Source organism: Halobacillus amylolyticus (assembly GCF_022921115.1).
Taxonomy (GTDB): Bacteria; Bacillota; Bacilli; order Bacillales; family Halobacillaceae; genus Halobacillus_A; species Halobacillus_A amylolyticus.
The window spans coordinates 1153430-1211100 of the sequence record NZ_CP095075.1; the positions used below are offsets into that span (position 1 = coordinate 1153430).

Genomic DNA, 57671 nt, shown 5'->3' on the forward strand with positions numbered 1-57671 from the left:
GTCTTATTAGGGATTGCAGCAGCAATTCTTTTATTCATAACAATCGTTTCCGTCACAACGGTTACACAAGGGATCCTGTTTATCATTGGGATCGCTTTTGGCCTTTCTCTTTTGTATGCTCGATTTGGGTTCACTTCAGCGTTTAGGCGTCTGCTCTCAGTTGGAAATGTGCAGGGCCTTCAAGCCCATATGGTCATGCTGGCTGTTGCTACAACACTTTTTGCTATTATTCTATCAACTGGATTCAGTTTCACAGGGGTCACACCCACTGGTTACGTTTCACCTGTAGGTATAAGTGTAATCGCCGGTGCCTTCATGTTTGGAGTAGGAATGCAAATGGGATCTGGCTGTGCTTCTGGTACACTCTATACAGTCGGTGGAGGACAATCTTCTATGGTCCTAACATTACTAGGATTTATAGGCGGCTCGGTCTTAGGGGCTTACCATATTGTATTCTGGCGAGATCTCCCCGCCCTCCCGGCTATTTCTCTTGCAGAATCGACAGGTTTTGGTTATTTCGGAGGCTGGGTCTTACAAATTGCGATCTTCCTAGGTATTTATGCCATTACTGTAAAAATCGCACGTAAAAAGAATCCGCCTCAGATGGCTCCGCTTAAAACGACATCCGGTTGGAAAAAACTTTGGCGGGGAGCTTGGCCCCTGCTAGTTGCAGCAGTTGTATTAGCTGTCCTTAATGCGATCACCCTTTCTGTTCGAGGCAATCCGTGGGGAATCACATCAGCCTTTGCCCTTTGGGGTTCTAAGTTTCTTCAGACCTTTGGCGTAGATGTAGCTAGTTGGGGATATTGGCAAGGGAATACGGAACCATTAAATCAAACCGTATTGGCCGATTCCACAAGTGTTATGAACTTCGGTATTATTCTTGGCGCCTTTATCGCGGCGAGCTTTCAAGGGAATTTTAAACCGAGAAAAATTAAACCAGGAATTGCAACTGCTTCTATTCTAGGTGGTGTACTCATGGGTTATGGTGCTCGCTTAGCGTTTGGATGTAACATCGGTGCTTACTTTGGCGGAATAGCTTCATTTAGTCTGCACGGATGGGTATGGATGATTATGGCTCTTGCTGGAACATTTTTAGCGTTATTTATCCGACCACTATTTGGACTTAGTAACCCGAGTCCGAAAGATTCGATTTGTTAGTATGACTTTTCAGCTGTAAAAAAAGCGTTAGGACCTCGAAATACAGGTTCCTAACGCTTTTTTCTTATTTCAATACCTTCGCGATTACTTTCCTGGATCTTGGACCATCAAACTCACAAAAGTATATGCCCTGCCATGTTCCTAATACCAGCTTACCATTCTCAATAATGATTGTTTGAGCATGTCCAATATAACTTGTCTTCATATGAGCAGCTGTATTGCCTTCCATATGCTTGTCTTTTCGATCCTCCCACGGAAAAACTTCACTCCATCTCCGGAGCATGTCTGTTTTTACATCAGGGTCAGCATTTTCATTTATGGTAATGCCTGCTGTTGTATGCATGGAAGAAACAATCACAGCGCCTGCTTTAATCCCTTCTTCTTCTATCCAATTGGCAATATCTTGTGTGATATCAATCATTTGATCATGATATTCGGTCTTTACCGGAAACGTTTTGATCACATGAGTTCACCTCACTAAGATTAGATTTGTGACTTTGCATAACCCTCGAGCTTCTTGTACATATCAGCTTCCTCGTGAAATGTTTCAGAATCAACTATTCCCCAGGACAATTCCTTTAAGTCTACTTCAACTGTGGCACGGTACACATTTGTAGCATTCCCTTGAAGCGATATAGAATAACGTCCATTTTCTTTTGAAACGACACAGTTCACTAGCCCGCCTTTATTGATCACGACGATTGGGACATTTAAGTCATTCGACCCAATCAGCGTTGAGACGAGGGCTGAAGCAGACATGGCTGTTCCACAGGCATTGGTTAATCCAACTCCGCGTTCAAATGTCTGAACAAAGATTTTATTTTGATCTATCCTTTTTATAAAACTGACATTCACTCCATTTGGAAAAACGTCCGCGAGCTGGTTCGCTTTCTCCCCGATAGCAGCTAATTCATCTTCTTCATAATCCTCTACAATAGAGACAATATGTGGGTTCGGTACACTCAAGGCTGTAAATGTATAGACTTTCGAAAGTTCCGGAATTTGAACGTTAATCGCTTCACTTGCCTTATATTGCATCGGTAATGATTCTACCTCAAAGGAAACAGGCTCAATCGCTACGGAGAAAGTATCAATTCCTGAAAAAATCGGTTTAACTTGACTGACTGCAAGTACGGCCTTATCCGTCTCGATCTCAACTGCTTCTTTGCCGGTTTCTTCTATAATATAACGTGCGACACAACGCAAACCATTTCCACACATTTCAGCCTCTGTGCCGTCAGAATTAAACATTCTCATTCGTGCCTCAGCTTTACTGCTTTCCATGACAAACAGGATCCCGTCAGAACCAATTCCGTCAATCCGGTTACACAATAAAATCGAAAGATCATACCGTTCCTGTTCAGAAAATGCATAGGAATGCGTACGTTCATCAATCAAAATAAAGTCATTTCCTGACCCATGACATTTTATAAATTCAATCATATCTAGACTCCCTTTAATCTTTTCTCCATAATAGCATAGTTACGGACCCCTACGTTGAACGGCGCTTCATTAGCCATAAGAAATATGGGGCGCCAATTAATGCAACTAAGATCCCTGAAGGAATTTCGTTCGGTGCGAGTAGTGTTCGGCTGAATAAATCGGCTATCACAAGTAGAAAGCCGCCGATAAGCATCGTTACAGGCAACAGTTTTTGGTTGGCACTACCAACTAGCAACCTGGCAAAATGGGGAGCAATTAATCCGACAAAACCAATCGACCCCACCGCCGCCACACTACAAGCAGCTAGTAATGTGGCCAGTAAAGCCATTTGGAAGCGCACAGATGAAACGCCAAGACCTAACCCTTTGGCTGTTTCGTCCCCTAAGGAAAGAACATCCAACGTTTTAATATGAAAAGCCAAAATAGGAATAAATAAGATTACCGGCCAAATAAGAAATTGCAGCAGTTCCGGCCATCCTCTAGCATATGTGGTGCCAGATAACCACGTTAATGCCGAAGCTACTCCCATATCAGCTTGAACGACTAAAATCTGAATAATAGCTGATCCAAATGCCGAGATCCCAATCCCTAATAAAGCTAACGTAGTTGGGTGAAAATTGGCTTTTGCTCCAAGCCCCATAACAAGAAGAAAAAAAACAAAAGCGCCGGCCATTGCACCAACAGGGATCCAAGCAGCAGACACACTAAACACATACATCGTTGTCAGTGCACCCACTCCTGCGCCCGAAGTAATCCCAATTACCGATGGATCAGCCAAAGGATTTCTCAGTACTCCTTGGAAAATTAAACCACTGGCAGCAAGAATAGCTCCACTTAATAATGCGACCATGGACCGTGGTAACCTTAACTCAAGGATAAAATTACGAATAAACTCATTGGCGTCTCCAAACAAAGCATTCATCGTCAATAACGGTTCAAACCCATAATTGCCTGAAGACATACTAACAAATATAGTAATTAGGATAACCACACTTAATACAGGAATTAATTTTGCTAAAGGTACATTTGTTGCAGATTTCCCTGCCATAATTGTCCCGTTTTCCTCGGTATTACTGTCATTTTTCATACGAAGGACAAGCCAGATTAACCACGGTGATCCCACAAGTGCTGTAATCGCACCTACCGGTAATTCTGCAAAGGAAGGATCGATCACTCTAGCCATTACGTCAGCCAACAACAGCACATTTCCTCCCCATATAAATGAACCAATGATTAATGGAATATGTGAGCGATATCCTATCAATTTTATAATATGCGGGGCTACAAGACCTACAAATCCGATTGGACCGACAATGCTCACTGTCACAGACGTTAGCAATACAGCAGCGAGAATCGTGATTAACTTTACTGTACGAACATTTTGACCTAACGCTATAGCCACATCATCCCCGAGTGTTAGGGTATCAAGCTTACTGGCAAAAACAAGTAAAAGGAGCACCGATAGTAAGATAAACGGTAAAGAAAATTGAACACCACTCCAATTATTTTGAACGAGTGTCCCAGATCCCCATAGAAATAGACCTTGTACTTCATTTTCATAGAAAATTTGCAGGACTGATGTTAATGAAGAAAATAAGAAGGTTACAATCATCCCTGCTAATACCATTCGTACAGGTGTTGCATTCCCTGCACCAGATAATAAGTAAACAATTAAAAATGTAAAGACACCACCAAGGAAAGCTGTAACAATACCGTTAGCAAACATAGCAAACGGAAAAAAAATGGTTGTCACAATAACTGCAAAATACGTACCTGAATGTATTCCGAGTGTACTGGCTGAGGAGAGGGGGTTTTTCGTTACGGTTTGCAGAACGACACCTGACACCGCCAGTGCTCCTCCTGCAAGGATCCCCATAACAGCACGGGGCAGCCGCAGTATACGTACAGTATGATGTTCTAATGTATCCTTGGGGCTAAACACAGCCTCCATAACCGTCCCAAACGGTATAGATACATTTCCTTGATTAATATGTATAAAGGTTAAAACACATAATAAAGCAGCCCCACCACCAAACGTAAGAGCTCCAATCAATGTATGCTGCAAAAAACGATTCATAAAATCACTACTCTCTATTAAAAGCGGATCAAGGCGGTTAGAGGCGACTGCATAAGCAAAAACCCGTACATGAACCATGAGAGGTCAGGACGGGATTTCACTTACATAACAGATGTTAATAGTAAGGCCAACTTCTATCTCTCTACCATTGATGTTACAATTTGCTCTGCCAAAACTTGTGCGGACAGTGGACCACCGAATGTCCACGTGCTACCAGGAAGTTGGTACGTTCGGTCTTCTTTAACGAAAGCTAAATCTTCCCATACAGGATTTCCTGCTAGCTGCTTACTAAAGATGTTATCCTCCTCTTGAACAATATAGAAGAAATGAGCATCTTGATAGTTCTGTAATGTTTCTACTGTCGTCTGAGTATATCCATAGACCTCAAGTTTATCTGACTCAAAGGCATTGGTCATCCCTATATTTTTCATAACATGCGAGACCATGGAATTATCTGTAAACAGCCTCAATGTCGGTGTGTTTTGAGAAGTAAACGCCTGTGTAATAACATAATTAATGTCTGTATAACCGGCTTCTTCAAGACGTGCTTGCTGGTCTTTAAATGTTTGTTTCATGTTGGTTAATACTTCTTCAGCTTTTGCTTCTTTCCCAACAATTTTTGCTACTTTATTAAACTCGTCGATCATACTTTGATATTGGTTTTGAGCACTTTCCTCTGAATAAGGAGCAAACATGACTGTCGGTGCAATCTCTTTTAACTGATCGGCGATTTGTTCATGACGGAATTTTACGCCAATAATTAAATCTGGATCCAACCTTGCAATAGCTTCAAGATTTGGTTCAGCACGAGTCCCTACATTTTCCACCTTATCACTAAAAGGAATGCCTACGTCAACCCACTCTCCATATTGATCAAGACCTGCCACACCAACAGGTTCCATACCTAAGGCTTGAAGATCTTCTGCATAGGTCCACTCTAAAACTACCACTTTCTTAGGTGTTCCTTCAATCGTTTGATCTCCCATAGCATCTTCTATCGTTACAGAACGAGTACCTTCACTCGATTGAGATTCAGTGCTCCCCTCTTCATTAGTGTTTTCATTTCCCCCACTGCACGCTGTTAACACCGTCAGTATTAATAGTAAAAATGCCAACAAGTATTTCTTCATCACTCTTCATCCTTCCTCTATTTTTTACGTTTGTGATATTGAAAAGTATGGATTTATCATGAGCGTAATAAGTAAACTTATGTATCAAATATCCTATAGTCTTACTACCTCTACCTGTTCACGATAAATCTTTTCATATGATCTCCCTAAATGATAAAGATTATCATTATCACTAGTCATTATAATACCTAAGACTCACATCTGTGTCAATGACAATTTGATCATCGTTTATTTAATTTTGAAATAAGACTTAATATTAGTACCTGGTAATATATAATGATTGACAGACGGTCATTCAAATTGCTACTCTTAAGTAACTAAGGATTCCGGTAAGTGTTACCGTGTCCCGCTTTCGTGAAAAGGAGAATTCTATGGAGGACTTACATTCATATGGCTGGTATGCAAAACGAGTTGCGAAATATATGCCTAAAGGCGTTTTCAAACCTGTCCCTAAACGATTATGGGGTGGATTAGCCTATTTAGCTATCGTCATTGCTGGAGTATTGTCGATTAGTTTATTTGACTGGTATCCTTTCCTTTACTTGCCTATTTCTCTCATTTTAGGTGCAAGCTTTGCTGGAATGGGATTTCTTGGACATGAAATATTACACGGCACTGTTGTTAAAAAGGCTTGGATACGCGATCTCCTAGGTGCAATCGCATTTTGGCCGCTTAGTACAGGACCTAAACTTTGGAGAAAATGGCATAACTTGAATCACCACATCCATACACAGCACGAAGAAAATGATCCGGATTCATGGCCTACATTAGAACGACTCAGCCGATCTAAGATGATTCGCTGGATCTATAAGCTCCCACTATTTATCAGAGCCTTTTTCGCATTTGCTTCCCTTACAATCCAGTTCACAGCCCACTCACTTAAAATGTTTTTCGCCTATATTAAAGACTTTAAGCCAAAGAAACAGCCGGAGGTTTGGCTGCAGATGATTCTTCCATGGGCTAGCTGGCTTGGCTTGCTTTTACTAATTGGCTGGGAAAAATGGATATTTGCCTTTTTCATCCCTCTACTGATTGCTAATTTAATTGTTATGGGGTATATTTCAACGAATCACCGTCTGAACCCTCTCGTACCCGTAAATGATCCGCTGGCCAATAGCTTAAGTGTTACCGTTCCAAAATGGGTGGATTATATCCACTTTAATTTTTCCTATCATACGGAACACCACCTGTTTCCTGGTATGAGTTCTAAACATTATCCCCTAGTTAAACATCATATTAAAAGGTTGTGGCCTGACCGTTATCACGAAATGGCAATGGGTAAAGCACTTGTTGCTCTCTGGAAAACACCTCGGCCTTACTTTGACAACAGGGAACTCATCGACCCATCACGGGGAAATCTTTACGGTTCGCTTGGGAATGGATTAAATCCAGAGCAAATTAAAGCTAAAAAAATGGATAAGTAATAGTATTAGATCGCTGTCTCAACCTTAGTTGAGGCAGCTTTTTAATGAGATATTTAACTATACAGGCATTTAAAAGAACGCCACTCAAAGCTGATCTGCTTCGAGTGGCGCCTTATAACTTAGACCATTGCCATTTTTTTTGCCAAAGCCAGTCGTTGTACATGTGGTAATCGGGAGACATCCATATTTCCTCCGCTGATCACAACACCACATTTCTTCCCAGCCAAAGCTAATTTTTCCGCCAAGATGGCTGCAAGGGCCGTCGCACCTGCTCCTTCAACTAATGTCTTTTCCCTTTCAAGCAGTTGGAGTATGGTGCTGGCAATTTGCTGTTCGTCTACAGTTACGATTCCATCTACATATTTCCTGATATAATGGAAGGTTAATTTTCCATGCTGCTTCACAGCGATCCCATCCGCAATCGTGGATACGGAAGTGAGTTTTTTGGGCCCACGCTTATAAAATGCATTGTAGGTTGCCGGTGCTTGGGCAGATTGTACGCCTACCACTTTAATCGCAGGTTTTAATTGCTTAGCTGCATAGGCAATCCCTGCAATTAGTCCACCTCCACCAATGGGTACAACAAGTGTATCAAGATCCGGTTGCTCTTGAAGCATTTCAATAGCCACAGTTGCTTGACCAGCCATTACATCCACATCGTCAAACGGATGGATAAATATTGCCCCGCAAATTTTCTGTTCTTCCATTGCAGCTGCATACGCTTCCTGAAAAGATTCACCTGTTAGAACCGGTTTAGCTCCATATGCCTCAGTTGCCTGCACCTTTGCTTTAGGCGTAGCCTCTGGCATAAATATTTTCGCAGGTATTCCACGTTTGGCTGCTGCTAGTGCTACGCCCTGCGCGTGATTTCCAGCTGATGCGGCTATGACTCCACACCGTGCTTCTTGGTCCGTCAACTGGGAAACTTTAAAGGATGCACCTCTAACTTTAAATGCCCCCGTCTTTTGTTGGTTCTCTAACTTCATGAACACTTGGCTTCTCGTCAATTGATTAAATGTTTCAGAGGTTTTAAACGGTGTTTGGTGGACCACATCATATAAGTGTTCTTTAGCTTCAAAAACTTTAGGTAGGGTTAAGAAATTCCCAACGTCTTCACTCCTTAAGATGAATTATTTAGCCTGCTGTGTTTCATAGCGTGCAATGGCTTCAGCATAATTAAGCGTTACAGATATTTCGTCCCAGCCGTTGAGCAACATATTTTTGTGGTAAGGTTGAATATCAAAGGTTGCTTCTAAACCATTGTCACTTTTTACTTGCTGATTCTCTAAATCAACATGTACTCTAAGCTTTTCCTCTTTTGCCTGGTCTAACAGTTCATTCACTTTTTTCTTCGGCAATACAATAGGCAGAATCCCATTTTTAAAACAGTTGTTATAAAAAATATCAGCAAAACTCGGTGCGATAACGACTTTGAATCCGTAATCTTGAATTGCCCATGGCGCGTGTTCTCTTGAGGAACCACAGCCGAAATTTTCGCCGCCTACCAGCACCGTCGCTTCTTTATACATTGGATCATTCATCGAAAAGTCTTCGCGCAATGTTCCATCATCATTAAAACGCCAGTTGTAGAAAAGGAACTGTCCAAATCCCTGCCGTTCAATTCTCTTCAAAAATTGCTTTGGAATGATTTGGTCTGTATCCACATTGGACCGATCGAGAGGATAGACTAATCCTTCGTGTTGCTGAAATGGTTCCATAGATTACCCTCCTACCGTTGCAGCATATTTTCTTACATCGACAAAATAGCCTTCAAGCGCAGCGGCTGCCGCCATTTCGGGACTAACAAGGTGTGTGCGTGCCCCATTTCCTTGCCGCCCTTCAAAGTTACGGTTTGAAGTCGATGCACAGCGCTCACCAGGTGGTACAATATCGTCATTCATTGCCAGACACATACTGCATCCCGCATCCCGCCACTCAAATCCAGCGGTGAGGAAAATGGTATCAAGTCCTTCCGCTTCGGCTTGATCCTTCACTGTTTTCGATCCGGGTACAACCATTGCTCTAACATTTTCGTTCACTTTGCCACCCTTGACAATCTGTGCAGCTTTTCTTAAATCACTCAATCTTGAATTGGTGCAAGACCCTATGAATACATGCTCAACTGGGATCGACTGGATAGCCTGATTAGCCTCGAGTCCCATGTAATCAAGAGCCCGATCTATACTGTCCTGTTCCTGAGCATCGTCAATTACAGATGGATCAGGAGTAGAGGCCCCGACAGGAACACACTGAGAGGGATTCGTCCCCCAAGTGACTTGAGGTTCTACCTCTGATGCATTAATCTCAACAGACGCGTCATACGTTGCATCCGGATCAGAGGCCAATGCTCTCCATTCCTCAGCAAGAGCTTCAAACTCCTCATCTTCAGGTACATAACGTTTCCCTTTTAAATAATCTACTGTAGTTTCATCTGGACTGATCAAACCTGCCCTGGCTCCAGCTTCAATGGACATGTTACAAATCGTCATCCGTTCTTCCATTGACAAATTGTGAATGGCCTCACCTGTATATTCAATAACATATCCTGTACCGAAGCGAACACCAAATTTGGCTATAATCGACAGAATGAGATCCTTCGCTGTCACCCCAGTTCCAAGAACGCCGTCCACCTTCACCTCTAATGTTTTAGGGGAGGCTTGCCAAAGGGATTGGGTAGCCAAAACATGTTCCACCTCACTCGTGCCGATCCCAAATGCTAGCGCTCCAAAAGCCCCATGTGTAGATGTATGGCTGTCGCCGCATACGATCGTTTTACCAGGCTGGGTTAGCCCAAGCTCCGGTCCAATCACGTGAACAATTCCTTGATCAGGATGATTGATATCCGCTAGACGGATATCAAATTCCTCACAGTTTTCTCTCAATGTTTCCATTTGTTTTTGCGCCACGGCATCTTTAATGACGTTACGATGAACCGTAGGCACATTATGATCCATCGTGGCATACGTTCGATCTGGTCTGCGGACCTTACGATCACTCATTCGCAGACCTTCAAATGCTTGGGGAGAAGTCACTTCATGAACCAAATGCAAATCAATATAGATTAAGTCCGGCTTTCCATGTTCCTGATGCACCACATGCTGATCCCATATTTTTTCAATAATTGTCTTCGGTTGCCCCATATGCGTCTCTCTCCTTCCCCTACTTATGCATAGCACCACATGATGTTTTCAGTAGTATCATGTGAACTCATTTGTTCAGATACTTTTTTCGCAAGCGTACTGCCACTGACTTTCACCCCATCTGTCAGTTTCAGATCCGCTGTATGATACTTCTCTTCTAATACTTTGTTAACGGCAGACTCAATCAGTTCCGCTTCGTTGTTCATTTGGAAAGAATGTCGAAGCATCATTGCCGCTGATAAAATGGCGGCAAGTGGGTTTGCTTTATCCTGACCTGCAATATCTGGGGCCGATCCATGAACTGGCTCATATAAACCAAGCCCATCTTGGCGGATACTTGCTGAAGGCAGCATCCCAAGCGAACCAGTTAGAACAGAAGCCTCGTCACTTAAAATATCACCGAACATATTCTCTGTAACAATGACATCAAAATAAGCCGGATTAGTGACAAGCTTCATCGCTGCAGCATCAACAAGCATGTGCTCAACATGGACATCAGGATAATCTTGTTTCTTTTCCTCGACCACTTCTCTCCACATACGACTTGATTCAAGCACATTGGCTTTATCAACTGAAGTCAGATGGTTACGTCGAACTTGAGCACTTTGAAAAGCCTTGTCGATGATTCGTTCCATTTCAGCTCGCGTATAGGCCAGTGTATCGACTACTTCAGCCCCGTTGTTTCTTCGTTCACGAGGTTCACCGAAATAAAGTCCGCCTGTCAGTTCCCTAACAATAAGCAAATCACTGCCAGCGACAACCTCCTCCTTCAAAGGAGATGCATGTAATAGAGGTTTAAAACCTTTTACAGGTCTAAGATTTGCGAACAATCCGAGCTGTTTACGAATCCCTAGCAACCCTTTTTCAGGGCGCATATGACTGGGAAGTTGATCCCACTTTGGACCACCAACGGCTCCGAGTAAGATCCCATCCGCTTTCTTACAAGCTGCAACTGTATCTTCCGGAAGAGGGGTGCCCTGGTTGTCAATAGCTGCCCCGCCAATATCATGAGTTTCAAATGTGAAGCTATGACCAAACTGTTCTGCAGTTGTTTCAAGAACACCTTTAGCAGCTTTCGTTACTTCAGGGCCAATTCCGTCCCCAGGCAGCAGTACGATATGCTTTTTCATACAAATCCCCTCCTATTTATTGGACTTTTTTCACTCGCTCAACTTGATGACTATACAGTGTTCGGTTTACTGCGTTTAAAAACGCATGCGCTGAAGCTTCCAACACATCTTGAGCCGACCCGCGGCCTGAAGCCTTATGCCCGTTAACAGTCAATTGTACATAAACTTCGGCGAGAGCATCTCTCCCCTTACCAATTGAACTCAACTGATAATCTTGCAAATGAACTTCCTCATCTAACAGCTCATCAAGCGTATTATAAATGGCTTCGACACTTCCTTGGCCAGTACTCGCCTTCTCAGCTTCTTTCCCATCAGGTCGTGTAAGCAAAATCGTAGCAGTTGGGCGATTGACACTTCCATACTGGACTTGAAATGCTTTTAATTCGTATTTCGAAACTTCTTCATTTTCGGTTTGCTTATCGGTAAGAATGGCAAACAAATCAGCATCTGTCACTTCTTTTTTCTTACCAGTCAAATCTTTAAAAGTGTGAAACGCTTCTTTTAGTTTAGATTCAGATAATTGAAAGCCGAACGATTCTGCTTTTTGCATAAAGGCGTGACGTCCGGAATGTTTCCCTAGTACGAGGTTGTTGGAATCGATACCAACCATTTTCGGTGTAATGATTTCGTAAGTGGTCGCTTCCTTCAAAACCCCATCCTGATGAATGCCAGACTCATGGGCAAATGCATTTCGCCCAACAACCGCTTTATTACCCGGTACTTGCATCCCAGTCAATTTGCTAACGAGATCACTCGTTCTTTTAATTTCATTTAAGACCATTCCTGTTTGATAAGTGTATCGGTCTTTTCGGATCTCAAGAGCCACGGCAATTTCCTCGAGTGACGCATTACCGGCACGTTCACCAATTCCATTGATGGTACCTTCGATTTGGCCAACCCCAGCTTTGATTGCAGCTAGCGAGTTACTGACCGCCATTCCCAGATCATCATGACAATGAGCCGAAAGCGTAACTTGATCGATATTCCTTACATTCTGTTTCACGTATTTAAAAAGTTCAGCGTATTCCTCGGGCGTTGCATAGCCCACTGTATCTGGAAGGTTGATTACGTCAGCACCTGCATCAATTACCTTTTCAATGATATGAGCGAGAAAATCATAATCAGACCGAGTGGCATCTTCAGCCGACCATTGTACATACGGGAACTTTTCTTTAGCATAAGCAACCATTTCTACTGCTGTTGCCACCACTTCCTCTGGTGTCTTTCTCAACTTGTGGGTCATATGAATCGGTGAAGTCGCCAGAAAAATGTGCAGCCTCGGCTCTGCGCCACCTTTTAACGCTTCCCAGGCTGTATCAATATCACTTTTAAATGTTCGGGCCAGTGCAGTTACGGAGCAGTTACGGACAGTGTTGGCAATTTCCTTAACCGCTTCAAAATCTTCTTGTGAGGAAGCGGGAAATCCCGCTTCCATAATATCTACACCTAAGCGTTCCAATTGTTTGGCAATCTCAACCTTTTCTAAACGATTCAAATTGACGCCAGCAGATTGTTCCCCATCTCTTAGCGTTGTATCGAATACGTTAACGTGAGCCATGTGTGACCACTTCCTTTTCTTTAGATTGAGATTTCTTAACAAATGGCATTAATTCTCGTAACTCTTTCCCTACCTCCTCGATCTGATGTTTGTTTTCACGGGCATTTATAGCATTAAATTCTGGACGATTCGCCTGGTTCTCTAGGATCCATCCTTTAGCAAACTTCCCTGTTTGGATATCTGACAGCACCTCTTTCATACGTGCCTTCGTATCTTCGTTTACAACGCGTGGTCCAGATACGAAATCACCCCATTGAGCTGTGTCAGAGATAGAATAACGCATGCCTTCGAGTCCGCCTTCATACATAAGGTCAACGATCAGCTTCAGCTCGTGCATGCATTCGAAGTAAGCAACTTCTGGCTGATACCCCGCTTCTGTAAGTGTTTCAAAGCCGGACTTGACGAGACTTGTAAGACCTCCACATAGAACAGCTTGCTCACCGAACAGATCTGTTTCTGTTTCTTCTTGGAAAGTGGTTTCAAGCACACCCGCACGGCCACTGCCAATTCCTTTTGCATAAGCTAGAGCCACTTCACGGGCTGAGCCTGTTACATCCTGCTCAACACCGAACAGGGATGGTACGCCAGCACCTTCTTCAAATGTGCGTCGTACTAGATGTCCTGGACCCTTTGGAGCTACAAGAAATACATCCACATTGTCTGGTGCTACTACTTGATTAAAATGAACATTGAATCCATGAGCAAAAGCAAGTGCTGCTCCCGCTTTAAGGTTCGGTTTGATGTGTTCCTGATAAACTTTTGGTTGATGTTCATCTGGAAGCAATACCATGACCACATCTGCCTCAGCAACTGCATCGGCAACATTTTTAACATCGACTCCATCGTCTACTGCTTGATCCCAAGACTTCCCTTTTCTCAATCCAACTACAACGTTATAACCGCTGTCCTTCAGGTTTCGTGCGTGAGCGTGACCTTGAGAACCATAACCTATAACCGCAACCTTTTTGTTTTTCAGTACCTCATCTTTGATATCATTGTGATAGTAAACTTCTGCCATTTTTAATCATCCTTCCAATTTTTATTTTAGTAAAGAGTAAGACTTAATCTCTGCTACTTGTTTTTGATGGCCTCTTGTAAAGGCTGTTAATCCTGTTCTTGCCAGCTCCTTAATGCCATAAGGCCGGAGCAAATCAATCAGTGCATCGACTTTATCTGAGTTTCCAGTGACTTGGATGGTCATACTTTCTCTGCTTACATCAATGACTGTAGCTCGAAACGGCTCAATAATACTTTGAATTTCACTTCGAATCTGCGGGTTGCTAATAACTTTCACCATCGCTAACTCTCGAGCCACGATTGCTTTTTCCGAAATATCCGAAACTTTTAATACATCGACTTGTTTGTTAAGTTGTTTCGTCAGCTGTTCAAGTTTTCGTTCATCTTCAACATCTACAACGAAGGTCATTTTTGATACGCCTTCTGTCTCGGTGCGCCCAACGGAAATGCTTTCGATATTAAATTGCCGCTTCGCAAGCAACCCTGTCACTCGATTTAGTACACCGCTTCGATTGTGAACGATTGCTGTGACAATACGTTTCATCGTTTCACCCCGATCATTTCATGCAGCCCTTTTCCTGGTGCAATCATTGGATAGACGTTTTCTTCCTGCATCACTCGACAGTCAATCACTGCTGGATGAGGATCGTTTAAAACGGTTGGGAGGAGCTCCTCCAGTTGTGCTGTAGAATCAAATCGATAGCCTGGAATTTGATAACTTTCAGCAAGCTTTACGAAATCCGGCTGTGTTTCGATCAAGGAATGAGAATAGCGTTTATCATAAAAACTTTCCTGCCATTGCCTTACCATACCTAAAGCTTGATTATTAACGATGACAACTTTTACTGGCAGCTTCCTTTCCTGAAGAAGGGAAAGTTCCTGCATCGTCATCTGAAACCCACCATCACCAACAATAGCTATTACCTTTGCCTCGGGATCAGCTATCTGTGCGCCAATCGCCGCCGGGAAGCCAAAGCCCATCGTTCCAAGCCCCCTGAAGTTACCCAGCGATTGGGCTGGTGAAAGCTATAGTACTGAGCTGCCCACATTTGATGCTGTCCGACATCGGTCGTCACAATCGAATCACCGTTTGTATATTCATGAACTTTCTTCATTAACCACTGTGGTGAAATTTCCGCCTCGTAATCAACATGCCATAAAGGAAATTCCCCTTTATTTTTTTGAGTGGTTTCAAGCCATTCACGGTGATCAAGCTGATCTGAAGCAAATTGATTTAATGCTTCTAAAGCCGCTTTTGCATCTGAAACGATCGGAATATCTGTTGAAACATTCTTACCGATTTCTGCCGGATCAATATCCACATGAGCTATTTTCGCTTTCGGGGCAAAATGCTGCAGGTTTCCTGTCAGTCTGTCGTCAAACCGTGCTCCAATATTAATTAGGAGATCACTTTCATACAGCGCCATATTTGCTGTATATGTTCCATGCATCCCTGCCATACCTATCGAGAGACGGTCACTGCCCGGGAAGCTTCCTAATCCCAGTAATGTTGTTGCCACAGGTAATTCATAGGTTTGAACAAACTGTTTAAGTTCTTTCGATCCTTTTGCATGGATCACACCCGCACCGGCTAATACAACCGGTTTCTTCGCTTGTAATAGCGCCTCATGCAACTTCTTAATTTGAAGCGGATTAGGCTTCACCGTCGGCTGGTAGCCCGGTAAATGAAAACTTGAATCCACTTCTGATTCGTGTACGGTTGATGAAATATCTTTTGGGATATCGACAACTACTGGACCCGGCCGCCCCGTTGTTGCTATATGAAAGGCTTCCTTTACGACCCTAGGAAGGTCTTCAATTTGCTGGACCTGATAGTTGTGCTTCGTAATCGGTGTCGTGATTCCCATCACATCTGACTCTTGAAAAGCATCTGTGCCGATGACTCCCTTTGCTACTTGCCCGGTGAAAATGACTACAGGCAAGGAGTCCATCATTGCGTCTGCAATACCTGTAATTAAGTTTGTTGCCCCGGGCCCTGAGGTGCCGATCACGACGCCTGGTCTCCCCGATACTCTCGCGTAACCTTCAGCTGCATGAATCGCACCTTGCTCATGCCGCGGCAAAATATGATCAAATGATTCTCCTGCTCGGTAAATCGCGTCATAAATCGGGAGTACCGCTCCTCCTGGATATCCAAATAATGTGTCAACACCTTGATCAATCAATGAATCCACCAACAAATCCGCCCCCGTGCGTGGTGCTGTCTTCATTTTTTGAGTTGCTTCAGCCTTCATAAATTTTTATCCCTCCTAAATTGACATATAAAAAGACCTTTTCATCCCTCGTATCTTCTACACATGCTTGTAGAAAGAAAGAGGGGCGAAAAGGTCTTCATTGTTCCACGGTACCACCCTCATTTACGTACATAAGTACGCCTCAGTGAGCCATAAAAATTTAGGCTCGCATTTTGATAACAGGTGCTTTGGTACACCTGATCCCACCTACTTGAAAGCGAATCGTTCAGTTGGGACACTCAAGGATGATGTCGGAATAAGCTGCAATTCCGGGCTTCCAGCAACCCCGGCTCTCTGGAAAGGCATTCTCTTATTCCTTTATTCCTGTCTTAGAGTTATATGATTTAATTGTCATTCAACAAATTCTAACTTACTTGCACTTTGTCTTTAGATGGATACACTTGCATTCCATCCGTTGTTGTAATTTTTCTAAACTCTGAAAGTAAGTGACTCGTAACGACTCCAGGCTTTCCATCTCCAACCTGCCGCTGATCGACTTCAACTACAGCAATCACTTCAGCTGCTGTTCCTGTTAAAAAGACTTCATCTGCCACATACACATCGTGTCTTGTGAACGGTTCCTGTTTCATTTCATACCCTTTTTCCTTCGCAAGATCGATAATCGCATTGCGGGTAATTCCTTCTAGGGCACCGAGATAAACCGGAGGAGTATAAATCGTTCCGTTTTTTACGATAAAAATGTTATCTGCTGATCCCTCAGTTACATATCCCTGATCGTTAAGCATCAACGCCTCATCCACACCTGCTTGATTGGCTTCCATTTTTACTAAAATATTGTTTAAATAATTTAATGATTTCACTTGGGGAGGAAGTATATCGGGTCTGTTTCTCCTGCTTGATGCGGATGCCAGCCGTACTCCTCGTTCATATAGTTCTTTAGGAAATAAAGCAAGTGCTTCAGCAATGACAACCACACGCGGCTCTGAACAACTGGCTGGATCTAAGCCAAGGTTGCCTGCGCCTCTTGAAACAACTACACGAATGTAGGCAGTTTCAAGCTGGTTTTTGCGGACTGTTTCAGCAATAATCTGCTCAAGCTCCTCCTTTTCATATGGAATGTGAAGCATGATGGACTTTGCTGAATCATAGAGACGATTTAAATGTTCTTCCAGTTTAAAAATGTTGCCGCCGTAAACACGAATACCTTCGAACACCCCATCTCCATAAAGGAAACCATGATCGTAAACGGAAACAACGGCTTCACTTTTATCGACATATTCGCCACTTAAATAAATCCACTGGCTGCTCATTCTAAGCACTCCTTTCTTTAACATAGTCATGTTTAAAATTAATAAAGATTCAAAATATTATGGGGGACCCTGTGTAAGGAAAAATACTACAATTTTCAGGGTCCAAAGGTCGGTCTTCTACATGATCAACTAGACGCACTCATTTGGTTAGTAAAGAAAGCGATGAAGTTGATTGAGGACTACTTTAACTCCATTTTCGAAGAAGGTCAACAGGTTTTCGGAAAGTTTTCTGACTTATTTGATTATTCAATTATAATGGGAAGCGTTTACATCCAAGCTATGAAAAGGATTCCGACATATTTATCTCTTTAGTTTTTTTCTTATTTATCTCTAAGGCCCAGTCTTGTAAGGTTTTTTTCGTTGTTATGAATTCTAATTTTTTTGCTATGTATTCTACCCGTACTTTGAATGATTCTGACAAATTTCTGACACATTCTGTCAAAACTTTCAGAGATTCTTACCTAACCAGCTGTTATTTGACTTAAACTTTGCATAATTCGGACTATAATTTATTTTTTCCAGAAAAAAATCACTCGCATCTTTGCGGGTGATCGTAGTTACTCCTCGCTATTTTCTTGCTTTGAAAAACCTTCTCGTTTATTTACGATTTCAAACAAGCCAGTTCCAGACAATCCGGCTCCAACACCGGCCCACGCTCTAAGCATAATTTCCATATCCGTGAATGGGAACGCGGCAACACCTGCCAATAATCCAATTCCCATGCTTATTAGTGGAATATAATTTTTAGGGATCCGAAATGCCTTTTTTACGACTTCTATAACCCCAAATACAAATGGACTAATGACGGTAGCAAACAGAAGAACCTGCTGCATCAGTTCATTTTCCACAATTAGCTCCCTCTCATAACATAGTAAAGATGAAAAGGCTTTAGCAGTTCATGTTAAACTGCTTCATACCTATCATTCATATCTTATTCTGAGACTTTGCCATATGTACATCGATTCGCCCTATTTGCAGTACATTATAACCATAATAAAATCATCAATCATGGCAACACTATACAGTAAATCGAATGATTTGAGGTGTTACAATGGCGCGTAAGAAAAGACAATATACTGATTTTTCGAATGTAGAAACCCAGCATAACTTCCTTACAGCAGAAGAGTTTGCTGAAGGACCCTATGGATCTCCTGTAGGGGAAACAGAACCCGTGGAAAATAAAGAAACACCATGGGATGAAGATCAACAGTATTATAGTAATTCTGCCTATGAGAACCGAAATCTTCACCAGGATATGCCAAGACAAGTTCCTGGCGCGCATCCAACCCATGATGAAAAAGGCAAGGATACTGAACAGCCTTACGAGGACGCCCCTAATTCACCAAACACCTAAAATGCATTCAGATTTACAAGAGGGGAGCAAACCCTCTTTACATACCCATCTTGCAAAAGCATTTCATCAAGAAACAGGTGGATTTATTCAGTCAGTCCATTTTATCTTTCCCTAGATTTGTTTTGCTTTAGAAACATTAACTGGATTCCCATAATTGATATTGCCAAATGACTCAGTTAATCGCCCTTCTGCATCAATAGTTATCTTAGATTAGATTGGAGTATCCTAAATGAAAGTCATCTATCTAACCTTTGAACTTATCATTGGTTTTTTCCTGCTTTTTATAATCATTAAGTTCGTTGGAAAGAAAATTATCAACCAAATTACCCCTTCACTTTTATTGCCTCTATCGTACTAGGAGAATTACTAGGAAACGCGTTATACGATCACAAAATCGGTGTCTTTTATATTGTATATTCCATGCTATTATGGACCGTCTTACTGTTTGCAGTTGAATATCTTGGCCAAAAATTTCTCCTGTTTCGAGGTATTTTTGAAGGGAAGCCGTCTGCACTTATAAAAAATGGGACAGTTGATCGGGAAGAATTAAGAAAAAATCGAATGAATATCAACCAGCTGCAAAGCTTACTCAGGCAAAGTGAAACCTTTTCGATTCGGGAGGTTGCTTTTTGCTATTTAGAGGCGAACGGGGCGATTAGCATCCTGAAAAAGACAAAGTACCAAAAAACGACTCAAGAAGATTTCAACCTTCCCCTCAAACCCGTCTATGTGCCTGTCACTCTTATACGAGACGGTGAAGTGCTATGGGATGAACTGAAAGACTTAAGTTTCGATGAGTCCTGGTTAAAATCACAACTCTTCTCCCAAGGTATTTCTGATTACAAGGTTATTTTTTTAGCCGAGTGGCTGGAAGATGACGGTCTTTTTGTACAGACTTATTAGTAAAGCTCTGTTTATTGAAACTTGATCAGACTGTGCTAAGGTAAACTTCTTATTTCATTCAAAAAATGAGGGTGGGACAAAACCCAGTCTCCTAAACGAAGAGTAGCCCGCCGAACAAAGTTTTTGTTCGGCGGGCTACTCTTTTATTTTAATCTAAATAAATTCTATTTTGAAAACAAAATAAGGACACACTCTGATAAAATTATAGTTACCACACAATAACCATCGGAGGTGTCCTTATGTTTAAACAGTATAACATGAATCAAGTGATTTTGCCCCTGGATTTAGAAATGAAACTCCAAGAAAATGATATCGCCTATGCCGTCCACGATCTAGTCGAACAGATTCCAAACGAAGCCTTCGCTGCTTTCTTACGGAAGACGGGCTGTCCGGCTTACCATCCCCGAATGATGATGAAAATCATTGTATGCGCCTACACGCAATCGGTTTTCTCCGGAAGGAAAATCGAAGCGCTTCTCCAAGATAGTGTCCGCATGATGTGGTTAGCTCAAGGTTATGAACCGAGCTATCGAACCATTAATCGATTCCGTGTCCACCCCGACGTGCAAGCCCTCCTCCGTGAGTGCTTTGTCCAGTTCCGTTGCCAACTTGTTCAGGAAGAGTTGATTGATGACGAAGCGATTTTCATCGATGGAACCAAGATTGAAGCCAATGCCAATAAGTTTACATTTGTCTGGCGTAAGGCTGTGGAAAATTACAACGCCAATCTGATCGAAAAGTCCAACCGCATGTATGATGAATTGGTTGAAAAGGAAATCATCCCAGAAATCGTACGGGAAAATCCGGAAGAATTATCGGTCAAAGAGCTTACAGATATAGCTGAAAGGTTGGAAGAAAAGGTCGAAGAATGGAGCCAGAAAATCGAAGAGAGCGAAGAAGTGAGCGAACGGAAACAACTTCGTTCCGAGCGCAAAGAGCCAAAGCAATCCCATAAACAGTTTCAGGATTTTGCGGCGCGCAAGCAGAAATACGAAAGCGACACGGAAATCTTTGGAGAACGAAACAGTTATTCCAAGACCGACCATGACGCCACGTTTATGCGAATGAAAGATGATTATATGAAGAACGGGCAACTGAAAGCCGGTTATAATATACAGGTGGCGACCGAAGGCCAATATGCGCTCGCTTATGATGTTTTTCCGAACCCAACGGATACGCGCACGTTCCTTCCTTTCCTGGATCACATCGAACAACACTTCTTTGAACTACCCGATCATCTTGTCGCCGATAGTGGGTATGGAAGCGAAGAAAATTATGAAGAAGTCCAGGAGAATCGCAAGCGCACGCCATTGATCACGTACAATACGTACCGCAAAGAGAAGAAGAAAAGTTTTAAAAAGAAGGCATTTCATTCAGCCAATTGGGAGTACAGCGAAGAAGATGATGCATTCATTTGTCCGAACGGAAAACAACTGACGTTCCGGTATTTTTCCCACAAGACTGATCGTTATGGCTTTGTCCGGAAGTTTAAGGTGTACGAGTGTGAAGACTGTTCCGGTTGCCCTCTCCGTAGTCAATGTACCAAGGCTAAAGAAGGCAACAATCGCAAGATCTATTACAATGAAAAATGGGAAGAACAAAAACATATGGTCAGAGAACTGCTTTCAGAAGAGAAAATGGGCGAACTTTATGGTAAACGTAAAGTCGATGTAGAACCATTTTTTGGATTTCTGAAGGCTAATTTGCGTTTCACTCGAATGTCCGTAAGGGGTCAGGAGAGTGTGAAGAATGAATTAGGATTTGCCTTCATGGCGGTGAACTTGAGAAAGTACACCGCTCAAAGGCAGCAGAGTAAGGCCAATAACTTTCCTCATTCAATAAAAAAAGGTTCCGATCATCAAAAACCGATGATCGGAACCTTTTTTATTATTTCAGGCTAGTTATGTCCCAGCCCCATTTTTTTCAAATCTTGGCTAATTAAAAAGCTGTCAAGCACATTCACCCTTTGATGTGAGTTCAATACACCTCTTACTTTACAGACTTGAATGGCTTTTCAACAGGTACTAAATTATTTCGCTTGCGATTTGTAGCAATGATATAAATTGCAAGGATGCCTATGGCCGACACAATGACCGTCCCAACATTAAACAACCCTTTTTCAGCTGTCCATACAATAGAATAACCGAGGGCCCCCGCCATCGTTACATAATAAACAAATGGTATAAGAGTTTTTCTGATGATATCTCCTTCTTTTCCAACTAAACCTACCACAGCAGATGCAGCTACGACATTATGAACACAAATCATATTTCCCGCAGCCCCGCCAACTGCTTGTAAAGCAACAATCCAAGACGGATCCACACCAATTTGTGCTCCCACATCGTACTGGAACAATGAAAACATCATGTTACTAATGGTATTACTTCCAGCTATAAATGCTCCTACTCCGCCAACTAATGGAGAAAATAGCGGCCAGAAATCCCCTGTTAACGCTGCAACACCATTTGCCAATTCAATAGGCATACCTTCAAACCCCGCAGCTCCCCCATCTGAATTAAGAAATACTTGAACCATTGGAACGGTGAAGACCAGTGCTGTTGAAGCGGCAATCATTGTTTTGGCAGAATGCGACCATGCACGTTTATATGGAGTAACATCCATTTGATGAATAAAAAATGTTATAAGCGAAACGAGAATAAAAACTGATCCAGGTGAATAAAGCGGTTGAAAACTAGCTGAAATATCTGTTCCAAAAATGTTCGGAATGGAAACTGTCCATGCTTTAACCAATTCAAGAAATGGCAGCGCTTCCAATCTAGTTAAAACTAAAAACACTCCAACCAAGATGTATGGGGTCCATGCTCGAACCATCGACATATTCCCACTTTTATGAGAGATATCCTTTATTTCTATGCTTCCTGTCCACTCAGGGTCCCATTTTGACTTTTCTTCAAAATCCCAATGTTCCCCTTTGGGAGGCATTAAAAAGCCTTTTTTAGCCGCTGAAACCACAATGATCAACCCTACTAACCCACCGATCATAGATGGAAATTCTGGGCCTAATAAATTTGCAACGATAACATAAGGAATGGTCATGGAAAAGGCCGCAAATAGAGCGAATTTCCATACTTTTATACCTTCACTGAATGATTTATTTTTACCAAAAAACCTTGTCATTAACGCGACAACAAATAGTGGGATCAGTGTTCCAACAATGGCATGAACAATAGCTACCCTTCCGCCTATCATTGTTACAAGTGTAATAAAATTGTCTGTTATACTTGCATCTGCCGCCAGACCTGACTGAATGCCAACGAGTACTGGAGTTCCCACTGCCCCAAATGAAACGGGTGTACTCTGAATAACCATCCCCGCTACTACGGCAGCCATCGCCGGAAAACCTAAGCCGACAAGCAAAGGAACAGCCACAGCAGCAGGTGTACCGAAACCAGCTGACCCTTCTATAAAGGATCCGAATAGCCATGCAATAATAATCACCTGAATTCGTCTATCAGGAGAAATATCAGTAAAGCCTTTACGAATTGTCTTAATCCCACCGCTCTCTTGCAATGTATTTAATAATAGAATGGCACCGAAAATAATAAATAGGAGTGTGGCTGCTACGACTAATCCGTTAATTGATGCTGCAGCAACTACAGCACCTGGTACTTGCCATACAAATAAGGCTAATACAACGGCAACAATGTAGGAAATAGGCATGGCCTTGCTAGCTGGCCACTTAAGGCCTACGAGAAAAATCCCTACAGCTACTATCGGCAATATGGATAATAAAGCTAATACACCTGTACTCATTTAATATTTCCCTCCTAATTGATTCTATCTTCAATACACCACCGGAGCTATTTTCATTGTTTGAGTGAGTGCTTTATATGTATTAGATTCTTTGAGAACAGCCTGACCGGCAACATATTGTAAAAAAGCATAGCGTGTAAGGTGACGCTATGCTTTTTTTATAACGGTATTTATTTATCGTAATTCGTGCAGGTAAACAAAAGAATTGATGAGACTATAGTTGATTAGGAATTTATTAGAGATTGTGCTCTGACCGGTGTATTCTTTAGAGTACCGATTTCATCAATCTTACATTCCATAACATCCCCGTCTTTGATAAAATGGGCGCCTTGTGGACTACCCGTTAAAATGACATCTCCAGGGTTCAAAGTCATTACAGTAGACAAATAAGCAATCATTTCCTTCAATGGCACAATCATATGTTCCGTAGGGCTGTTTTGTTTTTCTATTCCATTGATGTCAGCTTTCACATTAATATTCAAAGGATCAAGTTCCGTTTCGATTACTGGGCCAAGCGGTGTAAATGTATCAAAGGACTTTCCTACTGTCCAATGGCCATCATCATGAAAAAATTGCGGGGCTGTTATATCATTTCCTACTGTATATCCGAAAACATGATCAAGAACCTCCTCTTTAGAAAGATTCCTTGCTTCCTTACCAATCACAACAGCTAACTCAGATTCAAACTTTATTTCATCGATTGAATGGGGTATGACCACTTCCTTTCCCGGACCTATAACGGAAGAATCAGGCTTGAAAAAGAATACGGGAAGATCTGGTACTGATTCAGGAAGATCCTCCTTACGCCCCACGTAGTTGGCTCCAATTCCAATGACTTTACTTGGGAGGACGGGCGCTAAAAGTTCAATCTCATCCGATGAAAAAGTATCTTCCGTAAACTCCCATTCAGCAAAAATATTTCCTTTGACAGCCTTTATCCCTTTCTCCGTGACAACCCCATAATATTCTGAATGATTATAATTAAATCTTGCAAATTTCATCCTTCCACTCCTCACATTTTATTCATTTGGCTAATGGGCCACCGTGTCTTTCACAATTTTTTTCACATCCATACAACGGCTTGGTGTAGGGAACAGCTTTCCTTGATTTAGTAGATTTTCCGGATTAAATACTTCCCTAATTTGGGTTTGTGCATCTAATTCTTCATCGGAGAAAATAAATCGCATTTCTTCTTTCTTCTCGATGCCTACACCATGTTCTCCCGTAATAGAGCCACCAACATCAGCACAGGCTTTCAAACAAGCAGTGCCGGCTTTCAAGGCTTTCTCAGTTTCACCTGGAACCCTTGCATCAAATAATATTAAAGGGTGAAGATTTCCATCCCCGGCATGAAAAATGTTAGCAATTCTTAACCCGTACTCTTGACTGATTTCCGAAATATTGCTTAACACTTTAGGTAATGTACTCCTAGGGATCACCCCATCCTGTACTAGGTAATCTGGTGATATGGCCCCCATCGCCCCAAAACCTGTTTTTCGATTAGCCCACCAGGCACCTCTTTCCTCCTCACTTTGAGCTACCTTTACTTCTCTTACGTTCCTTTTGTGACAAACCTTCAATATTTCATCGATTTGCTCCTCTATACCAGCACTAATTCCATCAACCTCAATGAGTAATAATGCTTCGATATCCTTGGGATGGCCTACCGGAAAGGAACCAGCTTCTACGCCTTCAATCGCGACTTTGTCCATCATCTCAAGTGCAGCGGGAACGATACCTGCTGAAACAATATCTGATACAGCGTGACTTCCGTCCTCAATATCGTCAAAATAGGCGAGTACGGTTTGCTTCCCCTGTGGGTTTTTTAAAATGCGCACCGTGATCTTTGTAACAATTCCAAGTGTTCCTTCCGAGCCCGTTAGCAGCCCAAGTAAGTCATAACCCGGACTGTCAGGGACCCCATTTTCGCTAATCTCAATGATTTCACCATTTGGAAGCACTACTTCAAGTCCTAATATGTGGTTGGTGGTTACACCATATTTCAAGCAATGAGCTCCTCCAGCATTTTCGGCAACATTCCCACCGATTGTGCACACATATTGACTTGATGGATCCGGTGCATAATAGTAACCCTTGTCAGAAATTGAGTTTGTCAATTTTAAATTCACAAACCCTGGCTGAACAACCGCCTGCCTGTTCTCATAATCTACACTGATCAGTTTTTTCATCTTTACCAAACTGATAATCACTTCTTCATTCAGGGGTATGGCTCCTCCACTTAAACCAGTGCCGGCACCTCTTGCCAGGAACGGGAGCTGATTTGCGGAACAGTATTTAACTAAAGAGGCAACTTCTTCTGTATTTTTTGGAAAGACAACTGCTTTTGGGAGAGCCTTTTCAATCACAAATCCATCACAGTCATAGGATAAAAGATCTTCTTTTTTATAGAGAATTTCGTTTGGCCCTACAATGTTTGCCAGCTGATCAATATGCTTATCACCACTGGTCTTCTTTTTTTTATTTAATAAGAACAATAAGTTCACCCCTCTCTAGCAGATAAAATTTCATTCTCATTTTTCGCATATCCATTCTCTTGATCTTTCTGGTAGGCCCAATCTAGCAATTGAACAGTATGAACAATCTCTGCTTTTCTACCATATTTTTGGACGCCTAAAGCCATTTGCAACATGCATCCCGGGTTACCCATCGAGATCATCTCAACATCCTCGGGGACATTTTCCATCTTTCTTTCTAACACAGCTCCCGCCATTCCAGGGTTGGTAATATTGTAAATTCCTGCACTGCCACAACATGTATCTGCATTTGGCTGTTCGATGTACTCTACTCCAGGTATATCATTAATAAGCTGACGAGGCTCATGACGCACCCCTTGGCCGTGAGCTAAATGACAAGCATCATGATAGGTGATTTTTTTGTTCAAAGCACTCCTTGGCTTTTCGTAACCGCTATCATATAGGTATTTAGAAATATCCTCTACCTTAGCCGAGAACGCCTCCGCTTTTTCTTTCCATTCAGGCTCATCCTTGAACAATTCAGGATACTCTTTTAAAGCACAGCCGCATCCAGCCGCATTGACAACGACTTTGTCTGCATCTCCAAATGCTTCTATATTTTGCTTGGCTAGCTTTTTACCTGTGTCCCGGTCCCCTGCATGAACGTGTAGAGCACCACAACAAGTCTGTTTTTTAGGCAAGGCTACTTCACTGCCATTATGAGTCAAAACGTTAATCGTTGCCTGGTTGATGTCGCTGAACATAACATCCATAATACATCCCGTTAGCATGGCTACTCTTGATTTCGCCTCACCTTTTGCGGGGATTACTTCAACATCCTTGTATCTGTTTTGTACTGATTTCTTTACCTTTGGCATGATCGATTCCATTTCAGCAAGGTGACTAGGCATAACTCGAATGGCCCCAGTTTTACGGACAGCTTTTTGAAGACCACTCGTTTGATAAAATTTCAAAAGTCCACTAATCGTATGGAGACGGTTTTTATGTGGAAATAAACCTTGCAAGAAAAATTTGCTAACGACACCTTTCACCCCTGTCAGAGGCATAGCTTGCCGAACTTGCCCTCTTGCTTCTTCAATAAGCCCTCCTACATCTACATCTGCTGGACAAGCTGTGGTACATGCACGACAATCAAGACATTGGAAAACGGGATCCATGAATTGTTCATTCAATCCAATCTTTCCCTCTGCAACAGATTTAATTAAATGGACACGCCCTCTCGGAGAATGCTGTTCCTGTCCCGTTTCTAAATAAGTTGGACAAGACTCCAAGCACATCCCGCAGTGGACACAGTCTGCCCATTTATTCTCATCAGGGTGATCCTCTGGGAAATAGTTACTTAAACTGATGGTCGAACAAGCCGGTTCATTATTTTTCACCTTTTCTACCAACATCTTATATCCCCCCTATGAATCGCTTATAGTTCAACGTATTATTGGGATCTACTTTAGCCTTAATGCCTTGGAGCAGGAAGTAATAAGAAGGAGTTTCTCCCCACACGTTTAATTCAGACCGGAGTTTAAGTGGAAGATGTTTGATGGTAGCATAACCACTTTTCAGTTTTGTAAAGTCTTGCATATGAGAGATCGCCGATGTAACACTAGATTGTGACCCCTTCAGAATAAGGTGACTTATTCCATGCCCCACACCCCCGTGAGCCTCTATTTCTACATGATATTTCCCCTGAATTCTTTGCGTTTCTTCAATAATATCGAGCACATGTAAGTTTTTACTCGCTATCTTAAGAACTGCCTCGAGATATTCCTCAACATCCTGGTCTTGCAGGCCATTCGGAGCGAGCGAAGAGAACTCTTTCCAAAACTCTCTCGCATCATCCCCTGTTAAAAGGTCGGTCTTAGCTCCATTAGGCTTGTGACCCTCCACCCAGTCTTCCTGAAAATGGACAGAATTCTCAACATCTTCAAACGAGATTAATAGATTATAACCACTTCTGTTAAGCAGCTTGTTCGACAGGGCGGGATTTAGCAACTCTAGTGAGGCCGGTTCTATCATGGAATCCTGAATCTCTACAGCAAATGATCGTAATTCTTCAAGCTTATCCTCTTGCATAGAGAGGACCACTAGGCTTTCGTACTTCGGTGTCGGACGTAACTTCAGTGTGATTTCAGAAATGACTCCTAACGTCCCCATTGAACCAATAAAAAGCTTATTCATATCATACCCGGCAACATTTTTCACGACTTTACCGCCAGTACGAATGATACTTCCATCCGGATAGACAACACGTAGCCCAATAACCAAATCCCGTGCAGAACCGTACTTTAACCTTTTGGGTCCACTTTCATTTGCTGCGATTACTCCTCCGATTGTAGAATCATTAGGCCAGTTTGGATCTATAGAAACCATTTGATTGTGCTCTTTAAGATAACTTTGTAGTTCCCTAATGGTCGTGCCAGGCTTTACAGTGACTGTCATATCACCAACAGTGTGTTCAACAATCCCTTTATAGTTTGCTAAAGAAAGTAAATAATCGTATTCCTCAATTAACCCTCCATAGCCTCGCTTAGTCCCTCCACTAATAATGGAAGCTTTTTTGCCTTCTTCATGAGCAAGCTTAAGTATTTCTGCAATCTCTTTTTCACTTCTTGGTGTCACAGCAGATAAACCATTATTGCCGAATGTCTTATTCGGGATGACCGTTTCATCCAATAACTCTTTTAACTCCATTATCATAGCCCCCTATAAAAGCCTTTATGAGGATGTACATGAGCAGCATTTCCAAAACGACAATTTGTTACAATATTCGAAAAATTACACCTAAAAAAATAGATATGTACGGCTTCCGATTAGTTAGGTTAAGAGGACCACTAACTCTATTCGAGTTCAATGGTCCTCCCTATCATTATTTAGCGTGAACACGACTTTTAGCTTCAATACGTCGACGGTGCAGAATTGGCTCCGTGTATCCGCTTGGCTGCTCTAATCCTTTAAACACTAAATCACAAGCAGCTTGAAATGCTACAGAGTTATCATAATCTGGAGACATGTTTCTATAATCAGGGTCAGAAGCATTTTGTTCATCTACTACCTTAGCCATACGCTTTAATGTTTCTACTACCTGATCATTCGTACAAACTCCATGGTGAAGCCAATTAGCAATATGTTGACTAGAGATCCTTAGTGTTGCACGGTCTTCCATTAGTCCGATGTTATTAATATCCGGTACTGTAGAGCAACCCACACCTTGCTCTACCCAGCGTACAACATATCCCAAAATCCCCTGTGCATTGTTATCCAATTCTTCTTGAATTTCTTCAGAACTCCATTGTGGGTTAGTTGCTAATGGAATTTCTAAAATATCATCCTGCTGGTCACTTAAGGATTGCGACAAGTTATTTTGAGCCTCTCTTACGTCAACCTGATGGTAGTGCAAAGCGTGCAAGGTAGCTGCAGTAGGTGATGGTACCCAGGCTGTATTGGCCCCAGCTTCAAGGTGACCGCCTTTCTGTTTCATCATGGCATCCATCATATTAGGCATCGCCCACATCCCTTTACCAATTTGAGCCCTGCCCTGTAAGCCGCTTTCCAGTCCCACTTTTACATTCGACTTTTCGTAGCCTTGAAGCCACTTGGATGATTTCATGTCATTTTTACGTATCATAGGTCCATCCGCTTCCATGGAGGTGTGAATTTCATCTCCAGTTCGATCTAAGAAACCTGTATTAATAAAAACGATTCGTTCTTTCACTTCATTAATCGCAGCCTTTAAGTTTAAAGTGGTTCGGCGCTCTTCATCCATAACCCCAATTTTCAGGGTATTACGCTTGAGTCCTAGCAGGTCTTCTGCACGGTTAAACAGCTCATTTGCAAACGCGACTTCCTCTGAACCATGCATTTTTGGTTTAACGATATACACTGAACCTTGGGTGGAATTTTGATATTGACCATTCTCTAAAACATCGTGCTTGCCGACCAGTCCTGTTATGACTGTGTCTAATATCCCTTCAGGAACCTCTTGACCGTCCTGATCAAGCACTGCTTCGGTTGTCATTAAATGACCGACATTGCGAACAAACATAAGTGAGCGTCCAGATAACGTATATTCCTTACCATCAGGGGAGGAATACGTGCGATCCGGGTTCAATGTCCTAGTAAAAGTCCTGTCACCTTTTGTAATCGTTGCAGATAAATCCCCTTTAAATAGGCCAAGCAAGTTTCTATACACGAGCACCTTATCTTCAGCATCAACCGCGGCTACGGAATCCTCACAGTCCATAATTGTTGTCAATGCAGATTCTACAAGAATGTCTTTTACGCCAGCCTTATCTGTTTTTCCAATCGGATCTTGCGGATCAATTTGAATTTCAAAATGTATTCCGTTATTTTTAAACAATAGAGTATCAGGGCTTTCCGGCTGACTGGTATAACCGGCTAACTGAGAATGATCACTTAGTCCAACGGATGCTCCGCTTTCTAAAGCCGCGGACAATCTGCCACTTATAACTGAATAGGCCTCTACATCTTTATGAGACCCTTGTTCTAAAGGGACAGATTGATCGAGAAACTCTTTAGCATAAGTAATGACTCTTGCTCCTCGAATGGCGTTATAAGATCCGCCAATTTCTGCCCCATCTTCTTCACTGATCACATCTGTTCCGTAAAGAGCATCATACAGACTCCCCAGCGAGCGTTTGCTGCGTTGATCGCATAACGAGCATTGTTCACTGGTACGACTAGTTGAGGGCCTGCCTGATGTGCAATTTCTTCATCTACATTTTCAGTAGTGATCTGTACATCTTTTGCAGGAGGCTCTAAATAGTTAATTTGCTGCAAAAACGACTTATAAGTTTTGTGATTAAAGTTTTGCTTATGTTCTTTATGCCATTCATTTATTTTGTTCTGTAAGTCATCACGTTTGGCTAACAACTGCTTGTTTTTAGGTGCAAGATCTTGTATGATAGCTCCTAACTCATGCCAAAACTGCTCACCCGTCAGCCCGCTTCCTGGTATGGCCTCTGAATTAATAAATTCATATAATACGGGGGACACTTGAAGATTACCAACCTGTACGTATTCTTTCATAAGTAAATTCCTCCTTAAAATGAACATTTTTAATGATAGAATTTAATTCTGGAGAAGTTTCTGCAGGTGGTGAACTTACCGAAATTCCTGCTGTTCACCTGTAAATGAAACCCCTTTCAAGTTCTCTTGCAATTCCTAACTACATCTATCCGTTCTTCATCTCTTATACTATAATAAAAACCTAGATATAAGAAATACATATTTAGAATGTCACTTATTCTATTTAGTTATAATTAACTTTTCAGATAACAACATCACAGGAGGGGTACTATGGATATTCGTCATTTAGAATATTTTTCTGAAGTTGCTAGACATTTAAGCTTCACTAAGGCTGCTTCTACATTACACGTTTCCCAACCTTCCATTAGCAAAGTAATCAAGAATTTAGAAGAAGAATTAGGTGTGCCGCTGTTTTATCGATCCAAGCACTTAGAATTAACGGATGCTGGAAGAGCGGTCTTAGCTAATGCGAAGGATGTCCTTGAGGCCTTCTCTAACCTGACATCAGAACTAACAGATATCATGGATTTAAAAAAGGGTGAAATTAAAATAGGAATCCCCCCCATTATTGGGGCCGCTTTTTTCTCCAATCTTATCAGCCACTATAAAGAAGCATACCCCTTGGTTGAGATCAACTTGACAGAGGTTGGTTCAAAAGAGATTAAACGCGGAGTAGAAGATGGGTCATTGGATATTGGTTTGATTTGCAATATCCCTATTAAAAAAGAAAATTTTGAATTAATCAGGGTTATAAAAGACCCTTTAATGCTCATTGTCCACAAAGAAAACCCCTTAGCGGAACAAAACTCAATTGATCTATCAAAATTAGAAAAAGAGCCGTTTATTTTATATCGAGAGGACTTCACCCTTTATGACCGGATTATGGAAGAGTGTTCCATGAAGGGATTCGCACCCAAAGTCGTCTGCCACAGCTCTCAAAAAGATTTCATGATCGAAATGGTAGAGGCAAAGTTAGGGATTGCATTATTACCAAGTAAGATTTGTCATAAGATTAATAATCCAGAAATTAAAGCGATTCCTTTAACTAATTCTAATATAAATTTGGAATTAGCGATGGTATGGAAAAAGAACAAGTACTTGCCTTTCAGTGTCCGTGAATTTATATCAATGGCAGAGGAATTTATTATAAAGTAATGATCTAACGCTTTAAGCTATAACAAAAGCTCTGAAAACAAAATGGCCTTTTCCCATAAAAATAGAAGGCAAATCCCTGCGTTAGAAAGGTTTTGCCTTCTTTCTTTATTGTAAGACGTAACAGTCCTTTAAGATAATCACCGATCCTTTACCACGATGTATGTTGCTTTTATCGGTCCATGCACCCCATAGACATTGTTCATCTCGATATCAGCACTGTTACTAGGTCCGGTAATGAAATTGACACAGGAGGCTACCTGCTCCCCACCTTCAATTCGTTGATGAATCTCCCTTGTAACCTGCGACATTCTAGGAACGATGGTACTTTTCGGGATAATAGCTACATACGTAGAAGGAAGCAAACTAACCGAACGCCCTTTGCCATTGTCACTGAATAATACCACGGTGCCTGACTCTGCCAGCGTAGCATCACTAAACGTAATCCCAACGTCGGCCTGCTCCGCTCTTCTTATACTTTCTTCCCCGTTTAGGGCATCCCATGTAAAAACGTCGATGCCCCGTTTAGTTTGAAGCTCCTCCAGGTTATTTCGCAATGCAAATGTGTCAAAACGCGGATCATCCCAGGTCACCGCCGAACGAGCATGATATTTTTCTATCACCCTCGTGATCTCTTCCTCTAGTCCGTTCATATCTGTGCGCACAAAGTCTGTATGAATGTTACTGCACTGCCTTTCAAGAACATCAACAAGCTCATCTTCAGTGCTGTCCTGAAGTACGCTCCATTGGGGTTGATGTTCCCACACAGGTCTGACTACATCTGCCTTTTTCCGATCACGGCCAAGGCTGCTTGCAATATTGTTTAAAAACATTTCTTTATTTTGAATCGTACCTTTTGTCATTTGTTTCCTCCTCCTTTCTCCCGATTTTTATACCAATCTCTGAATCTTTCTTTTCGTGGTACAGGAAATTCACGAACATCTGTCCAAGCTTTAAGCGGACCAGGTCCTTTAGAAATTTTCCCTTCTTTTACAAAAGGAGTAACGAGCAGAGGGGCCAATTTCGTGCCTAAACGGTATAAGGAAGAAGAACCCGTTCCCATGCTGAATCCCTTCATCACCCACTTTTCTCCAAGGTCCGACTTCTTCTCCTCTTCCACGATATTTTTCCGGTGCATAATCAGTTGTTCATGAAGAGGGATCTTGACAGGACAAACGTCTGTGCAGGCACCGCATAATGATGAAGCATAAGGTAATTCTTTATAGTCTTCGTAGCCGCCGAGCAGTGGGGTGAGCACGGCCCCTATGGGTCCCGGATAAATCGAGCCATAAGCATGGCCTCCTACGTGACGATAAACGGGGCAGACATTAACACATGCAGCACAACGAATACAGTGTAAAGATTCCTGGAATTCCGTTCCTAAAATTTTAGAACGGCCGTTATCCACGATGATTAGATGAAATTCTTCTGGACCATCTACATCACCTTCCTCTTTCGGACCTGTTAACGCTGTAACATAACTTGTTAGTTTTTGACCTACAGCCGCTCTCGTTAATAGGCTTACCATCACATCAAGTTCTTCCCAGGTTGGGACAATACGTTCCATCCCCATGACCGTAATTTGGGTGTCAGGCAGGGTAGATACCATCCGAGCGTTTCCCTCATTCGTGACGAGAGCAAATGATCCGGACTCAGCAACAGCAAAGTTACAGCCTGTTATTCCGATATCCGCCGATAAAAATTCCTTTCTCAACTGCTCTCTTGCGAATAAGGTAAGCTCTTCTGGATTTTCCGTTTTATCATATCCCCTTCGATCTCTAAAAACATCACGGATTTGCTCCTTATTTTTATGCAGAGCCGGCGCGACAATATGTGATGGTGGGTCATTTTCGTCAAGCTGTAAGATATATTCTCCCAGGTCTGTTTCGACGACCTCGCACCCTTCTGCTTCCAGTGCTTCATTCAACGAGATTTCTTCGGTTACCATCGATTTAGACTTGACGATTTTTTTCGCTTCTTTTTTGTTGACTACCTCTTGTACATAGTTGTTTGCATCTTCTGCCGTTTCGGCAAAATAAACATGCCCGCCAAGCTCAGCTATCTTTTCACTTAACTGCTGCAAATAGTAATCCAAATTTTCCATCGTATGCTGGCGAATTTCCTGTCCGTGACTACGCCATTCTTCCCAATCACCTAGCTCCTCAGCCGCGTTTGTCTGTTTGGACTGCAATCTCCCCTGAGCCGAACGAACAGCTCCACGCATGAAATTGTTACCCAGACCCTTTTCTACTCGACTTGAAAAATTCTTATCACCTACGTGCATTGGCATTATCCTTCACCTCGACTGTTTAAGATTTCAGCTATGTGCATGACTTTTACCGGCTTGTTCTTCCGATCAAGACGACCACCGATTTGCATTAAGCAGCCGCCATCCGCTCCAATTAATAGATCAACATCGGTTTCTTCAATGTGTTCAATCTTCTCATCAACCATCTGCTCTGAAATGGCTGCCATCTTTACAGAAAATGTTCCCCCAAACCCACAGCAATCCTGGCGGTTCGGCAGCTCCTCAAGCTCCAATCCTTTCACATGGCTCAACAGCTTAAATGGTGCTTCTTTTACTCCAAGAAGGCGTGTCATATGACACGATGTGTGATAGGTGGCCTTGCGATTAAATTCAGCGCCGACATCAGTCACTTGTAAAATCTCTGTCAAAAATTGTGTGAGCTCAAATGTTTTCTTTTTTAATGATTTTGCCTTTTCCCGCCACTCTGGCTCGCCTTCAAATAATTTATCGTACTCATGAAACATATAGGCACAAGATCCTGAAGGACTGACGACATATTCTGAATGTGCAAATGTTTTAATCATATTTTTAGCTGCTGCTTTTGTGTTCTCATGATAGCCGCTATTGTAGGCTGGCTGTCCACAACACGTTTGTGTCTCAGGAAAATCCACCTCACAACCGAGCCTTTCTAAGAGCTCTACGCTGGCTTTCCCTGCATTGACATAAAATAAATCACCGAGACAGGTAATAAATAATGAAACTTTCATGCTACATCCCCTCCTCCTTTAGCTCAGACCAACGTTTACATTTCAAGTAATTAAGCAGATATATCTAAATCCTTAGAGTTTTTGTTAAAGTGTATTCCTTTTCCGATAGCAGCAGCTATAAAACCTCCCAAGATGATTAAAAGCATAGTGCCTATATTAAAACCGAAACCATTTAGGTAAACGTACCCTAGTGTTCCAGCAAAGATTACATAGAAAAACATAGGAATGAGCAGCCTGCGAATCAACTTACCTTCTTTCCCCATTAATCCGGCAGCTGCCGAGGCGGCAACTACATTATGTACACAAATCATATTCCCTGCTGCCCCACCAACAGCTTGAAGGGAAACGATGGTACCCGGTGAAACTCCAATCGTATTTCCTACTCCGAATTGGAACAGCGAAAACATCATATTACTTATGGTGTTACTTCCCGCAACAAAAGCACCAATTGCTCCAATCAACGGTGCAACGAGAGGATAAAAGTCTCCAAACAATTGTGATATCCCCTCAGCTAATACTAATGGCATACTATTAAAGTCAGCCGCATTTACATCAGAATTAATAAATATTTGTACTAAAGGGACCGTGAATATGAGGGCCACCATTGCACTTAGTACCGTTTTAAAGGAATCTTTAACGGCTGCACTGTATTCAGACAGTTTCATGCGGTATAGGAAAATAGCTATAATCGATACCACAATAAAAACAACGCCAGGAATATTTAAAGGTTCTGTAGATACTGTAATGCCCGTGCCAAATAAATGGGGCAACGTAATGTCCCAGGCTTTCAACCAACTGCTGAACGGCAAAGAAGGTAATCGTGTAACCACAAGCAGGACAGCTACTAGCAAGTAGGGAACCCAAGCGCCGAGTGTACTGACTTTTTGCTGTGGTTCTTCTTCTTTTATTTTTAGATTTCCCACCCAATCAGCGTCCCAATTTTTCTTTTCATCAAAGCCCCACTCTTGTTTAGGCATGAAGAGCCCTTTTTTAGCGGCTGGAATAACAATAGCCATTCCAACTAAACCACCGATTAATGAAGGAAATTCGGGTCCAAGTAAATTGGCAACAAGTGCATAAGGAATGGTAAATGCGACTCCCGCAAATAGCGCGAATTTCCAGACAGCGAGTCCTTCTTTAATAGATTTATTTTTACCAAAAAAGCGGGTTAACATGACTGAAATAAACAGAGGAATAAAGACTCCCACAATTCCGTGAAAAATTGCTACTTGACCACCTATTTGGACAATATAATCCATGAAACCAATACCTGTTTCGCTCAGATGTTGATTAACCATTCCTGAATCTTTCAAACCTGTGTTCACACCTATTAATATCGGTGTCCCTATTGCCCCATAAGAAACAGGTGTGGACTGTAGCATTAAGGCAACCATTACTGCCCCCATTGCCGGGAAACCAATGGCCACAAGTAGTGGAGCAACAATGGTTGCTGGGCTTCCCCATCCGGCCGCCCCTTCGAGAAATGATCCAAAAAGCCAACAGATTATAATCGCCTGAATCCGCCTATCTGCTGTTATGTCGGTGAAACCCGAGCGGATGGTATGAATCGCCCCGCTTTCCTTCAGTGTGTTCAAAAGTAACAAAGCCCCAAATACAATTAAGCCAACTTCAAGGGCCGTGAACACTCCCTTTATGGCAGCAGCACTAATTTGATTTGTCGGCACCTCCCATATGAAACTTGCTGTCATTACAGTGATGGCTAGAGAGATTGGCATGGCCCACTTTGCCGGCCACCGCAAAATAACTAAAAATAGAAAGACTGATAGTATTGGTATGAGTGCAATCAATACAAGATACCCAATACTCATAGGTTAACCCCCTTCAGAGATATGGTCATCAGATGACCTGTCGGATATTCATCATTATAATATAAAGCGTTTTCATTAAGCAAGTTGGAATTTGAATAGTTTAAAAATATAGTAAATAAGTATGGTGAGTTGGTGGACTTATAAAAATACGAAAAAGCCCCTTACTTGTCATTCTAGGAGCTCTGTACTTCATGAGTCATTTAACCTAAAGGAGGACTTTTTATTTGGGAGGAATGTATTTAAGCAGTGTATGTTCAACCTCTGCCAAATGATTTAACATTAACTCTTGTGCTTTCGCTGAATCTTTAGACTGGATGGCTTCAAAAATTTGTTTATGCTGTTGGTAAATCTTCTCTAATGTCCTCTGCTGAGAATACAGCCAGATGCGTCTTGTCTCAAACATAGCTTCCACCATCGTTTCTGACACACTATCCATTAAATCAATTAGAAAGCGATTGTGAGAAGCTTCTGCAATAGCCATATGAAACCGCAAGTCTGCTTTCTCCCCAAGCTGTTCATCCCCCTTGGCATTATGCATATCCGAAAGCGCCTTCTCAATTGCCTTAATGTCCGATTCTTTGGCGTTCTCTACTGCAGAGCTGACACTTCCTAATTCCAGGATTCTCCTAATTTCCAATAGATCACGGATATCTTTTTCACTCATTAGGACCGTGGCAGTTGCTATTGATGTCGTAAGTACTTTTGGATCAAACTCACGGATATAAGTACCCTCGCCCTGTCGCATTTCCACAATTCCTTTTGCTCGTAAGGCACTTAATGCTTCACGAATAGCTGACCTGCCTACGCTAAAGTCTTCCGCTAGCTGCTGAACAGAATTAAGCTTATCTCCTGATTTTAAATCGCCTTTTTTGATCATATTTAATAATTCATCTGCCACTTCTTCATATATTTTGCGTGTCTTGATTTGTTTATAAGCCATCGGCACACCTCTGTCCTGTTGATTAATTCCATTTTACCGAAAGCACCATGCAGCGGCAAATCTGTAATTCTGAAAAAAGTATGTTCTCACGTAACTCATATCAGGAAAAACATGCGCTTACAGACATTTATAATGAATTCATTACTATGCCCCCAATTGTTTCCGTACAGCTGCAATTGATAGAATATTTACCTTTAGAAACGTTCTGACCTTTCTCCGCGAATAACAATAAGCAAGTATTTCCTCATCCCTAATGTCAAGTACTCTAATGACCCTTTGAGAAATTTGACCGTCGGTAGCCAAGTAAATCATTTCTAGCTTCTGCTTCTGTTCAACCGAACGGCTAAGTAAACCCTCCATTCTATTCACCCCTTTATGCATAGTGTCCGCCGATTTTTTTGCTGCGTTCGAGTGTAATTCCGCCACTGGTATAGCTGCTTGCTCGAAGCAAGGCCGTCGAACCATACTGATCACGAATTTTGTCCATCACAGCCCCTATATCCTTCCTTCTTGGTCGATCATCAAATAAACTCAGCTGAACATCAGTTTCCTCACCTAAGCTTGTGAGCGCGATGGACGCCCGACGTATTTTGCTTTCCCCGTCATAAAACCGCTGGAATAAACGTAAACAAATTCGATAAACATCCATGGTAATATTTGTAGGTACTTGAACAGACATGGAGCGACTGAAGCCCCCGCCTGTTTCTATTGAGTAACCTATTCCTAAATGGACCGTCCTGCCTTCTTTACCATCATGACGCGCCCGCCGGCAAGCTTCCTCACATAAATCAAGAAGGCAGGCAAATATTTCTTCTTTTTGATACTCCCTCAACAGAGTGATCCCATGGCCATAAGATTTTTGTTCCGTCTTAACAAAATTCCCATAGACGGGACTTAAATCAATCCCCCATGCATGCCAATATAATTGCTCCCCCATGACACCGTAATTCTGTTTGAGATATTTCAAAGGATGGCCTGCCAGTTGCCCTAAAGTTAAAATGCCCATACGGTTTAAGTTCCTCGTCATCCGCGAACCGATTCCCCATATATCATGGATATCGCAAGGCCATAACATTTCTTCGACATCCTCATAGCGGCATTCAGCGATCCCGTCACTTGCCTTCTTCGCGTGAATATCCATGACTACTTTTGCTAGAAACTTGTTTTCCCCTATACCAATAACACATTCAATTCCAAATTGTTCACGTACCTGGGTCTGAATCATTTTTGCGATATCATATGGAGGTCCATAGAGATTTTTCAACCCGTTGACTGTTACCCATAATTCGTCTACCGAGTAGATGTGTATCGCTTCTGGGGCACGAAATTCCTCATCATTTTTGATATCTCGGCCGAAACTTCTAAATAATCTCCCATATGTGCCGGGGCGATAATAAGATCAGGATCATTAGGCAGTTCAAAAAATCGACTAACATTGCTTATTCCATGCTTCTTTTTAAGAGAAGGTGATGCAGCCAAGACTATGCTCCCACGCCTACTTGTATCTCCGACCACGGCTAGTAGCGCTTTCAGAGGATCCAAGCCACGCTTAACACATTCCACGCTTGCATAGAAAGACCTTATATCAATACATAGGACATCATTCCGTGGATAACCTGTATAATTCACTTCCCTCACCCCTTATAACGAACATTTGTTCCTATTATTATATGTAGGAAATAGCTGAATGTATACTTGGAAATTATTCCAACAAAAGACCTCCTTGTGGGAATACCTATACTCAAGGGAGGACTTCGGACAATCCTTCACCAACTTAGAAGGATCAATTTCTCACCACTGATGATACAAGAAAAGGAATACGAAGAACTGCTCTCTATACATGCACATACTCCATTTAGGTGAATATCCTAACGAGGTAAAGGAGGGATTTTCATGCACGAAAATAACGTACATGGAATGCAATATGGAAATCAGATGCATCCAGGGGTCCAAGGAGCATACCAGGACGACGATGTAAAACAACTATGTAAAAGGTATAGACACTACCATGTTATAGGACAAATGAGAGACGGATCACATGTTGAGGGCATCATCACAGATATGGACGAGAATGACGTAGAGATGTTAGTTCCTGAAGAAGTTGATGGGAGCCAAGTCAACAGGCAATTTGGCTATGGATATGACGATGGCTATAATGGATATGATGATTACGATGACGATTATAATGGATATGGTGGCTACCGAAGAAGATACCGTCGATACCGACGACGTCGTTTCCCCTATCGTTTTTTCAGAAGACTATTCCCTTACCCATACTATAACTATCCTTACTATTATTAATTAGGTGATAGTAGCGGAATAAGACAAGTACTGGAAATGAGTGGTTCATCAAGAAAAGATAATAAATCCCACTTTTATGCAAGTGAAAAAGTCTTGTCAAAGCTCGCTCGATAAATTATCCCCTCTTTGGCTTAGAGGGGATAATTTCATAACCATATTTTAAAATTTTTCATAGCGAACAACTTCATCTCTCGGCACATGGTTCTTCGGTTTAGGGGGTTCGCCTGGATACCCTAGTCCTAACCCGGCAACAACTCGACATTCTTCTGGTATTCCTAAAAGATCTCTCACATACGTTTCCCGTCTCCCTGACTCTTGCTCATCTTGTAGGTTATAAACCGCACCAAATGCGGACCCAAGTCCAACCTCGACAGCTTCAAGCCAGATGAACGCACAAGCAAAGGAAGCATCTTGCAGCCAATATTTACTTACTTCCGGTTTCCCGATGACGACAATGGCCGCCTGTGCTTCTTTCTTCCATTTCATGTAAGGGGTTGTGTCAGCTAACTCATCCAAGGTGTTACGATCCTTTACGACAATCAAATATTTAGACGGAAGATTGTTACCTGTAGGCGCAAAAACTCCTGCATCCTCCACTTTCTTTAAGATATCATCTGAAATCGGCTCATCAGTGTATGATGTAATTTCACGCCGCTCCCTGATTGCTTCCGTAACATCCATCTATATCTCCCCCATTTATTTTTTAGGTGTCACATTTTCAGGTTATATACCCTAAAATTGGGAAACCAGATTAACTTGCCCGGAACATGGTCTGCCCATCGACTACTTCCCGCTCCACTTTTCCAAGCGCTTCTAAATAAATCAGTCGTGTAAGCGTAGCCATAAAAGGGCTTAAAAACAAAATAATATGTAAAGTCCCGTACATTTCCTGACATATGTCATTAGCTGTTTTCCTCTCATTCTTAACGGCATCTAAAACTCCCTGAAGACGTCCATCATGCCTCTCCCTAACTTCATTCACTCTATCAGTTAAATTGTAAATCAGATCGCCGTGGCCAGGCATAGCCACATCTGAGGGATAACTCTTTATGAGCTCTAGAGAGTTATAATATTCTGTTAGTGCATTCCTTTCTTCACCTGACCACAGCCCAATCACCGGAGAAATCCCTTTTAATAGATGATCGCCGATAATCATGACTTTGGCTTTTTTGTTGTAAAAGCAGAAGTGATCTGGAGCGTGACCCGGCGTCCAAATAGCCTCAAAGAGATCTTCGCCCAGGAAAATCTTTTCATTTTTCTCAAAAAGCCCATCAGGCTCGAAATCGTAAATAAAAGAATCATCTTGCATTTTCTCGGGAATTCCAGGTCCTCCGTGTTTTTTGACCAGGCTGTCCATTCTATCCCTGACGTTTGTTTCGCGATGCTTCTTCATTTCTTTGTAACCTAAAAGCGATGTATATACAGGAACACCGATATCCTGCTGAAACCATTTGGCTAGCCCGATGTGGTCCTGATGAGTATGTGTTAAAACCACTTTTTCGATCACGATCCCTGATTCCAGTACCCTTTCCCATGCTTCTTTTGCTTCATCCGAATAAGTACCTGTATCAATCACGGTATAACCTTCCTTACCTTTCATTAGATAAGAATTTACTTCTTCCATCCCTGATGGAAATTGGACAACCAGTTTATGTATGTCTTCAGTGATTTTTTCTAGCATGTATCTTTCCCCTTTTAGTCTAAGTTCAATATGATTATTAACTGTAACTTTAGCTCTTATAATTGGGGCCCGTCAATAAATTTATCTGAAAATTTAATTAGAGTTAAGGAAAAACTCATTCTATATTCTAAGACATTAAAATCCATAAAGTTTCCGTATGATTCTCTCCTTCTAGGGAAAATCTAAATGACAGGAGGGATTATGATGAGCCATGAATACTTATCAGTAGAGGAATTTAATGAGTTGTTGCATAAGTGGAGTGGAGAAAAGATTAAAATCTCGAAACAAGAACTTGACGACCACGATGAAACATTGATGGAACTAAATTCCATTTCTTATTCAAGAAACACCAGACGGATGGATGAATATGAGCCGATGCATGCTTTACAATTAAATGGTGCTGGAAAAATCCAAACGGAGGCTGCGGATCCTCAGACTCTTCCATCAGCATTTTACGAAATACCACTGGAAGATACGACCTTATATCAATTTGATGATTCACGTTTTTCTTTAATTACAGATAGAGGCATTTATACAATTGAGCTTGCAACCGATCGTTAATTTTTTCGTTGGTTAGGGAACATATTCATAAGGAACCAAGCATGTTTCTGGCTAGGATGCTCCCTCTCTTTTTAACTTTAGTCTTCACCTTTTGCTCGATAAAGTTCCTTCTCTAAAAAGCTATGCTTCATTAAAATAGGTGCGGCATTTGATTTGACTTATTAATCGCACAGCTGTGGTAATCCCCCACGGTTGTCATTTTTTTATAGTCACAATATACATAAATACCGCCTATCGTTCCACATGGCAAATCCATCCCGCAAAAAGTCCAGTAGAATAAAACCGGGTTATGTTCGTAAATCAGGATTCTTCCAATAGGCGTTCAATTTGATTTTCAGGGACGAAAGAAATTTTCATAATGATTTTAGAGTGCGTCCAGTATAAGACTTGTTCAATTAAATGGTCCATACATAAAAAGATGGAACGCAATTCTTTGTTCTAGAATCGCGTTCCGAGCTTGGATTACGTTCTTGGTTAGTCCGTTTATATTGGCGGTGAGACCAGTTGGTTAAAAAAACTGCACCATATACGATGCAAAATACTTAACAAATATAAGCCTTCAATATTACCCACGTTAAATATATTGTTTACATGCTACCCTTAAATGGAAAATTGACCATATATAAGAGATGCGTTTTAGCGAAACTAAGGGCAAAAAAATAGACTTTCTTATTATGTAAGAAAGCCTATGTAATGTAATTAAAACCTTCGTTAGAGAACAACAGCTTGTCTTACATGTATGCCAATCCCCTACCCTTATCCTACCATTTATACGAGGGGCGGAAATACGGAATTTATGAACTTTTCACACAATTTTCTTTAACCCTAACAGATTTTCTGCTAATATAATCAGAATAGAGAAGGCAGAAGTCCTTTCATTAGTGACCTCCCCTGGACATCTAATATATAGGTTCTCCTTCTCTATTCATTACCTAATTTATTAATACAAAGATTGGTGCCGGCACCGCCTACGCCGAACACCCTAACAACCACTTATGTTGTTCAACCTCTTACCACCATAATTGAAAGCGCTTGCAAAGTCAACCTAAAACCACTCAAGGACCTGTATTGGATTTAAGCCAGTCCATAAATAATTACCTTGTCCCACTAAAACGCCCTGCTTGGAGAAGATTCTAAACTACAGCCCTGTTTACATTTTTAATAACTGCCATTTCCTTACCAAACCAATCACCATTGTCAACAAACCCCAAATTCGAGTATAAATTATGTGCTCCAACGTTTTCTGGATGATAACCTACAACAATTTTTTTCGCATTTGGTAATTTAGCCATCTCTGAAATCATTAACTTAGTTGCCGCTTTACCTATATCCTTGCCTTGAAATCTCTTATCTATCATAATTCTATAACCCGTTAAGTTCTTCTTGAACAGAATTGCACATTAAAAGACCAACTACTTTTTCTTCAAAATAAATAGCATATGGTTTTAAACGTAGGTTCAAATTGTGATTGAGCAACTGATATAGTATTTGAGTCAATATATTTTGATTGTTTCCTAGATACTTTTAATTCACAGCATTCAAGCAATTTTCTGCATTTAATTTCAAAAGTTTCACATTAAGTGTACTCATAAATTTTTCCCTTTCAAAATTTGGGGGAAACGCTAAACCACTTTGTTAATTAGACGTTATCCCCTTACATTTATTGATGACCGAAACTTTTTGTTTGTCATAATGCTCCTTAAATAAATATTTCTTACAATTTAATAAATAAATTTTTAGACTAACTAACCAACTATACCATATTCCTTAGGAAATACTTATGTTCCTCACCCTATCCTCTCTTTTAAGCCTTACTAAATTAAACGGCCCTTTAATGGAATAAAACAGACCATACACTTTCAAAATGTATGGTCTGTATCATTATAGTTATTAAAGTTCTGTGACTACCGAGAAGGTTGTTGGACCTAACTTCAAAAATTTATTAAAAATTCTAGACCTTGTATAAGAGTTTAAGTGCAATAATCCAGCTCAACTCAAGGTGAGGCATTGAAGAAGCGTAGAAATCTTTTTTTTAAATAATGCGGACGGAAACGATGCCTTCGATCTGGTTTATTTGCGCTTCTAAGTCGGGAATGACATTACCGTTTACTTCATTATCAATATCAATCATGGTATAGGCATAATCTTCCCGGCTTCTGTTCACCATGTCAGCGATGTTCAAGTTGTAATTTGATAAAGCTGATGTGATCTGACCAACCATGTTTGGAACGTTATGATGATAAGCTGTCACACGGCGCCTCCCAGTATAAGGAAGAGAAGCATTTGGGAAATTCACTGAATTTTTGATGTTTCCTGTTTCCAGAAACTCCTCCACCTGGCGAGCAGCCATAATCGCACAATTTTCCTCTGATTCTTTCGTGGAGGCACCAAGGTGAGGAAGTGGAATGGCATTTTCCATTTCCAGCACGTTTTCATTTGGAAAGTCTGTCACATACTTACCAACTTTACCACTTTCAAGGGCAGCCGCCATATCTTCTTCGTTCACCAGCCCACCGCGGGAAAAGTTCAGAATATTGACACCAGGTTTCATCATGTTAAATGTTTCTTCATTGAACATGCCGCTTGTATCCTTTGTTAACGGAACGTGCACTGTAATGTAATCAGAATAGGCAAACAGCTCCTTCATTGTCATGGCACGTTGCACATTACGAGACAGGTTCCAGGCAGTATTAACTGAAATAAATGGGTCAAACCCTATGACATCCATATCGAGGTCTAGTGCATCATTTGCTACTAGAGAGCCGACCGCTCCTAATCCAATCACCCCTAATGTTTTTCCTTTTATTTCTTTTCCGATAAATTGTTTCTTTCCAGTTTCTACAAGACTCGGAATCTCTTCGCCTTTTCCTTTTAACGTCCTGGCCCAGGATACACCGGAAAATAGATTACGGGATAACGCCATCAATGAAGTCAGTACTATTTCCTTTACAGCATTCGCATTAGCACCTGGTGTATTAAACACGACAATTCCACGTTCTGTATAATCTTCGACCGGAATATTATTGACGCCCGCGCCTGCCCTTGCAATTGCTTTTAGATTTTTGCCAAATTCCATGTCATGCATGTTATAACTGCGCACCACAATGGCGTCAGGATTCTCACTATCGTTATCTATTGTATAATTCACCTTTTCGAATACATCCAAGCCACGATCAGCAATGTTATTTAATGTTTTAATCGTGTTCAATTTGTCTTGTGTTAATGTGCTCATTTTGTTCTCCCCTTTACTCATGATTATTTTCAAATTCTTTCATAAAAGTGACCAGTGACCGTACACCTTCTATCGGCATCGCATTGTAAAGGCTTGCACGCATGCCCCCTACAGATCGATGGCCTTTCAACGTCTCAAGTCCCTCTGCCTTTGCTTTCTTAATAAAATCGGCATCTAATTCCGCCGACGGGCTGACAAAAGGAATATTCATAATCGAGCGACTGTCTTTATCTACTGGAGAAGTAAACAGCTCCGATTCATCAATAAAGTCGTACAATAGTTGCGCTTTTTCACGGTTGATACGCTCCATTTCCTTAAGCCCGCCAAGCTCTTTTATCCATTCAAAAACCAGTTTCGCCATGTAAATGCCAAATGTCGGTGGAGTGTTATACAAGGACCCGCTATCACTGTGCGTTTTATAATCAAGCATGGCCGGACAGTTTTCCGATGCTTTCCCAATTAAATCTTCTCGAATCACAACGACGGTTAACCCGGCAGGTCCGATATTTTTTTGCGCTCCAGCATAAATCAGACCATATTTAGAGACATCGATTTCTTCCGACAAAATATTCGATGACATGTCGGCTACAAGTGGGATGGTCCCTGTATCAGGAACTTCAGTAAATGCCGTTCCCTCAATTGTGTTATTCGTCGTAATATGGACATAATCCGCTTCCGGATCAGTCATTCCGCTGTCGACTACCGGTATATTAGTGAAATTGGCATCCTCTGAGGAAGCAACCACACGAATGTCACCATATTTCTTAGCTTCTTTGATCGCCTTCTTCGACCAGGACCCTGTATTGACATAGTCCGCTTTCCCACTTTTACCAAGGAGATTCATCGGTACCATAGCAAATTGCTGCGAGGCTCCACCTTGGACAAATAGAACTTTGTAATCCCCTGGAATATCCATCAGTTCTCTTAGCAGCTGCTCAGCCTCCATGATAATCTCTGTAAATAACTCCGATCGATGACTTAACTCCATCACAGACATTCCCGAATCCGCATAATTAACTAACTCTTTTTGTGCCTTTTCTAATACTGGTAGTGGCAATATAGAAGGTCCTGCTGAAAAATTATAAATCCGCTTCATGTTAATCAAACACCTCATTCATATTTATTAAAAATTACTAGTAATCCTTGGTCAAAATAGTATAAAAAAAGAGATTGGGATTCCCCAGCCTCTTAAGTGTCAGAATAACAATAAGTACTTGCTATTCTTCTGTCCTTTTTGCCTGAGATTGTGAACCCTTCGGCGATGCAATAGTTGCATTCTCTCCAGAAACTGCTCCTGTTATAGTGTGACCCATAACAATCAACGCTTATTTAGTTATAAAAATGTTAAGTGACTAGTTTAGTAGATAAAAAGTATTGTATTGTTCGTTTTTAAGACAAGAAAATTTGTATAAGTGGATTATAAAACATATTACCAAACTTCTCAAGAGAGATAAAACAAGCAGTTTATCTCTTTTCTTTATGATAGCGCTTACCTTGTTTGTTTAAAGGGATTAGAATAAAATACGAATATTTTATATATTGTAATAATTTTTATTCGCTTTTTCTTGTGTATTCCACACGCTGAATCATTTAGTGTCAAAACAAAAGAAATGACGCGGCCTCCCCTTTGTTAGGAAACCGCGCCATTTCGGCACTTTGATGGATGATTCCGATTGGGCTCGAACCAACGACCTCCACCCTGTCAAGGTGGCGCTCTCCCAGCTGAGCTACGGAATCACATTATGTAACATTTTGTTGTAAGGACAAGTACTAATATACATGGCTATCGTATCGATGTCAACGATTTTCACTGTTTTTTATTTTATGATGAATTTCTTCCCTTTCAAAAAAGATCGATTCTCCTTTTTTTCAAAATTATATGATAAAATAGAAGTGATACGTTTACATGATTTACGATGCGGTAATTTCCATTAGCAAACTTGCTCGGATGTTAGGAGGTGGTCAAATGGGGAGAGACGGTACAATGCAGGAGTACAGCATCAATAGCCAATACTTAAATGAAGAAATGACGTTAAACGTGTACACACCCAAAAACTTCTCGCCACTGTATAAATACCATTTCTGCATTATGCAGGATGGAAATGACTACTTTCAGATGGGACGGGCTGCAACGCTGAGTGATCAGCTTCATGCAGATAAAGAAATTGAAAATACGATTTTTATTGGTATTCATTATCATGATAAGTTTGACCGTCGGGATAAATACCATCCTGATGGAAAAAGGCAGGGTGATTATGTTAACTTTTTAGTAAGAGAAGTTGTTCCTTTTCTAGATGAGGAGCTCCCTGGCTTTTATATGGGAAATGGACGTACACTGGTCGGCGATTCGTTAGCTGGTACACTTGCACTAATGACAGCCACTCGTTTTCCAAATGTATTCGGTAACGTCATTATGCAAAGCCCATATGTTGACCCTCACGTTATGGAGGTCGTAAAAACGGTGAGGGATTTATCTTCACTGTCGATTTATCATACGATTGGAAATAAGGAGACTTCAGTAAACACCACAGATGGGGCAACAAAAGATTTCTTAAAGCCCAATCTCAATCTAAAAGAATACTTATCACATCAGCCTTTATCTTATGTTTTTCATGAGCTCGACGGTGACCACACATGGAAATCCTGGCAGCAGGATTTAAAGCGAGCTTTACAAACGATATTTGGCTAATGCCGCAAGTAGCGTGTAATGAAAGAAATAGGAGGGATCAACCGAATGAAATATGGTATAGCAATTTTTCCATCAAAAAAAGTACAGGATGAGGCAAACTCTTATCGTAAACGTTATGACCCGCATTACGCTCTGATTCCACCGCATATTACTGTTAAAGAGCCCTTCGAAACAGATGAACAGGTACTTGAATCAACGATTATTCCTGAATTAAAAAGAATTGCCAAAAGTACAACTTCATTTTCCATAAAGATATCCAAAGTTAGTTCTTTCTCACCTGTTACTAACACCATTTACTTAAAGGTCGACCCATCTGACGAAATTGTGAAACTCAATCAGAATCTGCACGAAGGAATTATCCCTGATAATAAGGAGTATTCTTTTGTTCCTCACATCACGATTGCTCAGAAGCTTTCCGATGAGGAGTTCTCTGATGTGTATGGGAGTTTAAGTATGGATAGTTTTGATATTGTAGACAAAGTTGATCGTTTCCAACTCCTCTATCAATTAGAAAATGGGGCTTGGAGCGTCTACGAAACTTTTCGGTTTGGTGAACAGTAATGCATCCGGATATTCGGAAAGTAACAAAACATGAAGAACTTAGCGATGCCCACCGTGTTAGGCGTAACGTTTTTATAAAAGAACAAGGGGTTTCAGAACAAGACGAGCATGATGCCTTCGAGGACCAGGCTACACATATCGTGGGGTATTTTGATGGAGAACCGTTTGCAGCTGCTCGACTCAGATTTATTGAGGATTATGCTAAGCTTGAAAGAATTTGTGTAGAGAAGGCTCACAGAGGCAATTCCTTCGGCAAGCAAATCATTCACTACATGGAAACAGTGATTAAAGATGAAGGATATTCAAGGGCCAAGCTTAACTCGCAAACTCACGCAGAAGGCTTTTATGAAAGTCTCGGATACCGTACTGTGTCGGAAGAATTCATGGATGCCGGCATCCCTCATGTAACAATGATTAAAGATTTATGAACACATGGTCTGCCTTTTCTACAGGCAGGTCTTTTTTTGTATAAAAATTCTCCTTCTCGTCCAGAATGTTAGCTAGACTAGAAGTTTGAGGGACAGGTGATGGTATGGACTACTTGGAAATGTTCGTAGAAATTATATTCGGGTTCGTTGCCCTTTTTCTTGTAACAAAAGTACTCGGGAAAACGCAAATCACCCAAATAACAGCATTTGATTTTATTTCCGCATTAGTTTTAGGAGAACTCGTTGGAAATGCGCTTTATGACGATGAAGTTGGTATTGCCAAAATTGCTTTTGCAGTGATCCTTTGGGGTATCCTTATTTATCTAACTGAAATGATTACTCAAAAGTTTAAGGGGACTAGAAGCTTACTTGAGGGAAGTCCTTCCCTTGTAATTCATGAGGGGAAAATTATGAAGCAACAGCTGAAGAAAAATAAGCTTGATATTAACCAGCTTCAGCATTTGTTACGCACTAAGGATGTTTTTTCAATAAAAGATGTCCAATTTGCGGTTCTCGAAACGGACGGTACGATCTCCGTATTGAAGACATCTGATAAACAAACTCCAACAAAGAAAGACCTGAATCTTCCCTTGTCCGCTGTTTCCTTATCGAGTATTTTTATAAGTGATGGCGAAGTTCTGTGGGATAACCTCAAAGAGTCCGGGTTTGATGAGAGTTGGCTGAAAACAGAACTACGCAATCAGAACATTTCTCGTGTGGACCAGGTGCTCATGGCGGAATATACACCAGGAGAACAACTTTTTGTTATGCCTTATTAGGGGGGAAGAACATCCAGCGGTATTCATCGATCTTATCGATCACCCTATCTTGTTTCTTCAAAGCTAATAAATAAGCTGTGACGGCCGTTCTAAATAAAAGCCATTGAGAAAACTGCTGAACGTTTACATTATAGTAATTGCACATAGCTGAAACAATTTGTTCATGGCTTACACCTTCAGGGTAATTTTGCAGGTAGGTTTCAACCCATTGTAATAATTCGTTATGGTAATGAACATTAGCCTTGACTGTATCTTTGAAGTTTCTTTCATACACGCCATGTCCTGGCAAGGCCCCATCACAAGAAATAGTCAGAAGCCTTTTTAAACTTTTAAGTGTTTCGTCTGCGTCTGTTACGTAAGGGATTTTATGCTTTTGCAATTGCGATTCACTGAAGTATGAATCTGCCGCAAATAAGACTCCCTTGGTAAGAAGAGCGAGTTGATGATAACTATGCCCCGGCAATAAATAGGTTTCAACATGTAATGCCCCGACTTGCAAAGTCCCTTCAGATACAGCTTCATCCACATCCATCTTCGGCCCTTGTAAAAATTTATTTTGCAATTCCGGTAAGGGATCGTTTCCACCAAATAAATACAGAGGTTCAATCATTGGATTTCGCAAAATAGCTTCTTCGAATACAGGGGCAATCGTTTTTATGTTAAAGTGTTTTTGAATGTGGGCAGCACCACCATAATGATCTGCGTGAGCATGGGTAATAAAAAGATGCGTCAACGGAAGCTCTCTTTCCTTGAGTTCCTTGAGCATCTTTTTAATTGAGGGAGTATCAATTCCCGCGTCAATAATTAGACCTGTTTCCCCATCGTGTACATAACCGATATTAACAGCACTATTATAGTAGTAGCAGTAGTCGTTGATTTGTTCAAATGACATAGCAAAAGCCCCTCGTTTTAAAAGATTGCACTTCGTAGACAGGAGAACCTTTCCTATATCTTTTCGCTAAAATGAAGGCCTTTTCCTGTAATTCTAGAATAAAATTTTTCCTGCACACCAAAAGGAACATTAGGATTACGATAATGAACGGTAGCAGGAGTATATAAATTCTGTTGCTTCTCTGTGTACTCTTTCCGCTTTTCCTCCTTAGGCTCGTGGTCATCTTTTAATTTGTGATCCAATGCCACTTTAAAAGCAGGTTCTAAGGCAAAAGGAGATCGTTCGGTTTGTGTGGCCCTTTTTTGATAATCCATATATTGATAATGTGCAATGGGAAGAATATACCCGATAATAAACCTCCTCCTTCCTATTTGATTAATACCCTGTTTTCAAAAATGTATTCCTCTCCTTCGTTTATTTATTCAAAATAATGCTCCAGCTTTTTCATTTGCTTATTGAGTTCACTTTCAAGCTTCGTCAATCTTTTCGAGAATCGTTTTTCCCATTCATCAAAATCATGTTGCCATCCATTAAACCGCTTCTCCGGTTGTTTAATGACACCATTTGAGCGTCTCATTTCTTCATCTATTTCTCCCAACAATTCAATGAGGGGTTTTTGTTTTTTTACAATTACCGTTCACTCCATTCATAAATAATTGATTGCAGACCAGCTATTGCCAAAATCAGAAGCGCCACCTGTCCATAAGGAACAAATAGGTATACTGCTGTCATTAATAAAGCTGACCAGACTCCTACACACCACTGGCAACTAATGAGTTCACCGATCATCCCCTTAGGTTCAAGCCATTCCTCTTTATGACCATTGTTATCCATGGTTGTGACGACTTTTAAAAACGGCTGCCGTATCCATTCAAGAATGAGGTCATCCACGATAAGGCGTGTAAAACGAAAACTGGCAAAAATCAACATCAATAAATCAAACCATCCAATATCCATGGTTATTCCTCCCTCACTCGTAAGAAAAAGGCCACTACCATGTAGTGGCCTTATAATGAATTAGAGCCAAGAAAACCCTCCGCGAGAGCTCGATTCGTCATCATGATGTTTCCCTTTCTCATCTTCTTCATCACGTTTCTTCCGACGTCCTCCGAAGAATGGGTCATAACGATCGTGGTCTCGCTGTGGTTCAATAACCACGTTATCTGCCTTTATAATGAGATCTTTAACATGGATCACTTTTTTCTTTTCAGACATTCTCTTCATCTCCTTATTAAAAGTCATTGATATTTTATGGTTGGTTTCCTTACTCGGTATAGTCAATAGCCCAATCCTCAAGAATTCCATGCCAATTCTTATAAATCAGTCAGCTGCCCACACCGTAAGGGCACAATTACATAGTCTATTAAGGACATCACGTCAATACGTTTGGAAATTAGAAAGGAGATAAAAGAATGGGCTGTAGAGGAAAAGAAAAAGATTATGATTTCGATAAGTGCGACTTCAAAGATTGTGTTTGCGATATCCTTAGAGACATTAAAGCAGCACAAGACGAGGTAGCCGGAGATAACTGTTGTGATTATGGCTGCAAACAGTCAATTGATGATTTGGTAGGCGGTACCATGGGAGGCAACGGTCGCGACACGATCCCTGTTATCTTATACTGTGAAGGAACTTGTAAACCTTTCAAAGGTTTCGGAGGAAAACGCTGTGAGGATAACAGCAATAACTTCGACGTTAAAGAAAGCTTCTTCTTCCGTGTAAAAGATGTAGATGACGATTGCTGTGCAACATTGGAATTGCTTCTTTCACCTGAAACAGGATCTGATTGTGGCTGTGAATGTCCTGCAGAACAAGAAACGGAAGATTTAAGTGCAACAGGGATTTGCATCACAGTCGATCTAAAATGCTTCTGCCATGTAACTTGCTTGCCTGCAATTTCTGCACTATAATTATCCAAAAAAGACGGAAAGTGATTATACACTTGTAGAGGTGACTACGGCATTGAGCCGTAGTTACCTTTTTTATTTATTGTATGTCTGTTCATTACTTCCCTTGCTTTTACTTCTTCTGTACTTCATTTTCTTTATAGCTAATTTCACGCTCAACTTGTTCATTAAGATTACTTAAATGCCGATCCACTTCAGGTAATCTGAATGTGAAAAACCAGCATTCTATCAGTTCTTTTTCTTAATAATCTATTCTATGAATAATTGAAAAACAGATGGCGGTGTTTGTACGATATATTATTAAAAAGGGCGCTTGTCTAAGAGATTACAGCCAAATACCCGTCCTTTTTTATTGGTGCTGCCACCAAGAAGGATTATTTCGAAAGCCGCAAGTCGTCTTAGCCGAGCACTCCATGGCTAAGTCTTGACCGTTCTAAATCTAACTTCTATATCTAATATGACTATGCTATGAACGATACAAAAAAAAGCACGCATCCACTTGCTTTTTAGATGCTGCCCTTTTTTCAATTTTACAATAAAAAAAGAGAAAGGAGATGCCAAACTTTAGAAGTAAGGCATCTCCCTAAGATAGGTTATTCCCAATTTTGAGAACACACTACCTGTTCAACTATATCATTACAAAATACCTAATCTAATCACCAATGCAACCAATACTTGTAGTGCTACTTGAACATTAACTGCTACATCTGAATCGTCTGTCGTTACAGTTACTCCACGAGAATTTTCGATATAAGTTTGTTGTCTATTAACCTGGCTGGATTTTAATTGTGAATTTAGGTCTTGTGTGATCGTGTTCGCCTTCTCACTATCTGCAATTGAAATGCTGACAATCAAGGCAATCGCAGCCTGAATAGCCACCTGAATATTTACTGCTACCTGGGTATCAGACGTGCTTACATTGATATCACATGAATCTTTGATAACAATGGATTCGAAGGATTGTTGGATGTTTTTCAATTGTGCATTCGCATCTTGATCGATAGTATTTCCAAAGGGATGGTCACTTGTTGGATCTAGGGCGTTCCACTCATATGGTTTTTTAGGACATGGACACTTTTCTTTATCCTTTTTACACGTATTACACGTATTGTAGTACTTATCTTTATAACACGTATCATTTTGGTACATGTCTTCATAACACACATCGTCGCATTTAACTGGTGATTGTTTATTATAAGCTTCTCTTTCTAACCTCATGATTTGGCATTTTTTATCATAACTTGACATTGCCATATTACGTCACCTCCTTCTTGCTATTTAATATATCTTACGTTGGTAGCTTCAAAAGGGAAGGGTGATTGTCTCGCCATATTCACCTATTTTCTTGATTCTTTAATCGAAGAGAAGGAAGAGATGTACACCGTACGTAAAGATCGGTTACGGTAGTATAGTGAAATTCAGGGTTAAGCACATCATAGGCCAATTGACTTCATTAGGCGCACACATAGAAACCGGATAACCGTGTTTAGTTATCCGGGTTATAGTGGTTATTTTGTTTGAGTTATTGCTAAATAAGGCTTATTCCTAGCAACCATGCCTATAATCAGTGATATTAATCTTCTTTCTCTTTGTCTTTTTTCTTAGTGAATGCATCGACACTTTCCTGTAGGTTATTGACTATCTTTCTTAATTCTTCTTTCTCTTTTGGGTCTATTTTATCTGGGTCTAACTTTACCCCATGTTTTTTTAATGTTGAACCAACGATCATATCTACAATTTGACTTGAGACGTTCTCAAAGTCTTTATTTTTACTCAACAAATCCACCTCCTATTTTCTTCTTATATAGTATATGTCTTAAGAAGAATAAGAGTGTTACTGATAATAGTCTATTTTTCAATTGTTTGTGTACAGTTTTCACCCATGAACAGGAGTCAAGAGTCCAATAGCAGGCCAACCCTATTTCCACTTTAGTTTTTCGAAAAACGGCAATGAACCTAGAACTAAGAAGATGACCTCGGTTAAGACCGAGGTCATCTTCTTAGTGTATAACGAATTAATCAGCTTTTTTTACTGTCGATAATATAAGTTAGGTGCAGCATTCTCTATGTTTTAAAAACCCAGTAAACGGATGGATTGAATATCTTCAAGTGCGACTTCCTTTTGGAACGGCTTTTGAAAGGTCTTCATATAAACCATTCCCTCTTCATATCTCTGTATATACCCTCGGATCTGTCCCTCTCCTGGTGTGCTTACTTCGCATTTCATTTTAGGAACTTGGGCTGGCAGACTAATAAAATAGTTCACCTTCTCTTCAATCGTCATGTCACGGAACTTCTGACGGCGATCACGATTGCTTTCCGCTTTTTTTGATTCTTCAGTTTGATCAGCCTTACTCTTAACTGCTTCAACTTCTTGTTTTGATTGTGACTTTTTCTTTGTATTTTGACTTTGAGGAACTCTTTGGCGTAACTGCTTCTCAAAACTTGAATATCGTTGACTTGTAGATTCGCTCTTTGGTTCGCTCCTTGGCTCGCCCTTCGATTCGCTCTCTGGTTGGCTTTTCGATTGGTTCTCTTTTGTTTCACTATGGTAGCTCGTTTGCATCGATATTTCGACTGGATCTAAGTGAGGCTGCGTAATATACAAGACAGGAGGCTTAGCGTTTTTCCTTCTATTTGCCATTAGGGATCTCTCCTTTTTTCATTTGGTCGTCATTCTATATATATGCCTATATAGCATTTCATGTGCGCGAACTGGTATGCCCCCATGTTCATTGTTTAGGAAATATTATAGGACGCCAGCCGTTCTAATCAATATTCAACTCAGTTTTTTCATAAATGTGAAAACAACCCGAAATAATATTTGCGCATTCGATTTTACAATTGAATCAATTTCATAATTGCTCTTTTTAAACGCCAAAGACTGGCAAAATAGAAGGCTCTTTTCCGAAAAGGTTCAAAATGGATTCTTATCCAGCAGATTTTAGTTTGCGTTTTATAAAGAAGTTTGATCACTTTCTATCAGTGTTGCTCCACATCGCCCCCTTATCCTGAAGACTCAGAACCGAGACACTTAGCCCGTTACGGCATGAGGGCTCGGGGTGGCTGGGAAACGACTCGCTTTCCTGTGGGACGCACATGGGACCTAAAGTATGAAATTGATTCAACTATAAAAGAAGCCTGGTTCTAATGCTACTCATTAGAACCAGGCCTCTTTGTTAATAACCTACAATATTATATCCTGAATCGCAGTGAATCACTTCACCTGTAACTCCTCTTGCCAGATCACTCATCAGGAAATAGGCTGTATCGCCTACCTCTTCTTGGGTGACAGCACGACGGAGCGGTGCACGCTCTTCAATTTCAGTTAAAATTTTGTTAAAGTCACCAATTCCTTTGGCTGACAGCGTTCGGATCGGTCCTGCGGAGATGGCGTTGACACGGATCTTATGTTTCCCAAGGTCATTCGCTAAATATTTCACACTAGCATCCAGGCTCGCCTTAGCTATCCCCATGACGTTGTAGTTCTCGACAACTTTTTCTCCGCCAAGGTATGTGAGTGTAACAATCCCTCCGCCTTCAGACATGACTGGCTTGGCAGCTCGTGCTACGGCAGTCAGTGAGTAAGAACTGATGTTGTGTGCGGTAAGAAATCCATCGCGACTTGTGTCCACGTATTCCCCTTTTAGTTCCTCACGGTTAGCAAAAGCGATGCAGTGGGCTAGGCCATGGATGACGTCTACATCATTTTGAATCGCTGCAAACGTTTGATCAATCGCCTCGTCATTCGTAACATCACATTCGTAAAATGAGGATTCAGGTCCTTCAAGTGTGTTCGCTAAGTCGCGGACAGGTTTTTCAAACCGCTCGGAAGCATAAGTGAAAATCAGTCGTGCTCCTGCTTTATTTAATGATTGCGCAATCCCCCATGCAATACTGCGTTTATTGGCAACGCCCATGACCACATAGGTACGTCCTTCTAAAGATCCTATCATAACCAAGTCCTCCTTGAGGTTTTCTACTAAGTATTATGGTTTGTTATTATTACCTGCTGCTATTTTATAACACATACTTTGAAATTACAATTCATAATCAACAGTCTCTGCCCATTAAAAAGGCGTTAAACAGCCGTCGATGTCACGTTTGTTAATTGTGTATAGTAAGGGATTTTCTCAATTGCCACAAATAGTTTTATAAGAATAATGTGAAGTAAGTCTACGCAAACTACAACTACATATGTAGGCAGGACTCTCACCTATTTAAATCGCTTGAGAGGAGATGGAAAGAATGGACTCAACGCAACATCCTTCAGATAAAGATAAACAAATCGAAGACCAAATTTTTGAACATCAACAGCACTTACAACTCAATGCTGCTGAGCTTGGTGATTTGTGGAGTAACTACATGGGAGATTCATTGTCTTCCTGTATGTTTGAACATTTTATAGCAACCGTCCAAGATGATGAAATTAAAGATCTCCTTTTATTCAATCAAGGGATCTCTAAGCGACACCTAGCTACAATTGCGGAATTATTTACTAAGGAAGAGATCCCTGTGCCAGATGGGTT

At 41.2% G+C, this 57671-nt stretch carries 49 protein-coding genes, 1 tRNA gene, 5 pseudogenes and 1 riboswitch (2 of these 56 running past the window's edge); of the genes and pseudogenes, 14 read left to right on the forward strand and 41 right to left on the reverse strand.

Going from position 1 to position 57671, the window contains the following annotated elements:
• A protein-coding gene (locus MUO15_RS06105) for a YeeE/YedE family protein (RefSeq protein WP_245034387.1) crosses the window boundary here: on the forward strand, positions 1 to 1161 show its 3' portion. 78 nt of this gene lie to the left of the window's left edge; only the last 1161 of its 1239 coding nucleotides appear in the window; its start codon lies beyond the left edge, outside the window; the stop codon is at positions 1159 to 1161.
• A gap of 64 nt (positions 1162 to 1225) precedes the next feature.
• On the opposite strand, the gene MUO15_RS06110 is transcribed toward MUO15_RS06105, so the two are convergent.
• The 4 genes from MUO15_RS06110 to MUO15_RS06125 all read right to left on the reverse strand — a co-directional run bounded on the left by MUO15_RS06110 (position 1226) and on the right by MUO15_RS06125 (position 5811).
• Positions 1226 to 1624: a secondary thiamine-phosphate synthase enzyme YjbQ gene (locus tag MUO15_RS06110; protein WP_245034389.1), complete on the reverse strand. Its 399-nt coding sequence runs from the start codon at positions 1622 to 1624 to the stop codon at positions 1226 to 1228.
• Between the two features lie 20 nt (positions 1625 to 1644).
• Positions 1645 to 2604 (reverse strand): diaminopimelate epimerase, encoded by a 960-nt coding sequence (dapF, locus tag MUO15_RS06115; RefSeq protein WP_245034391.1) that lies wholly within the window; start codon positions 2602 to 2604, stop codon positions 1645 to 1647.
• Positions 2605 to 2653: 49 nt separating this feature from the next.
• Complete coding sequence (locus tag MUO15_RS06120) at positions 2654 to 4681, reverse strand: iron ABC transporter permease (protein ID WP_245034393.1); 2028 nt, start codon at positions 4679 to 4681, stop codon at positions 2654 to 2656.
• 134 nt (positions 4682 to 4815) lie between these two features.
• Complete coding sequence (locus MUO15_RS06125) at positions 4816 to 5811, reverse strand: ABC transporter substrate-binding protein (protein WP_245034395.1); 996 nt, start codon at positions 5809 to 5811, stop codon at positions 4816 to 4818.
• 371 nt (positions 5812 to 6182) lie between these two features.
• Here MUO15_RS06125 and MUO15_RS06130 point away from each other — a divergent pair, with 371 nt between their 5' ends.
• Positions 6183 to 7235, forward strand: a complete 1053-nt coding sequence (locus tag MUO15_RS06130) for a Delta(10) desaturase DesB (RefSeq protein WP_245034397.1) — start codon at positions 6183 to 6185, stop codon at positions 7233 to 7235.
• A 119-nt stretch (positions 7236 to 7354) separates the two neighbouring features.
• Here the strand turns inward: MUO15_RS06130 and ilvA are convergent, their stop codons facing one another.
• The 10 genes and pseudogenes from ilvA to MUO15_RS06180 form a co-directional block, all read right to left on the reverse strand.
• Complete coding sequence (gene ilvA / locus MUO15_RS06135; RefSeq protein WP_245035876.1) at positions 7355 to 8362, reverse strand: threonine ammonia-lyase; 1008 nt, start codon at positions 8360 to 8362, stop codon at positions 7355 to 7357.
• Positions 8363 to 8365: 3 nt separating this feature from the next.
• Positions 8366 to 8953 carry a 3-isopropylmalate dehydratase small subunit gene (gene leuD / locus MUO15_RS06140; RefSeq protein WP_245034399.1) on the reverse strand — a complete coding sequence of 196 codons (588 nt, stop codon included), beginning with the start codon at positions 8951 to 8953 and terminating at the stop codon, positions 8366 to 8368.
• Between the two features lie 3 nt (positions 8954 to 8956).
• Complete coding sequence (gene leuC / locus MUO15_RS06145) at positions 8957 to 10375, reverse strand: 3-isopropylmalate dehydratase large subunit (RefSeq protein WP_245034401.1); 1419 nt, start codon at positions 10373 to 10375, stop codon at positions 8957 to 8959.
• Positions 10376 to 10398: 23 nt separating this feature from the next.
• A complete protein-coding gene (gene leuB, locus MUO15_RS06150) occupies positions 10399 to 11505 on the reverse strand; it encodes a 3-isopropylmalate dehydrogenase (protein WP_245034404.1) in 1107 nt (368 codons plus the stop codon).
• A 16-nt stretch (positions 11506 to 11521) separates the two neighbouring features.
• Entirely contained in the window at positions 11522 to 13063 is a 1542-nt protein-coding gene (locus MUO15_RS06155) for a 2-isopropylmalate synthase (RefSeq protein ID WP_245034406.1), read from the reverse strand.
• A complete protein-coding gene (gene ilvC, locus MUO15_RS06160) occupies positions 13050 to 14081 on the reverse strand; it encodes a ketol-acid reductoisomerase (RefSeq protein ID WP_245034408.1) in 1032 nt (343 codons plus the stop codon). Before ilvC ends, MUO15_RS06155 begins: the two co-directional genes overlap by 14 nt.
• A gap of 21 nt (positions 14082 to 14102) precedes the next feature.
• A complete protein-coding gene (gene ilvN, locus MUO15_RS06165; protein ID WP_244752530.1) occupies positions 14103 to 14624 on the reverse strand; it encodes an acetolactate synthase small subunit in 522 nt (173 codons plus the stop codon).
• A pseudogene (ilvB, locus tag MUO15_RS06170) lies at positions 14621 to 16335 on the reverse strand (biosynthetic-type acetolactate synthase large subunit). Before ilvB ends, ilvN begins: the two are co-directional and overlap by 4 nt.
• A gap of 365 nt (positions 16336 to 16700) precedes the next feature.
• A complete protein-coding gene (gene ilvE / locus MUO15_RS06175) occupies positions 16701 to 17606 on the reverse strand; it encodes a branched-chain-amino-acid transaminase (RefSeq protein ID WP_245034410.1) in 906 nt (301 codons plus the stop codon).
• A 557-nt stretch (positions 17607 to 18163) separates the two neighbouring features.
• Positions 18164 to 18439 carry a holin gene (locus tag MUO15_RS06180; protein WP_245035878.1) on the reverse strand — a complete coding sequence of 92 codons (276 nt, stop codon included), beginning with the start codon at positions 18437 to 18439 and terminating at the stop codon, positions 18164 to 18166.
• Between the two features lie 218 nt (positions 18440 to 18657).
• Between MUO15_RS06180 and MUO15_RS06185 the strand changes: the two genes are divergently transcribed.
• The 3 genes and pseudogenes from MUO15_RS06185 (at position 18658) to MUO15_RS06195 (ending at position 21764) form a co-directional block, all read left to right on the forward strand.
• Complete coding sequence (locus MUO15_RS06185) at positions 18658 to 18960, forward strand: hypothetical protein (protein WP_245034412.1); 303 nt, start codon at positions 18658 to 18660, stop codon at positions 18958 to 18960.
• Between the two features lie 229 nt (positions 18961 to 19189).
• Positions 19190 to 19863: pseudogene (locus MUO15_RS06190) on the forward strand (DUF421 domain-containing protein).
• Positions 19864 to 20102: 239 nt separating this feature from the next.
• On the forward strand, positions 20103 to 21764 hold the full coding sequence (locus MUO15_RS06195; RefSeq protein ID WP_245029576.1) for an IS1182 family transposase: 1662 nt from the start codon (positions 20103 to 20105) through the stop codon (positions 21762 to 21764).
• Between the two features lie 88 nt (positions 21765 to 21852).
• Here MUO15_RS06195 and MUO15_RS06200 read toward each other — a convergent pair whose 3' ends face one another.
• The 6 genes and pseudogenes from MUO15_RS06200 to MUO15_RS06225 form a co-directional block, all read right to left on the reverse strand.
• Positions 21853 to 23637, reverse strand: coding sequence for an L-lactate permease (locus MUO15_RS06200; RefSeq protein ID WP_245034414.1), 1785 nt, complete (start codon positions 23635 to 23637; stop codon positions 21853 to 21855).
• A gap of 224 nt (positions 23638 to 23861) precedes the next feature.
• Complete coding sequence (locus MUO15_RS06205; protein WP_245034416.1) at positions 23862 to 24638, reverse strand: fumarylacetoacetate hydrolase family protein; 777 nt, start codon at positions 24636 to 24638, stop codon at positions 23862 to 23864.
• A 30-nt stretch (positions 24639 to 24668) separates the two neighbouring features.
• Positions 24669 to 26132, reverse strand: coding sequence for an FAD-linked oxidase C-terminal domain-containing protein (locus tag MUO15_RS06210; protein ID WP_245034418.1), 1464 nt, complete (start codon positions 26130 to 26132; stop codon positions 24669 to 24671).
• 5 nt (positions 26133 to 26137) lie between these two features.
• Entirely contained in the window at positions 26138 to 27526 is a 1389-nt protein-coding gene (locus MUO15_RS06215) for a (Fe-S)-binding protein (RefSeq protein ID WP_245034420.1), read from the reverse strand.
• A 1-nt stretch (position 27527) separates the two neighbouring features.
• Positions 27528 to 28820 (reverse strand): FAD-binding oxidoreductase, encoded by a 1293-nt coding sequence (locus MUO15_RS06220; protein ID WP_245034422.1) that lies wholly within the window; start codon positions 28818 to 28820, stop codon positions 27528 to 27530.
• A 175-nt stretch (positions 28821 to 28995) separates the two neighbouring features.
• Positions 28996 to 31175 (reverse strand): annotated as a pseudogene (locus MUO15_RS06225) (malate synthase G).
• A 270-nt stretch (positions 31176 to 31445) separates the two neighbouring features.
• Between MUO15_RS06225 and MUO15_RS06230 the strand changes: the two are divergent.
• The gene (locus MUO15_RS06230) at positions 31446 to 32330 is read left to right on the forward strand and encodes a LysR family transcriptional regulator (RefSeq protein WP_245034424.1); all 885 of its coding nucleotides are present in this window, start codon (positions 31446 to 31448) and stop codon (positions 32328 to 32330) included.
• A gap of 137 nt (positions 32331 to 32467) precedes the next feature.
• Here MUO15_RS06230 and MUO15_RS06235 read toward each other — a convergent pair whose 3' ends face one another.
• The 7 genes and pseudogenes from MUO15_RS06235 to MUO15_RS06265 form a co-directional block, all read right to left on the reverse strand.
• The gene (locus tag MUO15_RS06235) at positions 32468 to 33190 is read right to left on the reverse strand and encodes a LutC/YkgG family protein (protein WP_245034426.1); all 723 of its coding nucleotides are present in this window, start codon (positions 33188 to 33190) and stop codon (positions 32468 to 32470) included.
• Positions 33187 to 34617, reverse strand: coding sequence for a LutB/LldF family L-lactate oxidation iron-sulfur protein (locus MUO15_RS06240; protein WP_245034428.1), 1431 nt, complete (start codon positions 34615 to 34617; stop codon positions 33187 to 33189). The genes MUO15_RS06235 and MUO15_RS06240 overlap by 4 nt, the downstream gene beginning before the upstream one ends.
• Positions 34617 to 35342, reverse strand: a complete 726-nt coding sequence (locus tag MUO15_RS06245) for a (Fe-S)-binding protein (protein ID WP_245034430.1) — start codon at positions 35340 to 35342, stop codon at positions 34617 to 34619. The genes MUO15_RS06240 and MUO15_RS06245 overlap by 1 nt, the downstream gene beginning before the upstream one ends.
• A 50-nt stretch (positions 35343 to 35392) precedes the next feature.
• Positions 35393 to 37171: an L-lactate permease gene (locus tag MUO15_RS06250; RefSeq protein WP_245034432.1), complete on the reverse strand. Its 1779-nt coding sequence runs from the start codon at positions 37169 to 37171 to the stop codon at positions 35393 to 35395.
• 220 nt (positions 37172 to 37391) lie between these two features.
• Entirely contained in the window at positions 37392 to 38111 is a 720-nt protein-coding gene (locus MUO15_RS06255) for a FadR/GntR family transcriptional regulator (protein WP_245034434.1), read from the reverse strand.
• A 144-nt stretch (positions 38112 to 38255) separates the two neighbouring features.
• Positions 38256 to 38471, reverse strand: a complete 216-nt coding sequence (locus MUO15_RS06260; RefSeq protein WP_245034436.1) for a hypothetical protein — start codon at positions 38469 to 38471, stop codon at positions 38256 to 38258.
• 13 nt (positions 38472 to 38484) lie between these two features.
• Positions 38485 to 39740, reverse strand: a pseudogene (locus MUO15_RS06265) (DNA polymerase IV).
• Positions 39741 to 40004: 264 nt separating this feature from the next.
• On the opposite strand from MUO15_RS06265, the gene MUO15_RS06270 reads away from it, so the two are divergent.
• The gene (locus MUO15_RS06270; RefSeq protein ID WP_245034438.1) at positions 40005 to 40412 is read left to right on the forward strand and encodes a hypothetical protein; all 408 of its coding nucleotides are present in this window, start codon (positions 40005 to 40007) and stop codon (positions 40410 to 40412) included.
• A gap of 159 nt (positions 40413 to 40571) precedes the next feature.
• Here MUO15_RS06270 and MUO15_RS06275 read toward each other — a convergent pair whose 3' ends face one another.
• Complete coding sequence (locus MUO15_RS06275; RefSeq protein ID WP_245034440.1) at positions 40572 to 41093, reverse strand: nitroreductase family protein; 522 nt, start codon at positions 41091 to 41093, stop codon at positions 40572 to 40574.
• 70 nt (positions 41094 to 41163) lie between these two features.
• Positions 41164 to 42093, reverse strand: a complete 930-nt coding sequence (locus MUO15_RS06280) for an MBL fold metallo-hydrolase (protein WP_245034442.1) — start codon at positions 42091 to 42093, stop codon at positions 41164 to 41166.
• A 204-nt stretch (positions 42094 to 42297) separates the two neighbouring features.
• Between MUO15_RS06280 and MUO15_RS06285 the strand changes: the two genes are divergently transcribed.
• On the forward strand, positions 42298 to 42654 hold the full coding sequence (locus MUO15_RS06285) for a protein YmzB (RefSeq protein ID WP_245034444.1): 357 nt from the start codon (positions 42298 to 42300) through the stop codon (positions 42652 to 42654).
• A gap of 1133 nt (positions 42655 to 43787) precedes the next feature.
• On the opposite strand, the pseudogene MUO15_RS06290 reads toward MUO15_RS06285, so the two are convergent.
• From MUO15_RS06290 to MUO15_RS06305, 4 genes and pseudogenes are all read right to left on the reverse strand, one after another.
• Positions 43788 to 44244 (reverse strand): annotated as a pseudogene (locus MUO15_RS06290) (GNAT family N-acetyltransferase).
• 442 nt (positions 44245 to 44686) lie between these two features.
• A complete protein-coding gene (locus tag MUO15_RS06295; RefSeq protein WP_245034446.1) occupies positions 44687 to 45886 on the reverse strand; it encodes a phosphoglycerate dehydrogenase in 1200 nt (399 codons plus the stop codon).
• Between the two features lie 13 nt (positions 45887 to 45899).
• On the reverse strand, positions 45900 to 46982 hold the full coding sequence (gene serC, locus MUO15_RS06300) for a 3-phosphoserine/phosphohydroxythreonine transaminase (RefSeq protein ID WP_245034448.1): 1083 nt from the start codon (positions 46980 to 46982) through the stop codon (positions 45900 to 45902).
• Positions 46983 to 47101: 119 nt separating this feature from the next.
• A riboswitch (glycine riboswitch) is annotated at positions 47102 to 47181 on the reverse strand.
• 369 nt (positions 47182 to 47550) lie between these two features.
• A tRNA-Val gene (locus MUO15_RS06305) sits at positions 47551 to 47623 on the reverse strand.
• 229 nt (positions 47624 to 47852) lie between these two features.
• On the opposite strand from MUO15_RS06305, the gene MUO15_RS06310 reads away from it, so the two are divergent.
• The 4 genes from MUO15_RS06310 to MUO15_RS06325 all read left to right on the forward strand — a co-directional run bounded on the left by MUO15_RS06310 (position 47853) and on the right by MUO15_RS06325 (position 50343).
• Positions 47853 to 48575 (forward strand): alpha/beta hydrolase, encoded by a 723-nt coding sequence (locus MUO15_RS06310; RefSeq protein ID WP_245034450.1) that lies wholly within the window; start codon positions 47853 to 47855, stop codon positions 48573 to 48575.
• 45 nt (positions 48576 to 48620) lie between these two features.
• Complete coding sequence (locus MUO15_RS06315; RefSeq protein ID WP_245034452.1) at positions 48621 to 49136, forward strand: YjcG family protein; 516 nt, start codon at positions 48621 to 48623, stop codon at positions 49134 to 49136.
• The gene (locus MUO15_RS06320) at positions 49136 to 49564 is read left to right on the forward strand and encodes a GNAT family N-acetyltransferase (RefSeq protein ID WP_245034454.1); all 429 of its coding nucleotides are present in this window, start codon (positions 49136 to 49138) and stop codon (positions 49562 to 49564) included. Before MUO15_RS06315 ends, MUO15_RS06320 begins: the two co-directional genes overlap by 1 nt.
• A 104-nt stretch (positions 49565 to 49668) precedes the next feature.
• Complete coding sequence (locus tag MUO15_RS06325) at positions 49669 to 50343, forward strand: DUF421 domain-containing protein (protein WP_245034456.1); 675 nt, start codon at positions 49669 to 49671, stop codon at positions 50341 to 50343.
• Here MUO15_RS06325 and MUO15_RS06330 read toward each other — a convergent pair.
• The 4 genes from MUO15_RS06330 to MUO15_RS06345 all read right to left on the reverse strand — a co-directional run bounded on the left by MUO15_RS06330 (position 50330) and on the right by MUO15_RS06345 (position 52450).
• Entirely contained in the window at positions 50330 to 51235 is a 906-nt protein-coding gene (locus MUO15_RS06330) for an MBL fold metallo-hydrolase (RefSeq protein ID WP_245034458.1), read from the reverse strand. The genes MUO15_RS06325 and MUO15_RS06330 overlap by 14 nt on opposite strands.
• A gap of 418 nt (positions 51236 to 51653) precedes the next feature.
• Entirely contained in the window at positions 51654 to 51812 is a 159-nt protein-coding gene (locus MUO15_RS06335; RefSeq protein WP_245034460.1) for an MBT domain-containing protein, read from the reverse strand.
• Positions 51813 to 51865: 53 nt separating this feature from the next.
• Positions 51866 to 52192, reverse strand: coding sequence for a DUF1360 domain-containing protein (locus MUO15_RS06340; protein WP_245034462.1), 327 nt, complete (start codon positions 52190 to 52192; stop codon positions 51866 to 51868).
• Between the two features lie 60 nt (positions 52193 to 52252).
• Positions 52253 to 52450 carry a hypothetical protein gene (locus MUO15_RS06345; RefSeq protein ID WP_245034464.1) on the reverse strand — a complete coding sequence of 66 codons (198 nt, stop codon included), beginning with the start codon at positions 52448 to 52450 and terminating at the stop codon, positions 52253 to 52255.
• A gap of 197 nt (positions 52451 to 52647) precedes the next feature.
• On the opposite strand from MUO15_RS06345, the gene MUO15_RS06350 reads away from it, so the two are divergent.
• Positions 52648 to 53145, forward strand: coding sequence for a CotY/CotZ family spore coat protein (locus MUO15_RS06350; RefSeq protein ID WP_245034466.1), 498 nt, complete (start codon positions 52648 to 52650; stop codon positions 53143 to 53145).
• A gap of 633 nt (positions 53146 to 53778) precedes the next feature.
• On the opposite strand, the gene MUO15_RS06355 is transcribed toward MUO15_RS06350, so the two are convergent.
• From MUO15_RS06355 to fabI, 4 genes are all read right to left on the reverse strand, one after another.
• A complete protein-coding gene (locus tag MUO15_RS06355) occupies positions 53779 to 54291 on the reverse strand; it encodes a spore coat protein (protein WP_245035880.1) in 513 nt (170 codons plus the stop codon).
• Positions 54292 to 54715: 424 nt separating this feature from the next.
• Positions 54716 to 54922 (reverse strand): hypothetical protein, encoded by a 207-nt coding sequence (locus MUO15_RS06360; RefSeq protein ID WP_245034468.1) that lies wholly within the window; start codon positions 54920 to 54922, stop codon positions 54716 to 54718.
• A gap of 291 nt (positions 54923 to 55213) precedes the next feature.
• Positions 55214 to 55786 (reverse strand): CotO family spore coat protein, encoded by a 573-nt coding sequence (locus MUO15_RS06365; protein WP_245034470.1) that lies wholly within the window; start codon positions 55784 to 55786, stop codon positions 55214 to 55216.
• A gap of 535 nt (positions 55787 to 56321) precedes the next feature.
• Positions 56322 to 57098, reverse strand: a complete 777-nt coding sequence (gene fabI, locus MUO15_RS06370) for an enoyl-ACP reductase FabI (RefSeq protein ID WP_305853280.1) — start codon at positions 57096 to 57098, stop codon at positions 56322 to 56324.
• Between the two features lie 292 nt (positions 57099 to 57390).
• Between fabI and MUO15_RS06375 the strand changes: the two genes are divergently transcribed.
• Positions 57391 to 57671, forward strand: the start of a protein-coding gene (locus MUO15_RS06375) for a DUF3231 family protein (protein WP_245034472.1). The gene runs 787 nt beyond the window's last position; the window shows 281 of its 1068 coding nt (coding positions 1-281); it begins with the start codon at positions 57391 to 57393; its stop codon lies beyond the right edge, outside the window.

Coding starts and splice junctions, on each gene's coding strand:
- dapF (WP_245034391.1), bottom strand. CDS start 2,604: ATGATTGAATTTATAAAATGTCATGGGTCAGGAAATGACTTTATTTTG.
- MUO15_RS06120 (WP_245034393.1), bottom strand. CDS start 4,681: ATGAATCGTTTTTTGCAGCATACATTGATTGGAGCTCTTACGTTTGGT.
- MUO15_RS06125 (WP_245034395.1), bottom strand. CDS start 5,811: ATGAAGAAATACTTGTTGGCATTTTTACTATTAATACTGACGGTGTTA.
- MUO15_RS06130 (WP_245034397.1), top strand. CDS start 6,183: ATGGAGGACTTACATTCATATGGCTGGTATGCAAAACGAGTTGCGAAA.
- leuD (WP_245034399.1), bottom strand. CDS start 8,953: ATGGAACCATTTCAGCAACACGAAGGATTAGTCTATCCTCTCGATCGG.
- leuC (WP_245034401.1), bottom strand. CDS start 10,375: ATGGGGCAACCGAAGACAATTATTGAAAAAATATGGGATCAGCATGTG.
- leuB (WP_245034404.1), bottom strand. CDS start 11,505: ATGAAAAAGCATATCGTACTGCTGCCTGGGGACGGAATTGGCCCTGAA.
- MUO15_RS06155 (WP_245034406.1), bottom strand. CDS start 13,063: ATGGCTCACGTTAACGTATTCGATACAACGCTAAGAGATGGGGAACAA.
- ilvC (WP_245034408.1), bottom strand. CDS start 14,081: ATGGCAGAAGTTTACTATCACAATGATATCAAAGATGAGGTACTGAAA.
- ilvN (WP_244752530.1), bottom strand. CDS start 14,624: ATGAAACGTATTGTCACAGCAATCGTTCACAATCGAAGCGGTGTACTA.
- ilvE (WP_245034410.1), bottom strand. CDS start 17,606: ATGAGCAGCCAGTGGATTTATTTAAGTGGCGAATATGTCGATAAAAGT.
- MUO15_RS06180 (WP_245035878.1), bottom strand. CDS start 18,439: ATGCAGCAGGTTCTTCTGTTTGCTACCGTCATTAGTCCATTTGTATTT.
- MUO15_RS06185 (WP_245034412.1), top strand. CDS start 18,658: ATGGCGCGTAAGAAAAGACAATATACTGATTTTTCGAATGTAGAAACC.
- MUO15_RS06195 (WP_245029576.1), top strand. CDS start 20,103: ATGTTTAAACAGTATAACATGAATCAAGTGATTTTGCCCCTGGATTTA.
- MUO15_RS06200 (WP_245034414.1), bottom strand. CDS start 23,637: ATGAGTACAGGTGTATTAGCTTTATTATCCATATTGCCGATAGTAGCT.
- MUO15_RS06205 (WP_245034416.1), bottom strand. CDS start 24,638: ATGAAATTTGCAAGATTTAATTATAATCATTCAGAATATTATGGGGTT.
- MUO15_RS06215 (WP_245034420.1), bottom strand. CDS start 27,526: ATGTTGGTAGAAAAGGTGAAAAATAATGAACCGGCTTGTTCGACCATC.
- MUO15_RS06220 (WP_245034422.1), bottom strand. CDS start 28,820: ATGGAGTTAAAAGAGTTATTGGATGAAACGGTCATCCCGAATAAGACA.
- MUO15_RS06230 (WP_245034424.1), top strand. CDS start 31,446: ATGGATATTCGTCATTTAGAATATTTTTCTGAAGTTGCTAGACATTTA.
- MUO15_RS06235 (WP_245034426.1), bottom strand. CDS start 33,190: ATGACAAAAGGTACGATTCAAAATAAAGAAATGTTTTTAAACAATATT.
- MUO15_RS06240 (WP_245034428.1), bottom strand. CDS start 34,617: ATGCCAATGCACGTAGGTGATAAGAATTTTTCAAGTCGAGTAGAAAAG.
- MUO15_RS06245 (WP_245034430.1), bottom strand. CDS start 35,342: ATGAAAGTTTCATTATTTATTACCTGTCTCGGTGATTTATTTTATGTC.
- MUO15_RS06250 (WP_245034432.1), bottom strand. CDS start 37,171: ATGAGTATTGGGTATCTTGTATTGATTGCACTCATACCAATACTATCA.
- MUO15_RS06255 (WP_245034434.1), bottom strand. CDS start 38,111: ATGGCTTATAAACAAATCAAGACACGCAAAATATATGAAGAAGTGGCA.
- MUO15_RS06260 (WP_245034436.1), bottom strand. CDS start 38,471: ATGGAGGGTTTACTTAGCCGTTCGGTTGAACAGAAGCAGAAGCTAGAA.
- MUO15_RS06270 (WP_245034438.1), top strand. CDS start 40,005: ATGCACGAAAATAACGTACATGGAATGCAATATGGAAATCAGATGCAT.
- MUO15_RS06275 (WP_245034440.1), bottom strand. CDS start 41,093: ATGGATGTTACGGAAGCAATCAGGGAGCGGCGTGAAATTACATCATAC.
- MUO15_RS06280 (WP_245034442.1), bottom strand. CDS start 42,093: ATGCTAGAAAAAATCACTGAAGACATACATAAACTGGTTGTCCAATTT.
- MUO15_RS06285 (WP_245034444.1), top strand. CDS start 42,298: ATGAGCCATGAATACTTATCAGTAGAGGAATTTAATGAGTTGTTGCAT.
- MUO15_RS06295 (WP_245034446.1), bottom strand. CDS start 45,886: ATGAGCACATTAACACAAGACAAATTGAACACGATTAAAACATTAAAT.
- serC (WP_245034448.1), bottom strand. CDS start 46,982: ATGAAGCGGATTTATAATTTTTCAGCAGGACCTTCTATATTGCCACTA.
- MUO15_RS06310 (WP_245034450.1), top strand. CDS start 47,853: ATGGGGAGAGACGGTACAATGCAGGAGTACAGCATCAATAGCCAATAC.
- MUO15_RS06315 (WP_245034452.1), top strand. CDS start 48,621: ATGAAATATGGTATAGCAATTTTTCCATCAAAAAAAGTACAGGATGAG.
- MUO15_RS06320 (WP_245034454.1), top strand. CDS start 49,136: ATGCATCCGGATATTCGGAAAGTAACAAAACATGAAGAACTTAGCGAT.
- MUO15_RS06325 (WP_245034456.1), top strand. CDS start 49,669: ATGGACTACTTGGAAATGTTCGTAGAAATTATATTCGGGTTCGTTGCC.
- MUO15_RS06330 (WP_245034458.1), bottom strand. CDS start 51,235: ATGTCATTTGAACAAATCAACGACTACTGCTACTACTATAATAGTGCT.
- MUO15_RS06335 (WP_245034460.1), bottom strand. CDS start 51,812: ATGAGACGCTCAAATGGTGTCATTAAACAACCGGAGAAGCGGTTTAAT.
- MUO15_RS06340 (WP_245034462.1), bottom strand. CDS start 52,192: ATGGATATTGGATGGTTTGATTTATTGATGTTGATTTTTGCCAGTTTT.
- MUO15_RS06345 (WP_245034464.1), bottom strand. CDS start 52,450: ATGTCTGAAAAGAAAAAAGTGATCCATGTTAAAGATCTCATTATAAAG.
- MUO15_RS06350 (WP_245034466.1), top strand. CDS start 52,648: ATGGGCTGTAGAGGAAAAGAAAAAGATTATGATTTCGATAAGTGCGAC.
- MUO15_RS06355 (WP_245035880.1), bottom strand. CDS start 54,291: ATGTACCAAAATGATACGTGTTATAAAGATAAGTACTACAATACGTGT.
- MUO15_RS06365 (WP_245034470.1), bottom strand. CDS start 55,786: ATGGCAAATAGAAGGAAAAACGCTAAGCCTCCTGTCTTGTATATTACG.
- fabI (WP_305853280.1), bottom strand. CDS start 57,098: ATGATAGGATCTTTAGAAGGACGTACCTATGTGGTCATGGGCGTTGCC.